Genomic DNA, 57,671 nt, shown 5'->3' with positions numbered 1-57,671 from the left:
TCGAACACCAGGTGGCGATACCCCCGGCCACCTACGTGATAGGCCCGGCACTGCAACCCATGGTCCTGGATCAAGTTCCTGGCGGCATTGACGTTCTGTTGACCGATCCCCGTAGCGTCACCGCGCTCCACCCCGGGAAACATGTCAGCCCCGCCGAAAAGACTCACCTCGAACTGCTCGGGCCGGGCCCCTGCCCGATGAATGCATTCGAACAACAGCACTAACGCATCCGTAGCGTAACGACCGTTCAGGTGTCCCGCGCCGCGACCGCCCCGACGAGGCAACATGAAATGACACATGCCGCCCAACAAGCGTTGCGGGTGCCAGAACACCAAGGCCACACAGGACCCCAGCACCGTACATAAGCGCATTTGGCGCCCGCCAAACGCCACGTCACCGGGCTGCAGGAAATATTCGATCACCTGAACCATCTCAAGCGTCCGGTTTGCGATAGATGGAGGGTTTGACCAACTGCAATTCGTCGCTGATACCATTGAGGCTTTCCGAGTGACTCACAATGAAGTAACCCCCTGGCCTGAGGTGTTTGCTCAAGCGTTTCACCACCTCGGACTTGGTCTGGTTATCGAAATAGATCATCACATTACGCAAGAAGATCACGTCGAACTGCCCCACCGAAGGCAGTGCATTGTTCAAGTTGATCGAAGTGAAGGTAATCCGCGACGCCAACGCACGGTCGACCATGAAAACGCCATTGTTGCAGCCCACACCCCTCAAGCAGTACTTGTTCAACAGCGCTTCGGGAATACCGCGGATACCATCCAGTGGGTAGCGTCCACTTTGGGCTTTTTCCAGTACCCGGCTGCTGATATCGGAAGCGAGGATCTCCCAAGGCCGGGTGCCCAGGCTGTCGGCCAACACCATGGCCAGGGTGTAGGGCTCCTCCCCCGAGGAGCAGGCACCACTCCAGATGCGCACCGGGCCATTGCCACGAAGTTCGGGGAGCACCACGTTGCGAAGAAACTCGAAATGCTTGGGTTCGCGAAAAAAGTAAGTTTCGTTGGTGGTCAGCAAGTCCACCGCCATTTGCAACTCGGCCCGGTCCTTCATCAGCAATCGGTAGTAGCTGCCGTAGGTAGTCAAGTTGAAAACCTGCAGGCGCTTGGCCAAGCGGCCGCTGACCAGTTGCTTCTTGGCAACGGATAAGCTGATACCGGCAATTTCATGAATCATTGCCCGAAACTGCTGGAATTCATTGTCCGAGAGAACGGCGTTCATGCTTTCAACCCGCCTTCGTCGATGTCCGAAGCAAGAAGTGCCGACCAGTCATTGCGACTGAGCAAATGTTCGATGTCCAGCAACAGGACGAAACGATCACTGAGCTTGGCAACCCCCACTACAAATTCAGGGCTAAGGCGCCCCTGGAGCGCCGGCGCCGGTTCGATCTGTTCGGCCGGGATCTCCAGCACTTCGCTGACGGCGTCCACGATGATGCCCACCAGGCCTGCGCCGTCGTGGACTTCCAGCATGACGATACAGGTGCGTGGGTTTTCCAATGTCTGGGCACCCCCAAAACACAGCCCGAGATCCAGCACGGGAATGGCCGCGCCGCGCAGATTGCTGATGCCGCGAACCTTCGGCGGTGCCATCGGCAACGGGGTTATCGGACCGTATTCGACAATCTCCCGGACGCACGGGGTACCTACCGCAAACATCTCCTGGCCCACGCAGAAGGTCAGGTACTGTAGGGCTGCCGTCCCTTGGGCCAGCGGGCGCGACGCAGATATGGACATGGTTCACTCCTCGGAAGCCACCGCGGGTGGCGGCCCCCCTCTCAAGACAACGTAGGCACGCCTGAGCGCGACGACTCAAAGCTATTGGCTGGCGATCTCACTGACACACAGCACCTGGTCGATCTCAAGCACCGTCAGGAACGCTCCTCGTACCTTGACCATCCCGCGAATGAAGTCTTCACGGATCCGGTTTCCGATCGCCGGAGCGGCCTTGATATCGGCCAGCTCGATTTCGATCACCTCGCTCACCGAGTCAACGACGATACCCAGCACGTGGGGTTCGCCTTCCTGGGTCAGTTCCAGGATAACGATGCAGGTCCTGTTACCTTGCCGCGTGGTGCCCTTGTTGAAACGCGCCTGCAGATCGATCACCGGGACCACCGAGCCGCGGAGGTTGATCACCCCGCGGATAAAATCGGGCATCATCGGTACGCTTGTCACCTGGCCGTATTCGATGATCTCGCGCACGCACAAGGTATCGATTGCATAGACCTCCCTGGCGGACACGAACGTCAACAATTGCAGGAGTTCGCCGTCGCACGGATTCTGCGGCGCGTGCTCGAAATGGCTCAAGGCTGCAGCGTCCATGTCTCAACTCCCGAAGCGTATGAAACCGCCTTCCTGGGCATGCTCGCTGCTTTGCATGCCGCCCATACTGGAAGCAGCGGCCCGAGGTACGGCAGAAACCGCAACCCGACCCTGCAAGGTGAAAAAGCCCATCAACTCCTGCAACTGTTCGGCCTGGCTGCTCATTTCCTCGGCGGTGGCGGCCAACTCTTCGGAAGCCGAGGCGTTTTGTTGTGTGATCTGGCTCATCTGCGACATGGCGGTATTGATCTGCTCGGAACCGATGGACTGCTCTTCCGATGCCGCCGCGATCTCCTGGACCAAATCGGAGGTCTTGGTGATTGAGGGCACGATTTCATCCAGCAGGTTGCCGGCCCGTTCAGCCAGGGCCACACTGCTTTTGGCCACCTGGCCGATTTCCTGCGCCGCGACCTGGCTGCGCTCGGCGAGTTTGCGCACCTCAGCGGCGACAACCGCGAAGCCCTTGCCATGTTCGCCGGCACGGGCCGCTTCGATCGCCGCGTTGAGCGCCAGCAGATTAGTCTGATAGGCAATCGAGTCGACGATTCCAATCTTTTCCGCAATGGTTTTCATGGCCGAGACGGTGTCCTTGACGGCCTGTCCCCCCTCGCTTGCTTCCTTGCTCGCCTTGCCGGCCATGCCATCGGTCACTTTGGCGTTCTCGGTGTTCTGCGAGATCGATGCCGACATTTGCTCCATCGACGCTGACGTTTCTTCGACCGACGCAGCCTGCACCGAAGCCGATTGGCTGATGCTCTGGGCCGTGGCGGAGATTTCCTCCGAGGCGCTGGACAGCGAATCGGCGGAGCTGCGAACTTCGCCAATGATCTGCGAAAGCTTGCTCACCGTTTCGTTGACCGCATTCTTCAGGTCTTGCAGGCTGCCCTGGTAATCACCTTTGACGCTGCGGGTCAGGTCACCGCCGGACAGGGCCATCATGACCTCCATCGCCTCGCTGAGCGGCGCAACGATCGAGTCCAGCGTGCTATTGATCCCCGCCACGATGCGGCGGAAATCCCCTTGATGACGAGTACTGTCCGCACGGGTATCGAGCCGACCGACCACCGCATTCTCGCTGAGCATCTGGGTGTCCTCGATCAGCGCCTGGATGTTGCTGCGCAGCTGCTCGATGTTGTCGTTGATAAAGGCTTTTTTGCCGGGGAACTGGGCCAAGGGTGCCGACAGGTCGCCTTCGCCGAAAGACCGTATGCACGCCATGGCCTGTTTCTTCACGCTGATGTGGCCATCGACCATGTCGTTGATGCCTTGGGCGATCTGACGGTACGAGCCTTGGAATCGCTGTACGTCGATATGCACATCAATGTCGCCTTTCTCATGCTCGTCCGACATGTGACGCATCTCTTCGATCAACGCCAAGATAGTGCTGCGCAGATGCTCGACGGTAACGTTAATGAACGCCTTCTTGCCGGGGAACGGTTGCAGGGCCGCCTGCAGATCGCCCTCGCTGATCGATTTGATGCAGGCCATGGCTTGCTTTTTGACATTGATATGCCCGTTGACCATATCGTTGATGCCCTGGGCCATCAGCCCATAGCTGCCGGCGAAGCGTGCCGTATCGATCTGTACATCGATGTCGCCTTTGTCATGCTCTGCGGACATATGGTTCATTTCGCCGATCAATTGCTTCAAGGTCCCGCTCAGGCGGTCCATCGACCCCATCAGTCCGGTACGTTCAAGGCCATTGCTGTTGCCTTGCACATCCAGTTGACCCGCCACAAACCGCTCGGCCAAGCGGCGTACATCGTCGGGCTCGCCGCCCAACGTAAGAAGCAGTCGACGCACCAGGAAGAAGCCGATCAATCCGATGGCCAGCAAGGTTGCGCCGCCGACCAAGGCAATGCTGTAGATCGCCGCCTGTTCGGTCGACGCTGCGATCGCTGCATTCTTACGTCCCAAGTCCAGGTTGTGCTGGCGGATATCGCTCAAGGCCGAAGTCACCTTTTCACGTGTCACGTCCAAGTCGAGCAGCAGAGTGCGGGCCTCAGGGGCTGCACTGCTCAGGGCATTGTCGAAACGTTCCACGCCCCGGTTGTATTCGTTGACGGTGTTGCGCAAGGCACTGAGCAGCGTTGCATCACGATCATCGGAGACAAATTCCTTCTGGTACCGATCGAGGGCCTGGAGTACCGAGTCCTGGTCACCTTGCCGGGATTGACCGGCAGGTCCGGACAGGCTCTGCCATTGTCGGCGGTGGCTATCCGCCAGGGCCAAGGCCACATGATCCAACAACTGCAGGCTGGGCACTGTATTGACTTGCGCATAGCTGGCGGTGCTCCTGACCCCTCCCATTAGATAAAGACTGAGACTGACCAGGATCAGGATGCCCAACAGTGCTGAGGCGACCAGCAGCGAGATATTTTTTTTAACGGTCATGATGCTGTACTCCAGGGAAAACTATTGAGTCAATTCAGGGCTGAGGGTCGTACCGTGCTTCTGCTGGCTGGCGACTTGCCCAAGTAGTGTGGGAATATCCAGGATCAACGCTACCGCTCCGTTCCCCAGGATGGTGAAGCCGCCCAGTCCATGAGCTGTACCGAAAATCTTGGCCAGCGGTTTGATCACCGTCTGGAACTCCCCTAGCAATTGATCGACGACCAGGCCCACCCGCATCCCCGCGTAATGCACCACCACGATGTTTTCACGGCCATGGTTAGGCTCATCAATGGCGAACATTTCGCGCAGACGCAGGACCGGAAGCACCGCGCCTCGCAGGTCGAGGAACTCCTGATTGCCGCCGTCGTCGGCCGCTAGCTCGATGCACTCCTCGACCAGGTCCAAAGGCACGACATAAGAGGCATTGCCGACTCCGATCAGAAAACCATCGATGATGGCCAGGGTCAGCGGCAGGCGGATACGCACCGTGGTGCCCACACCCTCTTCGCTTTCCAGATTGACCGAGCCGCGCAGGGCGACGATGTTCCGTTTGACGACATCCATCCCCACGCCGCGCCCGGACAGGTTGCTGACCTGATGAGCCGTGGAAAAGCCTGGCTCGAAAATCAGATTGAGAATGTCGCCATCGGACAGCTGTTGCCCTTCGGCAACCAGGCCGCGCTCCAACCCCTTGGCCAGGATGCGCTGCTTGTTCAGGCCGCCGCCGTCATCACTGACTTCAATGACGATGCTGTTCGCCTCGTGATAGGCGTTGAGGCGAACCGTGCCCTGCTCCGGCTTGCCACGTTCACGGCGCAGTTGGGAGGCTTCGATGCCGTGATCCATGGCATTGCGCACCAGATGGGTCAAGGGATCGCCGATGCGCTCGACCACCGTCTTGTCCAGCTCGGTCTCAGCGCCAAATACTTGCAAAGCGATGTCCTTGCCCAGTTCCTTGGAGACATCGCGCACCACCCGCTGGAAGCGATTGAATGTGGCACCAATTTGCACCATTCGCAGGGTCAAGGCACAGTCGCGCACCTCCTCGACAAGACGTGAGAGCGAGCTTGTCGCTTCAATCAACTCGCCGATGCCGCTTTGGATGGCCCCCAGGTTGGCGCCAGCGCCGGCGATGATCAGCTCACCCACCAGGTTGATCAATTGATCCAGTTTGCCGGCGTCGACCCGAATCAGATTACCTTCGGCCGGACGGGCCTCTTTTGCTCCCCGGCTCTTGGTCACGTCATCGCGCCCCGCCTGGTCTGGCACCACCGGGGCCACCGCAATGGCCGTCGACTCGCCAGAAGACGCACTGTCCAGCCAGGCTTCACGGGTGACCGAACCGCAGGCGATGAAGGCCTCGACCATGGCATCGGGCTCAGCATCGAGACGGCCGATCAAGGCCCGGAACCCGGTCAGGTCGCCGTTGCACGGCAACACGCAGATCTGGCTGCCCTCGCGAACGAAGTCGAAGGCGCCTTCAATGGTGGCCTGGTCGGTCTCACTGACGAACCCCAGCTCAAACCCCAGGTAACATGTTTCCGGATCCATTGCCGCGATATCCGGTATGCCGTCGGTGACGCACACGACAGCGCTGATTTGGCCGAAGCTGTTGAGGTAGCGCAGCAACGACAGAGGATCCATACCGTTGCGCAAAACGTCGGGACACAGGCGCAGAGATAAGTGCCAACGCGCGACGCAAGCCGATTGCTGCGGCTCGACCGTTGCCAGGGACTGCACCGGTTCGTGACGATGTTCCAGGTAACGGTTGAGACGCTCCACCAACGCCGCTCCCTGCCGCTCGTGCTCTACTGTCATGCCTTGCAAGTCGCCGTGGCTGGCAAGCAGTTCAATGAGCGTGCACAAGTGGTCCCGCACCTCAAGAAACAAGGCACTGAGCGATTCGTCCACCCGCAGTTCATGGCCACGGACCCGATCCAGTACGCTTTCTGCCACGTGAGTAAAGGCAACTATCGGCGTGAAGCCAAACAAGCCGGCAGAACCTTTGATGGTATGGGCGACGCGAAACAGGGCATTGATTGTGTCGACATCATCCGGTGCCTGTTCGATCTGCAGCAACGCATCTTCCATCAGGAGCAAAAGCTCCTGGCTTTCGGCGATGAACGTCTGTAGCACGTCGTCTAGATTCATGGGCGAACTCATGGTTTCAACCTCTCTGTTGACGAGGCGTGGCCGACTCGACGAAAAAGCTGTGCAGCCCACTCATATCCAGTGCGTCAAGCACCGCTTTGCTGGGGTTGCTCAGCAGCAGACTAGAGCCGTGGCGCAGTGACGCCTGCTTGATCAGCACCAACAGCTGGAGCCCGGCGGTATCCATTTCGTCCACGCCGCCCAGATCCATTTCGACTTCCTGAGCCAAGGGAAACAGCTCCAGCAACAGGTCTTTGCGTTCAGCGGCGGTGTAAATGGTCAGCGGCCCTTCGAGAACCAGAATCCGACGCAGACAAGCCGTGGTGTTTGTCATGACAACCTCCTTTCCAGGGACTCTGGGCGACGCTACGGCATGATCAGTTTGGAGACGGCACCCAGCATCTGAGCCGGCTGGAAGGGCTTGACCATCCAGGCCTTGGCACCGACGGCCTGACCCTGTTGCTTCATGGCGTCTCCGGTTTCGGTGGTCAGCATGATCACCGGCGTAAACTTGTAGGCCGGCAGTTGTTTAGCCGCCTTGATGAAGCTGAGGCCGTCCATGTTCGGCATGTTCACGTCACTTACAATCAAATGGATCTTGCGTCCGTCGAGCTTGGTCAGGGCGTCACGACCGTCAACACCTTCGATGACCTCGTATCCGGCGCCCTTCAAGGTGATGCTCACCACTTGGCGAATGGAGGCAGAGTCATCGACAATCAGGATGGTTTTGCTCATTGGGAAACTCCCTAGAAAAAAGTGATCTCGGATGAAGTGCTGCTCACCACAGGCTTACCGTGATGGATCGCATGCTGTTCAGGCATGGTGTAGGTGCTTGCCAATTGCTCGAGCCAGGCCTGGGCGATGATCGGGGCCGGTGTACCGCCGGCGAGCGCGAATTGCTGGCGCTCGACGATATGTCCATGCAGCTTGCCAAGGTCGTTGTTAACCAGGGAAAGCATCTGGCCGACTCGATCCTGGAACTGCAGGGCGACCAGCACCCCCGATATCTCGGTGGCAACGTTTTCGCTCTGCTGCTGAAGACTACTGCTGGTATCGACGATGGCCTGGGCGTTGTGCCGGAAGTGCTCGATCACCTGGGACACCAGTTGCTCTGAATGAGCCAGGGTTTGCGAATCCTGCTGCGCCTGGTGCTGAGACAGCTCGACGGTGCGAGATATAGCAGCGTTGACGGCATTGACCGTTTCGCTGATTTTCTGCCCCGTCTCCCCGGATAAACTGGACAGTTTGCGCACTTCATCCGCCACTACCGCGAAGCCGCGTCCGGCATCCCCTGCCCGCGCTGCTTCAATCGCGGCGTTGAGTGCCAACAGATTAGTCTGCTGGGCAATATCACCGACGAACTTGGCCATCTCCTGCAATTGAGAGGTGAAGTCGGAAAGGAGCAATACCTCCTTGAGTTGCGACTCCTTGCGCAAAAGCGCATCGCGAAGGGCAACCATGATCGAATCGAGGTCACGCTGGCCGACTTCAAGAATTTCCAGCAACTGCGCGCCAGAACTCTGGTCCGCCCCGTGGGAAGCAGAAGCACTGATGTCCCCCGACAGCGTCGCGAAGCGGTGACTCAGCTTGAGGATCGATTCCTCGCTGAGGATGCGCGCTGCATCGATCTGGTGGCTCCAGATCGGCAGTACCTGCGCGCATACCTCGCCCAATCCTTCATCCGGCGAAGCGGTCAGCGGAACGTGAAGTGGCTGATCGTCGCTTTGCTGTGCGCTCTGGCGGGTGCTCAATAAACGCAACGTCCATATGCCCATCAACAACGCGCCAAGCAAGACAATCGCGCAACTGGCTGCACTGCGCAGACTGAAGTCCGTGTTGACCAGAGTCGCGACACAACCGAGCACTCCCGTCAGACCGGCGGGCAGCATCATCAAGATCAGGGGGGAGGAAATTACCTGTCCTTTCACCTTCATCTCTCCAGTTCAGTGCGGATCCGACGGGACCCCGCGCAAGACATCCACGATTGGGATGCCCGGTTTTGTTGGCCTGGAGAGATAATGGCCAAGTGATGGCCGTGAAACTATCGGAGCATCCTGATTTACAACTAAGGATTGCGGTTGGTGCGGTAGGAGAATTCCTACCCGACGGTGACAGCCCCCCAAAACGACAGAAAAAAAACCAGCGACAAGTGCTGGTAAAAACTCGGACTTGCAGTTGTCATCCGAATCGCGACTCGCTGCCCTGCCCCGTGCCCACCCAGAGCGCTTCAAGGTCCTTGAAGCCCCAGGTCTTCTCCGACTCAATGCTGACTATGCTGTCCTGCCCACAGGCCAGATCAATAAATTCGGGAGGCAGCGGCGTACGATTCGCCGCCGAGTAGAAAACCTTCACCCTGGGCGTGAGCAAATAATCGGCGTGTTGCTCCATGACCACCGCCAACCTGCCACTTTGAAGGCGTACCAAAGCACCAACCGGATAGATACCAACGCATTTGACAAAGGCGTGAAACACTTTCTGGTCGAAATGCCCGTTCCATCCCGCCATTTTTCGAATCGATTCGGCGGGGCACCAGCGATCCCGATAAGGACGATCAGACGTCACGGCGTCATACACATCACAGACCGCTGCCATGCGCGCGAATAGACTGATCTGGGTGCCACATAACTTATGGGGATAGCCACTGCCATCAACCTTCTCATGGTGATGCAGGCAAACGTCCTGCACCAGGGGAGTGAAATGCCTGCTGTCCGCCAGCAGCCTGGCACCCGCCTCAGGGTGGGTGCGCATCGTCGTATGTTCGTGGTCATTCAAGGGCAATGGTTTCGCCAGGATGGCGGTGGGTATCACCATCGTGCCCACGTCATGCAGCAATCCCGCCAGCCCAGCTTCTTGTACCAGCAGCGGCGGTAAACCCAGCTGACGTGCCAAACCAATCATCAGCCCACAGACGGCTACCGAATGCATGTAGGTATATTCATCGGCAGTCTTGAGACGCACCAGGCTGAGTAGTGCATCAGGATGACGTAGCAGCGAGTCGGAGATATCACCAACCATGTCAGTGACTCGATCCAGTTGAACGATCCGTCCCATGCGCAAGTCGCCGAACATTTCCATGACAGCCGCCTTGGAACTGGAGCAAAGCTTGACCGCCCTCAACAGCTCTTCGCTCATTGCCACCCTCGGACGCGGTCCGGGTACTTCGGTGCACGATCGGGTCGACAAGCAAGGAGGCTGCCGAGCCTGCACAGTGGTTTCATAAGGCACAGAGGCTTGCACATCCGCCCCCTTGGACAGGTCGATCCATGCACCAACAATGTCCGAGGCAAGGACTTTGTCCAGCACCTCCTCATTCTGAATCAGGAAGCTTTTGCTCCAGAACGGACGCTCTTCACAAGAATCGGACAGCTCCTGGACATACATTCCTACGCAAAGATCGGTCACACCGATATGTTTCAGCACGATGTAAATTCCTCTCTAGCCGCAACCGCCCTCCCTGAATTGCCCGAACGCAATAACCAAGCACGATGACTTGAATACGTATCGGGACGCCACCCTAGCGCTTGAAATAATAGCCATACGCCACCAATCAAATAATCAGAGTAATCTTATTTAGGATTAAGGATTACGGATGGCCGTGTAGGAATTTCCCTACATCAGAAACTCCCAATACGCTGGTTCTAAATAGCTCTGATCTTTTGATCTGGTCATGCTGCAGCGTCAGTTTCAGAAGTCAGAGGAAAAAACCGGAGCCATTGCTCGCGAAACGACATAGCCGCAAACTGAAGCTGAAAGGTAAACGCAAAAATATTAGAGTTTTGGGATAACCACCTCTGCGTTCGAATCCCGTCTCTTCTCCACAGACCCCAGAACATCCGTCGCTAGAAGACATACCAAATTAAATATGAGGGACGGGGGTAGTTTTTCGAAAGTTACTGCGAGACGAAGCAACAACTGATAGCTACTAGCCTTGGGGGCGTAGTATCGAGGCTTAATAAATGGCACGTCGGACACACCAGTTATCACGACGCGCTTATAAGTCACAGTTGTGTTCAACCTCAACACTACCTGTTTTTTCGCGTCGCGCAAACGCCAGTTGCTGTCGCCGCAGTGAGCTCCGCCCAAATACCACTTCCATCCGTCGAAACTTAGTGTGTGAGTGGTACTTCCCCTACGCGCCTTTGGTAGCAGGCGCTTTTGTACAATTGACGCTTCTGTTCAGCCCTCGCAATACTTCACGCCGCAAAACCAGCCAGTCACAACAATAATAATTACTGCCGGGCGCCTAGATGCGCCGTTGAGACAAGGAGTTCTTAAATGCTTGGTTACTATGCGCAATACAGCAAGGAATACATCACCACCCTGATGGTGGTGACCACCCTCTTCTTTGCCTTACCCATCTTTTTCGCCCCGCTCCAATGGGCCCGGCTCATGCGCTGGACCATCCCCGAACACGAACACCTGGCTATCTATTTCGGCCGTTGCCTCGGTGCGTTCATCCTTGTCGTTGAAGTAGCGATGTTGCGCTCGGCCACCACAGGCACCAGTTTCAATTATGCCTTCGATATTCTTTTCGTGGTCTTCACGCTGATGTTTTTCGTGCATGTTTACGGCGCAATTAAAAAAATCCAGCCTATTACCGAAACACTGGAAATCGGTTTCTGGATGATCCTCTTCTTACTCAATATTTTGTTCTACCCCGCCACCAATATCACGCTGTAAAACCTTCGCCCGGCCGCGGCCGGAAGTTCGCCAGTCGCCGTTCAACCCCGTTGAAAGTCAGCATTGCTCCAGGCGCCGAGGCAGCCCAGCAAACGGCCGCACTGATAGCCGACTCCTCGAGCAAGACGCAACGCGGCATGGTCATCGCGAGCCGCACCGCCGAATCGTTGAAAAATATCGTCAATGGAACCGGCGCGGTTTCCAGCCTGGTGTCGCTGAGCTACCAGGCCTCCAGCGAACAGGCCTCCGGATTGCAGCAAGCGAGCATCGGGCTTGAGCAAATCGATGAAGTCACCCAAAAGAACCAATCCCACTCGCTGGAATGCGCGGTGGCGGCCAAGGATCTTTCGGAACGGGCGGCCCTGATGCAGAAGGAACTGAGTCGTTTCAAGGTGAAACATTAACGAGCGCGACGAAAATAAGGTCCCTGCTGATGTGCCAGCCATAGGGTGCGGCACCAATAGTCGGCTCGCGTTCTAAAAGATAAAGAAACACAGGGTGCGATGGGGTCTTCTATCATCATGGCTGCCAACCAAAGGAGGATCCATCCCATGGCTGAGTACAAAACCCTTGTGCGCGCACAGTCTCTCAAAAAAGCTTGCGCCAATTGCAGCGTGCTTGAGTTATGCCTCCCTATCGGGCTGACAGGCAGCGAAGTCGATCGGCTCGATACGCTAATCGCCCAGCGCATAAAAATAAAAAAAGGGACGGCGCTCTATCGCACGGGCGATCCGCTGCATTCTCTGTATGCGGTTCGGCTCGGTTTCTTTAAAACCAGTGTGTTGTCGATGGACGGACGCGAACAAGTCACTGGATTTCAAATGCAAGGTGAAATGCTCGGCCTGGATGCCATCAGCACGAATCACTACGCCTGCAATGCGATAGCACTGGAAGACAGTGAAGTTTGTCCAATTCCGTTCAGTCATTTGGAAAAACTTGCCCGCGACTTGCCATCCCTGCAGCACAATCTCAACAAGCTATTGAGCCAGGAAATTGTTCGCGATCACAGTATGCTGCTGTTGCTAGGCAATATGAATGCTGATGAGCGCCTGGCGGCGTTTCTGTTGAACTTGTCCCAACGGCTAAATATGCGCGGCTACTCACCCAGGGACTTTGTGCTACGTATGAGCCGCGAAGCCATGGGCTCCTATCTGGGACTGCGCTTGGAGACCATCTGTCGCTGTATCGCTCACCTTCGCCAAGAGCAACTGGTTGATGTGCATGGACGGAACGTTAGAATTCTGGACTTGCCAGGCTTAAAGCGCAGAGTCGCTGGTTGCCAAAGGCATGCAGAGCTATGAACAACTCATTTGCGCCTGTTTACCGTATCAGGTCAGGAGGTCTGGTCATGAAACGCATAATGATCTTCAAGCCAACGCTCCATCTCTTTTGCGCCCAGCGGCCTGGAAAATAGAAATCCCTGAGCGATCTTATATCCTTGATTCATCAGGATCCGCTGTTGCGCCTCGGTCTCGACGCCTTCGGCGACCACCCGAATTTTCAAACTTTCGCCGATGCGGATAACGGCTTCGCTCAATGCCTGACTTGTAGTGTCGCTTTCAAGGTCATGGACAAAGCTGCGATCCAGCTTAAGCTCCTGGATTGGCAGGCGCTGCAAGTAACCAAGGCTCGAATATCCGGTACCGAAATCGTCCATCGCCAGGCTTACACCTAGCGTATGCATCTCTTCAATGGTGGTCAGGGTATCGGGGTTGATATCCATGAGCACATTCTCCGTAATTTCCAAGGTCAGGTCCTTTGCCTGAAGACCGTACTGCTCAAGCGTACGGACTACCATCCTTGAGAAATCACCGTTATGAAAATTAGTGGGCGACATGTTTACTGACACGGAAGGGACCTGCAGGCCCTGCTTACGCCAGGCAGACAATTGACAGCAAGCCTTACTCAACACCCATAAGCCGAGTTCGCTGATCAAGCCACATTCTTGCGCCATGGGAATAAAACTTAACGGGGAGATTTCTCCTAGCTGAGGATGAGTCCACCTCGCGAGCACCTCCATGCCGTACAACTTCGAGTCACTCAGGTCGATTTGTGGCTGGTAGACTAAATGAAAGGATCGTTGGTCCATCGCTTCTCGTAACGCAGCTTCGAGACGCAGGCGGCCTTGTGTCAGTTGGCCAAGCCCATCGTTGAAAAAGCAAACGCTTCCGCGCAGACGCGTCTTGGCTTGATACATGGCCATGTCGGCACGTTGTAACAATACCTCCATCGTGTGGCCATCTTCTGGAAACAAGCTAACCCCAATGCTCGCCGAGGGTTTGAGCGTCACCCCGCAAATCTGGCAAGGAAGACAGAGTCGTGCCCGCAGCTTTTCGATGAGGTCAATTGCGTGTGCCAGCGTACATTGTGGCAGGACTAGGACAAATTCATCGCCCGATATTCGGCTGACAATATCGCACTCGCGCCGATCCTCTGACAAACGATGGGCGATGAGGCGCAAAAATTCATCTCCTGCGGGATGCCCCAACGAGTCGTTTACCTGTTTGAATCGATCCAGATCGATGAACACAACCGCCAGATTTGATTTATGCCGCGATGCCTGGGCGATAGCCTGCTCAGCCCGTGCATGAAGCAAATTGCGATTGGCCAGGCCAGTCAGTTCGTCATAGAACGCCAACTGGCGTATATGCACACGCGACTTTTCTCGTTCCAGCGCCAAAGCAAACAAGTAAATGCAAGCTTCGACGAGCAGAAGATGTAATTTGCTGGGCTGACATAAGTCGCGGTAGTAGAAAGCGAACATGCCGAGCAGCCGCCCATCGTTGGACCTGATTGGCGTCGTCCAGCATCTCGTCAAACCGAGTGGCTGCACTAACTCTCTGAAATCGCTCCAAAATGGGTGGACAGCCATCTCGCTGATCATGGTTGCGTCAACGCTGATTACCGATGCCGCAGGACCATCGGGCTCGACGCCAATCACTGTCCCATCCAACGAGCTGGAAAACACCGACGGAAGACCCGGTGCCGCCAACGTCTGTAAACAACCGCGGTCATCGACGCGCAAGACGGTTGCAATCACTTCCGGTGCAATCCGCTGGACTTCCAGGCACGCGAGGTTCGATACGGTTTCCAATGACTCCTCGCGAACCATCGCCTCCAGCATCTTGTGCCGTAGTACTTCATGCATCCGCGTATGTGTCACGTCCGTCAACACGCTTACGGTGTTGGTCAGATGTCCATGGTCATCGTGAACCGAGTGGGTGGTGACGTTACACCAGACGCGTGAGCCGTCGCGGTGGACCCCATAGTCTTGGCCCTGATAGGCGTTACTTTGGCTAACTTGACAACGAATCGCTCCAATACGTGACTCATCCAAGTACGGCGCCAGGACTTTGATGGGCGTTTTGCCGATAACCTCTGGAGGACTGTAACCAAACATCTGACTGAACCCGTCGTTGACAAAAACTATCAGCCAAGAGGCATCGGTTATGATGATGGCGTTTTCCGTTGTGTCGACGACTAATGACAGAAGATACAAACGGTGCTGTTCTACATGTTGCTGGGTGATATCTTTAATGAAGGCGGTGTATAAAATTTCCCCTTGATGTTTAATTTTCGAAATAGACATTGCCCCCCAGCGCCGGGTGCCGTCCTTGCACTCAATAGGTACATCACGACTGGTGCCAACAATTTTATTAACCCCTGTGCGGCGGTTGGCCTCGATATAACCATCATGATGGACGCGAATGTTTGCAGGGACCAGAACATCGACATTTCTGCCCAAGACTTCCTCTTTGCTGTATCCCCAGAGTTTCTGTGCAGCCACATTGAACAGAATAATTTTGTTGCTCTTATCGATCACAACAACGCTGTCGACACTCTGTTCCAGAGTTTGGATGAAAACCTTTGAGAGCTCCTTACGGTACGACATAGCACTTACCCACTCTGGAGGGAGATGAGCAGAATCCCTTGCATATTTGACATTTGGAGGAGTGGGTCCAGCCACTCCTGAAGAACATGGAGTCATTCGAAATATGGGGAGCAATGACCGGTTGGATAATCGTGTCGAGACCGCCGAAATGAGACTTTGAAGGCAGCGCAATGTCTACAAAAAAAGCGGCAGGTTAGCATAAAAGGTTTGTCTCTTATTAGTAATTGTTCCGACCTGAATCAATCTGCCACTATTCAAAGCTATGCGCTTGATTTAGATCAACAAACGGGTATCAGCGCAACGCGGCGGCTTGAGTAGCAATCAATGAGCTTTCGCTTGAGATTCGGCAGTTGGGGCTGCTTGCTTGCCTGGAAAACAAGGGCACCAACATTCATGTCTTGCTGTCGGCCGGTCTGCTTGGTGACTCCATCGTCTCATTGACAGAGGCAGCACATACTCTGTTCCGGCCCGCATGCTTTGCTCTATACAGCGCATCGTCTGCCCGGACGATCAGTTGAGCGGGACTGTCGCCTTGGGGTAGCAGGTGAGCAACTCCACAGCTAATTGACACCTGAAGAGGACCACGTTCCGTTGGGATAATGGCTTGTTCAATAGTCAGCCGTAACTTCTCGGCGACGTCCAAGGCATCCATTCCGTTTGTTTGAGGCAAGATGACACCGAACTCCTCGCCCCCGAGCCTTCCGAATACGTCATGGGCTCGTAGAACTCCACTACAAAGGGTCCCCACGTGTTTTAGCACCGTGTCACCGACGGGATGGCCGTATGTATCGTTCACTCGTTTGAAATGATCAAGATCTAGCCATATCAGGCTGAGTTCCGTGCCATGACGCTTCGCCCGACTGAACTCCGTTTCCATCGCCTCCAAGAAGTCCCCCCTGCTTCGAGCTCCCGTCAGGAGATCGACACTGACAAGTTTTCGCAATGCGCTGTAGGATTGTTTAAGTGCAGCGGCATTGCCAAAATGTTGCCGACTGACAAAATATAAAAATACAGCAAACGCGAGCAGTAATGCGGACGTAACGGTTGCAGAAAACAGCAGGAATTGACGTCGTCCGTTGAAGGAGGATAGATAGTCAGCAGGTGAAAGCTGCACCAGAACAATGAGCTCGCTATATTCTAAGCGACGGTAAGCGATCAAACTGTCAACCCGATCGAAGGCGCTTGCCCCGCGATACACCCCTTCGGCAGGATTGGCGTTATCGAAATAGGGCTCATACTCAGAAAAAACTGTTCCATCCAAAACAGTGTTGTGTCCGGACTTGGTAGCCACGGTCCGCGGAACACGATCCTTTCCCACCAACGCGATCAATCCGCTGGGGCCGACGTTAATCTTTCGATAGACATCCGTAAAAAAGCTGACGGGTATCGAGAGCACAAAGACCCCAGCAAACTTTCCTTCAGCGACTATCGGCCGGGTAAACTGTATCGACCAGACACCCGACACACGGCCGAGCACTGGCTTGCTGATAAACAACTTATCGTGCGAAGGATTTCTCAGGTGCACTTGAAAATGTTCTCGACCACTGAGATCTACGCTTTTGTCTACAGGCCCCAACGATGAATAAACCAGTCTGCCTTCCGCATTAATAACAGCAATTTGAGCGATCATATTTCCATCGACTCGAAGCTCTTCTTTTACTACTTCCTCGAAATTTTCCGGATCTTCAATAACATCTTCACGTATGTCTTGAAGCAAAGCGTCAGCGTAACGGACCACACTTTGGATGTGTTCCTCAAACGCAATGGCAAGATTCATGGCGTCATTGCCCGCCGCTTGTTCTATTAACACCTGCTCGTGCTTAAGCCACGCATTTAGAGCGACCCACATTGGAACCAAAGTGATTAACAAGACAGCTATGGCGATCAGCCCTGCCTTAGTCTTGGTCACTCGATGTCGTAACAAGCGTGGTCTCCAGCGAAGCGTCATTATTTAGCGCGGGCCATCAAGCCAACCAGATGCGTTGCCGTCAGGCCGTTCCGCGACGACATGGCACCACGATATCACTCATTTTTCGTGGCGCAACAATAGAATCAGTGAGGTCCCCCCAGGTTTCGCGGAATTGCTGGACGTGGGATTTTTATCCACGTAAGGAACTGGCTGGTCAGTGGCTGCCACCCCGCGCCTGACTTAGCAGAGTGAGGAGGAACCTGGCCTTCTCCTCCAAAAATCGTAGCGCATGGCAAACAATTCAGCCTCTCATTGCCTCATGTGCCAGGTACCAGATGCCACTCATCAGATTTGATCGCTTGGACAGGTTTTGTCCACCTGAGATACTCAAGGAGATGAAGACCGGACCGATAAACAGAGCAGAAAATCAGCGTCCCTTGCGTGCAGCAGCCCCATGGCATCTCCTGTTCACGTGCGCCCACTATAAGCACGACTTCAGGACTCTCCTACCCTCGCGTCACACTGATGCGAATGACAAGGTAATAAGTCGTGTTCAGAAATATTTCATTGAGCTTTAAGCTGATCTTGATTGTGGTGTTCCCATTGATCGGATTCCTTTGGCTCGCAACTCTGCAAGTCATCGACAGCTATCACACGCTTCGAGAAATGGAGCAGACGCAGGAGGCCAGTACCTCTGCACAGACGTTTAGCCAGTTGATCACGGTTTTGCAGCGTGAGCGCGGTGCGAGTGGCGTTTTCCTGGCCAGTAAGGGAACGTCCATGCGCGACGCGTTACATGCGTTGAGACAGCAGACAGACAAAGCCATTAATGCAACTCACCGTCTACCTACGCTGGACAATGATCAAGTCCGCCAAGCCATTGCGGCGCTGGATTCTTTGCAGGCCACTCGCGGTCAGATTGATGCGCTGGCGGTTAGCAACCGAGAATCGGGCGCTCGGTTCACAAAAATCATTAAGTCCTTGATCGCCTACACTCATGCACTTCAACGCAGTGTGGAAAAGCCAGAGTTGGCGCGAAGCCTTTCCTCACTCAACCAGTTCATCGAGATGAAAGAGCGAGCCGGCCGGGAGCGCGCGACATTGGGGGTGGTGTTCAACCAGAACCGTGTAGATTCAGAACTGCTCTCAACCTTCAGCCGAAACCTCGGCGAATTTTCAGCTTATGCTGAGGGCTTTCGCGGCAGTGCCGATGAGGCCTACGTCCGTCAACTGGACGATAAGATGGCGGCAGCCGACGCTATGGAAGTGGCTAGGCTTCAGCGACTGATTTTCGAAACGCCCATGGGCCACTCGCTCGACGTCCCAGCCGAGTCTTGGTTTAAGCTATCGACAGCCAGAATAGACCAGATGAGTGACGTCGAAAATGCGCTCAGCCTGCACATACGCAAGTTGGCCAATCAGGCGCACGACCACGCATATTTCGTGTTATGGGTTGTCCTAGGCTCGGTTGGCGGTGCAGTGGCGGCAGTGACCCTGCTGTCGTACTGCATCATCCGTAACATTAGGGCAGCAGTAGGCGAAGTCAATAACGTGCTGATCGCTCTTTCCGAAAGAGACCTCACCAGCCGCGCCACTTATCAGGGGCGGGATGAGTTCGGCACAATTGCCAACAACCTCAATCGCACGGCCACCGAGCTCAGTCAAATTATTCAAGAAATTGGAACCGCGACCGCGCAAGTGGCCACTGCAGCAGAAGAGTCTTCGGCTGTCACATTTCAGACCAGCCAGAGCCTTGAACGCCAACGCCAGGGAACGGAACTGGTGGTCACGGCCATCAATGAGATGAGCGCTACGGTTCGTGATGTTGCGCAGAGCACCGGCGATGCGGCAGCCCTATCACAACAGGTGAGCCAAAGCACCGAAAAAGGCAGAAAAGAAATCGAGGCGACCGTCCGTGTCATCCAAGACCTGTCCGAGCAAGCGGATCAAACCGCCGCCATCATTGGCGAGCTGAAAAATGAAAGTGATTCGATTTCCACTGTGCTAGACGTTATCCGTGGCATCGCCGAACAGACTAACCTGCTGGCTCTGAACGCAGCCATCGAAGCTGCGCGGGCCGGCGACCATGGACGTGGTTTCGCGGTGGTCGCGACTGAAGTGCGTACGCTTGCTCAAAGAACCCAAGAGTCCACTGGAAACATCCAAGACATGATCACCAAACTGCAGGCTGGCTCGGATCGCGCCACCAGTTCGATGCAGGAAACCTTGAGCAAGACGCGCACCGGTGCCTCCAATATCGAGCGTGCGGGGGAACTACTGGCGGAGATTGCCGTGGGCGTTTCGAGCATCAGCGACCGCAACATGCAGATCGCCACCGCTGCCGAGGAGCAAAGTGCCGTTGCGGAAGATATCAACCGAAATGTGATGGAAATCAACGATGTCGCCATTCAGGTCAGCGCCGGAGCCGATCAAACAGCAGCGACTAGCCGGGAGCTAGCGAGGTTGGCAGAACACCAACAAGTCATGGTGAGTCGTTTCAAAATGACTTGATATTCTTGTGTACCCAGCTCGTTGGTGAATACTGATCTTTACTATTTTCTAACTCAAGCGCAGCGATAGGACGTCGCTGCGGAACCGGGAGCAAGCTCCCTCTCCCTAGAAAATAAATAGTAGATGAAGAACAGGACTTGCCGCTGTTGGACTCATATGGGACATAGCCGCTCGTCATAAAAACTGGACAAATAGGCCAGTTTGATTTTTCTGTCCTAGTATAAATTCAGGTTCGGCTGGAGAAGCCCCAATGTCGTTGGCTGAAGAACGCAAACCTGATCGCCGCAAGGAAACCCGGCTGTTCCTCTTCCTTGTCGTGTTCCTCTTTCCGCTGCTGTCGGTCGCCATCGTCGGCGGCTACGGTTTCCTCGTCTGGTTTTTCCAGATGCTGTATGGCCCTCCTGGCCCACCCCTCTGACCGGTGGCTTTTTCTTGAGGCTATTGGAGCCCGTTCATGGACGAAACCTTGCATATCGCCAGTCTTGTCGTACTTGCCCGACCGGAGATGTTCGACGCGGTCAAGGCCAACCTGCGCCTGCTCGATGGCCTGGAACTGCATCAGGAAAGTGCCGCCGGAAAACTGGTGGTAGTGCTTGAAGCCGTGCATGAAAGCCAGATCCTGCAACGCATCGACCAGATCAACAACCTGCCCGGCGTACTCAACGCGGCGTTGATCTATCACGAACTCCTCGAGCCCGAAGGAGACATCGAATGAGCATGACCCGCCGTGCATTCGTCAAGACCCAGGCCGCCGCCATTGCAGCCGCCGCTGCGGGCCTGCCGATCGTAACCTCTTCCAGCAACCTGGTAACCGAAGCGGATATGGTCACCCTGGACTGGAACAAGGCGCCCTGCCGGTTCTGTGGCACCGGGTGCAGCGTGATGGTCGCGACCCGGGATAACCGGGTGGTCGCCACCCATGGCGACGTGAAGGCCGAAGTCAATCGTGGGCTCAACTGCGTGAAAGGCTATTTTCTTTCAAAGATCATGTATGGCGTTGATCGCCTGACCCAGCCGCTGTTGCGCATGAAGAACGGTCAGTACGACAAGCAGGGAGAATTCCAGCCGGTCAGTTGGGAGCAAGCCTTCGACATCATGGAGCTGAAGTTCAAGCAAGCCCTGAAAAACAAGGGGCCGGAATCGGTCGGTATGTTCGGCTCCGGACAGTGGACGGTCTGGGAAGGCTACGCCGCCAATAAACTGATGAAGGCCGGCTTTCGCACCAACAACATCGACCCCAACGCCCGCCATTGCATGGCTTCGGCGGTGATGGGGTTCATGCGCACCTTTGGCGCCGATGAACCCATGGGTTGTTATGACGACATCGAAGCCACCGATGCCTTCGTGCTCTGGGGCTCGAACATGGCCGAGATGCACCCGGTGCTCTGGAGCCGGGTCACCGATCGCCGCCTGAGCCAGCCCCATGTGAAAGTGGCGGTGCTGTCCACCTTCGAACATCGCAGTTTCGAGTTGGCCGACATCCCCATGGTGTTCAAGCCGCAAACCGACCTGCTGATTCTTAACTACATCGCCAACCACATCATTGAAAGCGGCGCGGTGAACCAGGATTTCATCAGCAAGCACACTCGCTTTGCCCGGGGTGCCGACGACATCGGCTACGGCCTGCGTCCTGACGACCCACGGGAAACCAGCGCGAAGAATGCCGGCAAGGCCAACACCTGGACGGATATTGACTTCGAGGCGTACGCCGCCTTCGTCAAGCCTTACACGCTGGAGCGAACCGCCAGGGAGACGGGGGTTGCACCTGAGCGACTGAAAAGCCTGGCGCAGTTGTATGCCGACCCCAAGCGTAAGGTCGTGTCGTTCTGGACCATGGGGTTCAACCAGCACACGCGTGGCGTCTGGGCCAACAACCTGATCTACAACATCCACCTGCTTACCGGCAAGATCAGTGAGCCGGGCAATAGCCCGTTCTCGTTGACTGGTCAACCGTCGGCCTGTGGCACGGCACGTGAAGTGGGGACTTTTTCCCACCGACTACCGGCCGACCTGGTGGTCACCAATCCCAAGCATCGCGCCACCGCCGAGAAAATCTGGAAGCTGCCCGCCGGCACCATCCAGGAAAAGCCCGGCTTCCACGCGGTGGAACAGAGCCGCATGCTCAAGGACGGTGTGCTCAACGTGTGCTGGACCCAGGCCAGCAACAACATGCAGGCCGGACCGAACATCATGCAGGAAGTCCTGCCGGGTTGGCGCAACCCGGACAATTTCATGATTGTCTCCGACGTCTACCCCACCGTTTCCGCCCAGGCCGCCGACCTGATTCTGCCCAGCGCCATGTGGGTGGAGAAGGAAGGCGCCTTCGGTAACGCTGAACGACGCACGCAATTCTGGCATCAGTTGGTGACGGCACCGGGAGACGCCCGGTCGGACCTGTGGCAGTTGATGGAATTTTCCAAGCGCTTCACCACCGATGAAACCTGGCCCGCCGAATTGCTCGCCAAGGCACCTGAGCTCAAGGGCAAGACCCTCTTCGAGGTACTGTTCAAAAATGGCCAGGTGGACCAGTTCCCCGTCGAGCAGTTGGAAGCCGGCTACAAAAACGATGAAGCCAAGGCCTTTGGGTTTTACCCGCAGAAGGGGCTATTCGAGGAGTACGCCCAATTCGGTCGCGGCCATGGACATGACCTTGCCGCGTTTGACCGTTACCACAGTGAACGGGGCCTGCGCTGGCCGGTGGTGGATGGCAAGGAAACCCGCTGGCGTTATCGCGAGGGGCTGGACCCCTATGTGGAGAAAGGCAGCGAGGTGCAGTTCTATGGCTATCCGGACAAGAAGGCGATCATTTTCGCCCTCCCCTACGAACCGCCGGCCGAGGCACCGGATGCGGACTACCCGTTCTGGCTGAGCACCGGGCGCGTTCTTGAACACTGGCACACGGGCAGCATGACCCAGCGAGTCGAAGAACTCTACAAAGCCGTGCCGGATGCGCTGGTGTACATGCATCCCGAGGATGCCAAGGCCTTGAAAGCACGGCGCGGCAGTGAAGTGAAGCTGATCAGCCGACGCGGTGAGATCCGTGCGCGCATCGAAACCCGCGGGCGCAACAAGCCGCCTCAAGGATTGGTATTTGTGCCGTTTTTCGACGCCAACAAGCTGATCAACAAGGTCACGCTCGATGCCACCGACCCGATCTCCAAGCAAACCGACTACAAAAAGTGCGCGATACGCATCGAGTTGGTCAGCGTGGCCTGAGGAGAACCCTGATGCTTTTTCGAATGCTGCCCTTGTTTCTGCTTGCCGCGATTGGCGTGGTGATCGCGGCTGAAATCGACTACCCGCTCGACGCGCCAGCTCCGGATGGGCGTCGCCCCGGCGGCACTCTGTCCCAGAACATGCCCGCCCCGCCCATTACCGATGAAGAAAACAAAGACCTCAAACGCGAGCGTAATTACCCGGACCAGCCGCCGACCATTCCCCACACCATCCGTGGCTATCAGGTCGACGCGAACGGCAACAAGTGCCTGTCCTGTCACAGCCGTGCCAACAGCGCACGGACCCAGGCAACGATGATCAGCATCACCCACTACATGGACCGCGATGGCCAAGCGCTGGCGGCCGTCTCACCACGTCGGTACTTCTGCAACCAGTGCCATGTACCGCAGGCGGACGTGAAGCCTTTGGTGGGAAACAATTTCGAGACAATCGACAAACTGCTGCAAGACAACGCCAACGCCACGAAGAAACCTTGAGGAGGCAACATGAAAGCACTGTTCGCCTTGCTCAAGGACTACTGGGGCGTCCTGCGTCGTCCGAGCCTGTATTACAGCCTGGGTTTCCTGACGCTTGGGGGCTTTATCGCCGGTATCGTTTTCTGGGGCGGCTTCAACACTGCCCTGGAGGCGACCAATACCGAGACGTTCTGCGTGTCCTGCCATGAAATGCGTGACAACGTGTTTGTCGAGCTCAAGGACACGATCCACTACACCAACCGCTCCGGCGTACGCGCCAGTTGTCCGGACTGTCACGTGCCACACGAGTGGACCCATAAGATCGCGCGCAAGATGCAGGCCTCCAAGGAGGTCTGGGGCAAGATTTTCGGCACCATCGACACCCGCGACAAATTCCTCGCCCTGCGACGTGAACTGGCCGAGCACGAATGGGCCCGACTCAAGGCCAACGACTCGCGAGAATGCCGCAATTGTCACAACTTCGAATTCATGGACTTCACCCGGCAAAGCAAGCGCGCCTCGAGCATGCACTCGACCTCACTGGCCAATGGCGAGGCAACCTGCATCGATTGCCACAAGGGCATTGCTCATAAGCTGCCTGACATGAGTGGGGTGAAAGGTTGGTAATCAAAGTGGTCGGGAGCCAATAGTCTTTTGTGAGAATGAATCCCCTCCATCGATATCAGTGCAAGGTGCTATTGGCAGCACGGTCACCGCCTCGATTTAAGCGATGGCGACTGAACTGTCCTGAAGGTGTCTGGACGGGGCTGACGCCACAAAGGGAAGCAAAACTAGATCCCGAGCGAAAGCAATCGCTGTTGTCTCCAGCTGTCGGTAGAAGCTGGGCGGCTGTCTCCTTTTCGATATACATCGCCCCAACAGATCCAGCAGCTACGCTTCACTTCTCTACCCCCTTTGTCTAAATTGATTTTAGGAAAAACGGGTTAGGTTCCTCCGAATTCGAATGCACACCAAGCCTTTGTCGCCCAGCCCGACCGATGGGCAACATAGTCGATGGCGCACGCTCTCCGGAGCAACAAGCAAAAGGATTTCGAAACCTACTTCGTCTGATAGGGTCGACGGAAATAGAGGGCGATAACGCCTCAGCCAGCGAAGGGCAAACTTGCGTGTACGGAGTACGGAACGTCCAGCGAACCTTTCGATTAGCCAGTCGGGGCGTTATGTAGTGGCTGGCTAACCTGGACGGCAGAATTCCCCTCTCCGGCCCTCCACTCATCCCGATGCATAGATAGGCTTAAGGGAGCACGCCGTGCCGCCGGTCAGTGCAATGGCGTAGAGGCGTGAGTCTATGGGCACAAAGTTAGCATTCAGATGTGTTGCACGCGATCGCTCTCAAGCCCGGCGACGGTAGACCGACGGTGTTGGCATAACCCGATTCAGCATTGCTTGAACCCCATCGCACGACGGCAACATCTTCGGGTGGTGCCGCGCCCCTCTCCCAAAAGCCGAGGATCTGCAGCACATCAACGCTAAAACGACGCTCAGGAGGTGTTTTGCAGGTTCAAAAGCTTGGCATTGCGCTCAAGGCGCCGCTGATCGCGGGGATCGATACCCTTCGCGACCAGCGCCCTGGCGATATCACGCAGAGCGCGAGCATCGCGTAGCGCTCGCTTATTCAACCGCCCTTTGTTTCCACCCCTTCCGCTGCTACGCTCTTGAGTCCTTGATTGGAGCCAAAACGATGCCCAGCGAATATTCACTTTCTGATGTTCTTGAGCGGCTATATCAAAATCAGCTCGCCTTGGAGGCTGCGGTGATGGAACTGACCTTGAAGGTAGAAAACCAAAGTGCAACAGATATTGGCGCCAACGTCCGAGGGGCACTTCACACGATCGGCGAGAACGCCGGACATATCAAACAGGGCTTGGCTAAGCTGAGAGCCCAGGGTCACTGATCAGCGGACCCAACGCGCCGGCGAGCTTGGCGGTTATCCTGCACAGCATAAAGGCTGGACTCGCCGAAGTCTCAGACTTCCCGCGCGTTGCGCGGCGACATCGTTAAGATACGGGGGCTCTCAACCTTTCGTTATAAGAAGCGGCGCACCTTGAGAATCTTGCCCGAAGCTACCTTATGCTTGGGCTTGGCCACTCGAATAACCTTGTGCTGACCATCGCCTACTGTCTCAACGAGCATGCCATCACGGACTTCCATCACACTGAATCCGGCCGCCAGCGTATTGATATAAGCCGCATGAATTGCGCCCTTCGCCATGGCTGGAATTTTATCTTCCAGCCGGCTCACCAGTTCATCATTCAACGGTTGGTTGGCGATCATAACGAGCTCCGCATCCAAGGCCAGCACGGAGCCAGCCATCGTGTCCCTGCTGCGATCTGGGACAAGCACCGTTCGTTCCTGGGGATGCACACGAGACCTATTGATCGTCGATGTTTCATCAGGCCCGTACCAAACTACCGCCAATGCCCCTGAAAAGCCCGCTGACATCAGCGTTGATCTTGAGATTGGGGAATGGCAATTCCTACCTCATAGAGCGAATTCGAGGGTCAATGTTTGGCCCTTTTGACTCAGCTTTTTCCCGCGATGATAACAACCCCGATCCGCTCTGCCAGATTGAGCACCGTGTCGAACACAGTCGAGTCCCCGGTCAAGCTGCGTGACGCGCCCTGCGGGTGGAGCACGCCGTCTGAAATCCGGTCGCCGAAGAGCACCACCACACGTGCCGAATCATCTTGTCGCGACACCCAAGACAGCCCTTGGGTATCTGGACACTGACGGTGGATCGCCTCTGCCCATTTGCGCGTCGCAGGATATTGATCTTTCTCAGTGTCGATCAGTTGTTTGCGCGTGATGCCCAGTTTCCGCAGAGGCACGCTGGACAGATCAACCAGGTGCAGCGGTTGGCTAACCTGGACGGCAGAATGCACCTGTCCAGTTAGCTTGCTTTTGTCGAAGCTCTTGAAGCCAGCCGTATGGGGAACGTCGTGGAAGACGGTCTCCATCAAGGCGCAATCAACTGTCGTGCCTCCATACAAGGTGGGAATCGCCCGCCCCTGATCATCCTGGATCGGGCTGAAGCGTGCGTTGCCGTGCATTCCAGGATTGAATTGATCAGGCTGATACTTATCCTGGTGCACACGGTGAAGCACATCGCCTTTGGCGATCACGGTAAAAGTGACGTGCAACGTGGCCCCAGGCACTGGGGTAACGGACGCCGCCAAATCCCCGGGAGGCGTCGCCCTACCCTCACTGGACTCGGTACGCTGCTTAGCCATGGACAACGCCCTGGATTTCATCCTGTGCGGCAGCAATCACCCGATCAGGCGCCGATGCCAAGAGATCCTGAGGCCTTTTGCCGCCCAGAAAGCTGTTATCTGAGCGGAACCAGTAAGCCATGCCCCAGCCGTCCTTGTGCCCAGCGAAAGCCTCAATAACTTTGGCTAATGCCTTGAACGGCCGATAGCCCGCGTCCGGGTCCAAGCCGTAGCCAGGGAAATAGTCGACCCCGCCGTGGCTGATGGCAAAGATCTGCCCCTGCTTTTTCCATTTGTTGGGCTGGGCACTCGGGTTTCTAGTACTCAACTGGGCCACCTGGGCGATGTCTGCGGCGGTCAGCCAATCACCGCTTTCCAACACCGCTTTGCGGGCTTGGACCAGCATTGCCGCTTCCTTGAGCAAGCGAGGCGAAGGCGGCTTACGCGTCACAAACACCTCGGCCAGTCGCTCCAGCGACTTCGGGTCCTGACGCTCCTGCAGCACCTCGTACATCGAAGAAGCCACATTGGCGAAGTTTTCCGCCAACGCCTCAAATACGCTGAGGTTGACCTGATCAAAAGACACGACCAGTACTCGGTCCGCATGCGAGCGGCTTAAGCTCGCCCGAGCCTCCTTAGGCGTACCGACCAAGGTGGAGACGCCCGACTGCTCTGTAACGCTCATGGAAATCTCCTCATCAGTTATCTGCGCTATCCAATCCTAGCATATCTTTGATAACCCCAGCCCTAGCCTAGCCTCCATTCATCTGGATGCATAGATAGGTTTGAGGGAGCGCGCCATGCCGTCGATCCGCACGGTGACTCTGGGACTGAAAGTCTAAGGATTACGATCTTAGCTTTCAGGTGTGCGGGCGAGCTAAAGACCAGCAACAGACCGAAAGAGTTGACAACCCAGTTCAGCACCGCTTGAATTCCCGGGCGGTCCCGCTCCCCTAAGGGCCGAAAATTTGTACCGCATCGACCTAAGAATGTGTTCTCTCGGCCAACAGTTTGGCATTGCGCTCAAGGCGTCGCTGATCGCGGGGATCGAGACCCTTCGCGACCAGCGCCCTGGCGATATCGCGCAGAGCGCGAGCATCGCGTAGACCTATTTCAGGATAAGTACCGAGCGAAATACGAGGCTGTTTGCCCGCCCAAGAAAAACGGAAGTGCCAGCTCTTGGTGCCTTTCGTATTCACGAAAAGCGCAAGGCCATCAAAGTCAGGAAGGGTGTAGTTTTTGGCGCGAGGCCTGGCGTGTCGGACCGCCGTATTGGTAAGGACCATTGTACTAACTCCACTCATATGGATGAAGGAGGGTTGTACCGTTTTCGGAGTGCCAAGCAGCTCTAAAAACTGATTTATCAAGCGTCGAATTTATGTACTAAAAAATGTACTAAAAATTCGTGGATATTGATGTACCAAAATAGACTTTACTGGAACTAAAAAAGAGGCCGAAGCCTCTTTCTTTGGTTTCTACATACTTCAATGGAAGTCTATAGAAAAATAACTGGAGCGGGAAACGAGACTCGTATCTGGTGTCCTACCCATTGAAATCTAAGGGGTTTATTTTCTTGCCGAAGCAAAGAAAGACTCAATTTTGGACTTATTATTGGAACGTTTCAAGAACAAAAAACTGAACGCCAACGCAGGCCATTAGATTATGCGCATAGCAAGCCGGAAACTTCTATCAATCTGACGGTATCAGTAGCGCAGGTCTGCCCGAAAACGCCCCAACCGTCGAACGGCCCTCATCATCTCAGGAAAACCCACAACTGATTGTTGGTGCATCAAGCTGCCTAGGATGCCAGGTGATTTTTTCAGTCTCTAGATTGACCGCTTGAGTTTCGCATTTTTCGGAGTAACACAGGTTGTTCATGACACTGGTGATTGGCGTCAGATTAAGGCATAGAGGCATCAACTAAACTTGGGTCAGTTCAGGGAATCTTTCGGATTAACCGGCCTATTCAATTGGAAATGGAGGAAGAGACCTACGCAAGAACGCGATCAGCCCCTACGACCTACGAAGGTTACTCAAAAATTGAAGGTGTAGCGCATGATGAAGCGATTTTCGTTAGCACTATCCGCATAAGTTGAGCGGTTCGTCGAGTTACGCCATTGGAACGCCACGCCTTTGGCAGGCCCACTTTGGATGGCGTATGAAATATCGGTCACCCGCTCCCATTCTTTCCCCTGATCCCCCGCTAGGCGCAGAGCAGCAGCTTGGCGGGTTTTCAGTAGCTCTGGATCTACATCGTCCCCTTTGACATACTTGGTCGTGAACAATAGGCCAGGTAATCCTAACGCCGCAAAATCATAGTCATAACGAGTAAACCATACTCGCTCATTTGACGCGGTAAATGTACTTACCAATGATTCGCCGAAGAGGTAAGAATCAGCGCCATTGACGAAAGCGAATGGCGTATCGCCCCACGCCCTCTGATAACCGCCACCAAATGTATGACCCTGTAGATTGTAAGCAAAATAGTTACTTAACGTCCGATTATCAACGTTGCCAAGCCGATTCGATCCGCTTCCACCTGAATCAAAAAGTCGTACATCTGCTATTACACTTCCCTCAAGAAATGGCTGGGTAGTTTTGATACCAGCAAAATATGTACGATAAAGATCTTCAAGTTCAGCCGCATGCAAACTTAGCGCTAAATTATATATTGGTTTAAAGTCCAAGGCCAAATAATTATAGTGATCCGCTTCAATAGGAGCATATCCAGTAGCCGTAAGAGATTCAAAATCAGTTGAATTTCTTTGTTTAACAGCATTTATACGTATTGCTGTCACCGTGAGTCTGTCAATGTCATTGACCGTTACTAGGCCACCACGAAAAACTTGTGGCAAGAGCCTGCTATTGTTGCTCCAGAGCAAGGGCATAAGGGGATTCACACCACCTATTCTAATTTCAGTTTTACCTAATCGCGCTTTTACTGTGGCAACAAACTTGCCATACTCATCCTCAACATTGCGATCGGAATCGAAAGCAAGCAAGCCAGACCCCGTTCTATCCGAGTTCGAATCCAACTTCACGCCAAGCAACCCGAGAGCATCAACACCGAAGCCCACCGTTCCATCTGTAAAACCCGACTGAAGATTTACGATGAAACCTTGCGCCCATTCATCTCGCTTGGACTGAGTTGCTCCCTCATTTCGAAAGTCTCGATTGTAATAGAAATTTCTGAGCTCAAGGCCCCCCTTGAAGTCGTCGACAAAATTTGCGGAAGCGAAGGGAGCGACCAACAGAGACGAGCAGACACACACCACTTTTTGAGAAAAATAAGACATCACTGGCACCTTGTTTTTGTTTTGTGCGCGAGCATGAACCGCTAGGCTGCGGTTCATGTAATGACATTGCAGTACTTTCCTCTCTACCGAGTACAGAGGGGTTTAATATTCCTGCCTGTCCGTTAATAACCTCCGACCTCCGACCAACTCCCAAAGTAGTAGCCCTAGAAAAACCCATTGTTAATTATAGGCAGCTTGGAGTCCAACCATTTGAGCAATCAGAAATACTATCCGGCGAGTCCATTAAGGATGTACAGGTGAACTGATGAGGATCTAAATCTAAAATCGATGATATCCTCGTACTCTGGGGAGTAGTAAAATTCTCGAGCCTTCTCGACAGACGAAAATTCGAGAAAAATTACACGTGGCACAACACGCTCCCCTTCAATCACTTCAGGCGAGTCGGTTGCAACTAAGAATTTCGCTTCGAATTTCTCCAGTATAGGCTTTACCCGGGCCATGTACTCTTCGTAAAAGACACTTGGATCAATGACTGCAAGCTCCGCAAAAAGGTAACCCTTTCTTTTCATTTTTAATCCCTTTCAAAATAAATTCATCTGTGCTGTCATACAAAGCAAAACTATTGAAGTTTCGCCTTTCACCTATCTAGATCGCTTTTTGGCGAACTAGAAACTTGCTGGCAAGTGACTTGGCCGCTCGCAGGCGACTGTTCCCATTTTTGCAGGCACTGACATTTCAAACAGCTCAAGATCCGATGAGATAGCTGTTTCATTGTGCTTAAGTCCTGGCGGGATAAATAGCGATTCGCCAGTTTCAACGCGGATAGTGCGCCCGTCTTCAAACTGAAGTTCAATCCAGCCCCGAAGTGCGTATATAAAATGAACATCGCAGATGTGATAATGCCATCCAGTCTGCTCCATTACATCAGTTGCGCAGGTGACCTGCGCCCTAGCTACACCGGCGGTTGCAACGGTTAAGCCAAGATCGCGATATTTGAAAAAAGCACGACGACCAGGAACAAAAGGGGCATTTTGCGGAGTGACATATGTTAATTTTTTTGCCAGTTCGGCAACAGATTCGGGGAGTTCCAGTGAGACTTTCGATTCAGCTTGCATCTATTCTCTCCTTACTTTATTAGGCGATAATCATGTAGAAAATATTTATGGTTCGATCGCCTACGGAATACGTTACTAAAACCTCAGCCAATATGCCCTTTAAATTATCTACTACTGCAGACATGACCAAAAAATGACACTACCGGCAGTAGTACACTATTCAAATAAGCCCAGTGGTATAGAACATCGCAATCACAAAGAACACTGCAAAGGTTTTGATAATGGTTATCCCAAATATCTCCTTGTAGGACTGTCTATGGGTGAGCCCAGTGACGGCAAGCAATGTGATCACCGCACCATTGTGAGGTAGCGTATCCATGCCGCCGCTGGCCATCGATACGACGCGATGCATAACTTCAAGCGGGATATTTGCAGCGTTAGTCGCTGCAATGAGTTGATCGCCCATGGCGGCAAGTGCAATGCTCAGTCCTCCGGACGCAGATCCTGTGATCCCTGCCAGAGTACTTACCGAAACAGCAGCCTTTATTAAGGGATCGGGGAGGTATTGGAGAGAACTACTAACCACGAGGAAACCAGGCAGAATTGCAATGACGCTACCGAAGCCGTATTCAGACGCTGTATTGAGCGCCGCCATAGAAGCGCCGGAAACAGCTTGCTTTGCGCCCGCTACAAAGCGCTCGCGGATCTGCCTAAATGCAACAGCGACCACAAATAAGATGCCGCAAAGTAGCGCACCCTGTACTGCCCAAATGGCGGCTGTGCTGGAAATTTTGCCAGTCACAACCGCCGGCAACCCTGGAAACACCTCTGGACTTATTGAGTAGAGAGCACTATACCAAGACGGAATGTAGACGGTGAGACAGTAGTTGACGGCGCCCACTACCAGCAAAGAAGTCAACGCCAGAATGGGGTTAGGTAGATTTGCGGACTGGACACGTTCAGGCTCATTAGTATGCGCCTCGCCATAACCTTCACCAGCGGCCATAGCAGATTTGCGTCGGGACTCCAGATACATCAAACCTACAATCAATACAAAAACGGATCCCGATATACCTAGTATTGGAGCCGCCCAAGAGGTTGTATTAAAGAAAGTCGTTGGAATTATATTCTGGATTTGCGGCGTACCGGGAAGGGCATCCATAGTGAATGAGAATGAACCCAGGGCTAGTGCACCAGGCATCAGACGCTTAGGGATATTATTTTGACGATAAAGTTCCGCTGCAAAGGGATATACAGCAAAAACCACAACGAATACAGAAACGCCACCGTAAGTCATCAGCGCGCATGCAGCAACAACGATAAAATTAGCCTTAGAACGACCAAAATAGCGGATGGCTGCAGCTACAATTGCCTCTGAGAATCCAGATATTTCAATGACCTTCCCAAATACAGCACCCAGCAAAAACACCGGCAGATACAGTTTTAGAAACGTCGCCATCTTTTCAAGAAACACACCAGAAAAGATGGGTGCGACGGATGATGGATCGACAAAGAAAACAGCACCGAGGGCCGCCACGGGGGCTACCAGTATGACACTGTGGCCCCGGTAGGCCATGATCATGAGGAAACCTAACGCTGCCAAAGCAATCAGCACAGACATGGTATATCTCACACTTAGTTAGATTTTATTATTATTTAAAGCAGACGTCGTAAGTTTAACTGCTCCCTGGCCCATCAAGGGCCCAGGGAGCAAAGCGAGTCAACTCAACTTTCCCGTCTTACTTACACCGCTAGCGAGATACCCTCCATCCACCGGTAAATAGGCGCCGTTGATGTAGGCGGCACCTTCAGATAGAAGAAAAAGAATTGTCGCAGTCATATCGCCAAGTACGCCAAGGCGGCGTGCTGGGATCATTGAGGTGTACGCCTCAATTGTCTCGGGTGTATAGCTCGCCTCAGTCAGGGGAGTAAGAACCGGGCCTGGGGCAATGGCGTTCGCTGTAATGCCATGGGGGCCTAGCTCCATTGAAAGCTGTTTGGTGAGCCCGACCATGGCTGCCTTGGAGGTGCCGTAAGCGGTGCGCCCAATCCCTGCACGTACCGCGCTCACCGACGCAACGTTGACGATACGACCATACCCCGCCTTTAACATGCTTTTGCCGGCACGCTGTGAGCATAAAAAAGTGCCCGTGACGTTCACAGCCATTACCTTGTTAAAAAGCTCCACCGGATAATCGATGAACGCATGAATGCCCAGAATGCCAGCGCTATTGACTAGCAGGTGTGTCGTGTCTCCATACCATTCCTCAGCAGTTTCGAATGCGCAATCCACGGAGTTTGCATCCGACACATCAATCGCTACAGCAATAGCCTTGCCACCTTGCTTCAAAATGGAACTTGCAACTTTAGTTGCATTCTCCAGGTTCAGATCAGCCACTACTACGTGAGCACCACTGGCCGCCAACGCAACCGCAGTAGCTTCGCCAATGCCCGAACCGCCGCCAGTCACAAAAGCCGTTTTGTTTTCAAAATTCATGCTGCACACCTCAGGCCATATTTCTTAGTTATTGTAATGCACCAATCATTATTAATTCTTAAATCTGCCCACTGGCTAAACTATCGCTGAATCTGACAACCAATAGAAGTACGGCGCTCATTATCGGAAGTGGTAATCTGGAAAAAGCTTGAGCGCGCTGGAAAATTTTCTTTGCCTAAAAATGTCGATATCTCACGCTCCGCCATGACGTTTTCCCAGCTTCGTTTGGTAAGGAGTACCTAGATTGCCGCAATGCCGACAGCTTTCGCTATTCGTGCAACTACGTACGGGGATTGGTAACCTAAGGGTCAATAACGCTTGGACGAGCACCTATTCAGGGTGGAGAACGATGACTGACCCAACACCCCGACAGCTACAGGACCTCGAGCGTATGGCTTTCCAGGTCTCTCCTGCGCCTCAGGTGATTACGGGCGATAGGTGCATACTGGAGCTCAATGACGCATTCGCGACTCTCTTTGGGTTCAAGCGAGAGGAGCTGCTCGGTGAGCTTCTACTGAAGCTTTACCCGTCTCAGGCAGACTTTAAGATCATCGGTGATCGTAGCCTGAATTGGTTAAGGCATGCCAAGAATGGTGCGTATTCAGATGAGCGCTTTATGCAGCATCAAAGCGGTGAGGTTTTCTGGGCAAGGGCTAAGGGGTACACATTGACGCCCGAGGATCCTTTTCATCTCATGGTTTGGCATTTCGAGCGGATTGATCAAGCTGTCCGACCGACCATCAATCTCACGCCTAGAGAGCGGGAGATCGCGGTTCATATCGTCAATGGGCTCACATGCAAAGAGATCGGGCGTAAATTCAACATATCACATCGCACAGTTGAGGTGCACCGTGGACGGCTTATGAAAAAGCTGAAAGCAAAAAATAGCGCAGAATTGGTCTCAAAGATAATTGTTCTAAAGTAGATCACCGTTCTTTTATTTATTCGCTATCTCGGCACAAATTGTAATCGCAAAAACAGATCTTCTACCCACCGACCGGCCCTTTCAAGTTTTCTTGCTTTTTCGGTTTTTCGCACCCGATCCGTCAACACATAGGCATACGCTGCGTTGCCTTCCAACCACTCCGTGGATTTAGGCACTTTTTGCTTTTGGCGACGTTTTTGGGTGGACGTTTCTCGCCAACGTCAGTAAGGCCGGAGTCCCCCGTGTCCAAAAACACCGGAATTATGTGGAAGAAAATATTCCTTGAGTTAAGCAGTAGATGTTGTGAATTCAGGTATCAATACAGGAGCTTCTCGGATTCAGGTACGAAACCCGCCCATAAGTTGCTGCTGATGATTCGCGAGTAAATTCAAAGATTGACTGATGCTCGCGGAATCTTTCGATTGGCCCGCCAGAACATCCGTGACCTCCCGTATGCTGGATAAGTTGCGATTTACCTCCTCCGAAACGACGCTCTGCTCTTCCGCCGCACTGGCAATCTGGATGTTCATCTCACTGATAATCTCGATACCCTGATTGATTTTTTGAAGCGCTCCCACAGCACGTTTCACCTGTGCAACACTGCTATCGGCCTGGCTGCGGCTGTTTTGCATCGACTGAACCACGCTTCGAGTACCTGATTGCAGATGTTCGATGACGTGCTGAATCTGGCCTACCGACTCTTGGGTTCGCTTGGCTAAATGACGCACCTCATCCGCGACAACCGCAAATCCCCTCCCCGATTCACCTGCCCTTGCCGCCTCAATCGCAGCGTTCAAGGCAAGAAGATTCGTTTGCTCCGCAACAGAGCGAATGACTTCGAGGACTGATCCAATCTGCTCGCTATTGTTGGCCAGCGCCTCTACTTGTTGCATCGCCTGGTGCATTTCCGTAGCAAGTTGTGTGATGCAATCAGTGGTTATGTCGATTGTCTGCACACCCTCCTGGGTCGCGATATTAACATTACGAGCCGCTTGAGCTGCTAACGCAGCATTGCGGGCCACCTCCTGCGAAGTCACACTCATTTCCTGAGATGCAGTTGCGACCTGGTCTACTTCAAGCAACTGTTGCTGCATGCCGCTATTGGTTATCGCAGCAATGTCCGCTGCCTGGTCAGCAGTACGACGGGTGTCATCAACCGATGATTTCACTTGAGCAATAATGGGCTGCAGCTTGTCAAGAAATCGGTTGAACCAACTCGTTAAGTTCCCGATTTCGTCATGTCTTTGATAGTCTACCCGCCTCGTCAGATCACCCTCACCACTAGCGATATCCTGGAACATCGCGGCAACCCGCAGGATCGGCTGCGTGATGCTATGAGCAAACATCCATATCAGCACCAATCCTGATAATGCCGCCACAACTCCCACCATGAGTTGAATCCCTGCCGCATCCTCGTTGGCTTTGTCCAGCGACTCTTTGAGCTGTCGAGCCGAGGCCAGCAGTACCGCCTCTGGAACCTGAATGACAATACTCCAATGCTGTGCACCTGGAATGGGCGAAAACGGCATGATGACGACAACGTTCCCCTCACGCTCAAGTACCCCAGGAGTATCACCTTTCGTACTCTCCGAGATTTGTTTTCCAAGCTCAGGATCAACGCTTACCAAAGGCTTTCCCGCCGCCTGGGGCTCACCACTTCGAGCAGCAACAACCCCGTCAGCGCTGATGAAACTTACCTGTGCATTGCCGCCGTAAAGCGCACGGCTGGACCTTTCCACCAGCTCTTGCAGGCTTGCCAAACTTAAGTCTACGCAGAGAACGCCGAGCACGGAATCACCGCTCATCAAAGGGACTGAGACAGTCGACATCAGCGTCGTGACGCCTTGGGCATTAGTGAACGCATAGGGGTTACTGACGCAGTCTTGTTTGGTCTTGAATGCGCAGGTGTACCAAAAAGTACCTGGGGTTCCATCATCGGCCATCTCCTTTTCGCTCATGGTATAGCTCGGAACAAGCGTGGATGCGTAGGAAGCGAAACGACCTATTTCATTCCCTCCATCGGTTTTCTGGTTCATAAAACGAGCGTCATCGCCATCCAACGCATTGGGCTCGAATCCTACTCCTAGACCTAGTACGTCCTGATTAGCGGCCACTTGCAGCTGCATGAGTTTGAATAGGTCACCACGCAGTGTTTTGGTGTCCGAGCCTAATCGCTTTGCCTGTTCACGCTGGAAGATGACTTGGTGCATGACCGTGTCGCCAAAAACCCGGCTGGTGATGAATCGTTGACTCACAACTTGAGCTTGCTGCTCGCCCAGCTTGGTCATGTACTGCAATGCACCCTCTTTGATGGTGAGTGAGCTGGACTCATTGCTCAATGTCGAGATAGCGTCGATTCGGTAGATTGAGAAACCTATCAAGGTCGCCGCTACGCCCAACATACAAATTCCCGCGAGCAGCGTTATGCGAAGCTTTATGGAAAAGCTGGAAATAGACATGTCAACGCTCCGTGAGTTACAACAATTCGTCAGTCATTCGAGTGCATGGTCCTGCTGGCTTTGCTCCCACACGCTGCGGGATAACACCTAAACAAAACGCAAGTGGCGGTCCAACGAAGAAAGCACCACCACTTGCTAAACAGGCGGAGTTAAAGAGCGTCGGCGATCGCTTGGCCTACCTCTTGGGTAGATCCCTGTCCGCCCAAATCACGCGTCTTAGGACCTTGCGCAATGACCGTCTCAATGGCCTGCATGATTGAATCGTGCGCAGCACGGAACTCCGGACCATCACCCAGGAAATCAAGCATCAGCGCACCCGACCAAATCATCGCAATGGGGTTGGCGATGTTCTTGCCGAAAATGTCCGGCGCCGAGCCGTGGACAGGTTCGAACAGCGAAGGAAATTTGCGCTCCGGATTGAGGTTGGCCGAAGGCGCAATCCCAATGGTGCCCGTGCAGGCCGGGCCGAGGTCAGAGAGGATGTCGCCAAACAGGTTGGACGCCACCACTACATCAAAGCGATCTGGATGCAAGACAAAGCGGGCACACAGGATGTCGATATGTTGCTTGTCCCATTTGATGTTGGGGTAGTTGCCCGCCATCGCCGCAACACGTTCATCCCAGTACGGCATGCTGATTGCCATGCCATTTGACTTGGTAGCGGCGGTCACATATTTGCGTGATCGTGTCTGGGCGAGGTCGAAGGCGTATTTGAGGATGCGGTCGACACCTCGCCGGGTGAATACCGATTCCTGCAGCACGAATTCATGTTCAGTACCTTCAAAGACCCGGCCTCCCACTGAAGAATATTCACCTTCAGTATTTTCCCGGACAACGATGAAGTCGATATCTCCAGGCTTGCGATTGGCTAAGGGGCATGCCACACCAGGGAACAGCTTCACCGGGCGTATATTCGCGTATTGATCGAACTCCCGGCGAAATTTCAACAAGGAACCCCAAAGAGAAATATGATCCGGCACTTTGTCCGGCCAACCAACAGCACCAAAATAAAGGGCATCAAAACCTTTAAGTTGCTCAAACCAGTCGTCGGGCATCATCTTGCCGCAGGCGAGATAATAATCGCAACTGGCCCATTCAAAACGTTGAAATTCAAGCTCAATACCGTGCTTGGCAGCAGCCTTCTGCACAACTTTAATACCCTCAGGCATCACTTCGACGCCGATTCCGTCGCCGGCAATCGCGGCAATTCGAAACGTCTTGCTCATCACACTTCCTCTTTAGATTATCAAACAACAATAGCTATGAATTAAATCGACTTAAGCGATGACAAAACGCGGTGAAGAGCGTTACGTTCGTTATCATTAATTTAGCCGCTACTGCGCTCATCGCAGCAGCGGCAAAGGCAGGCCACCGAGTTGTCAGACTTGATCGCCTAACGAGGACTCCAACCGTGCATATTTTTCGGGTAACCGGACACTTAAGTAGAATGCGCCCAGGAAACCCAGCGCAAACGAACCAAACAACAGCGCCATGAAGAACACCTCAAGTGCGCCTTGTACGCCCAGTAAGACATCGAAGCTGGTCAGGGCAAAATAAAGAAACGGTAGGAGACCTGCGACGCTTAACAGGGGAGCGAGGAAGGTGTGCCATATCCGCTTATCCACCTTGGAGCGACGGAAGAACACAAAGATCGCAATACTGGCAATGCACTGGATGGTAATGATTCCGGCCGCACCGACACCGGTAAACCAGGTGAACAGCGTGTCGTAGGGGTTCAGTCCAAGCACTGCGAAGATCGCGACCACTATGGCCACCATTGCGGTTTGCACGTAACACGCCACATGGGGCGACTTCTGGACCGGATGAGTCGAGCCCAGCTTCTGGCTGAGCAAACCCTGGCGCCCCAAAGAGTAGAGGTATCGAGCAACGTTGCTGTGAAACGTCACGATGGCGGCAAACAGACTGGTAATCACCAGCACCTGAAATAGCTCGGTCGCCCAACCTCCAAGTATCTTGTCGCTGACCCAGAAAATCAGATTGCCCGATTGGTCTTTGGCCACTGCCACCGCTTCGTTTGCACCGATCGCGTTAATGATCAACCAGGCTGTCAGCGCATAAAACACGCCCATGAAAATCACCGCGATGTAGGTGGCAATCGGAACTGTACGTTTGGGATCGCGCGCTTCCTCGCCGTAGATGGCCGTGCCTTCGAAGCCAATGAACGAAGCATGGGCGAACATCAGAGCGACACCAATTGCGCCGGAAAACGTCGCGGAAGGGCTGAATGGTTCGAACGAAAACTGGCTCGCTGGCACCGAGTGATCGCCAAACAAAATGCCCAGGTCCAGTATTAGGATGATTGCCGTCTCCAGCGTGAGCAGGACCGCCAACACCACGGCGCCTGCATGCAAACGCCGTAACCCCAGCCACAGGCACATCGCCATGGCCGTGAAGGAATAAACCCACCAAGGCAAATGGACGTTAAGTTGCTTGCCGAGCAGCTCATTGAGGTAATAGCCGATACCTCCGTACAGGCCAAGTTGAATAGCGTTATAGGAAAAAATTGCCAAAGATGCAGAACCCAGTCCCATGGGGCGGCCGATGCCTTTGGTGATGTAGGCGTAGAACGCCCCGGCGTTGGTGATGTGTTTACTCATCGCCACGTAACCCACAGCGAACAGCAACAGCACCAGGGCGACCGCCACAAATGCGCCGGCAATGCCTATGCCGTTTCCGGAACCAATGATGACAGGGAACAACGCGACAACCACGGTCAGCGGCGCCGCAGCGGCGATCACAAAGAACACGATACCCATGATGCCGATACTGTCTCGCTCGAGGTCTCGGCTATCAGAATTTGGGGTCATGGTCTTTCCCGGTATTGATCCCGTTAAGTCCAGCGTAGCTGGTTTATTACTATATTCGTATGACATCGCTAAAACCCTGTAGGTAGTGAGTTTTTTATTTCGGTAAAGCGAGGCAGTCGTTAAACAAGCAATACTTGGCAGCGTGCCTATATACACCTCGGCACTTTCTGGTTTTTCGTAGTAACAAGTGTCCTTATTATTGATGAATCGGTGCAAACGTTGTTCGTAGGTCCGTCATACCCCTGTACCGCGACAACCAAAAAACCTCTTCAGACTGTTCGCGCCCAAATCAAATATTTTAGAACTGACGTTCATCATATAAGACGTGTATTTATGACTCCAAAGTACAACGCTCAAGTTTGGTCGATATGAACTTCACATCGAGGTACTCTTGAAGTCCCCAGTGACCACCTTCCCTGCCCAGTCCGCTGTCCTTATTGCCACCGAACGGCGCTTGTGCGGTCGATGGTGCTCCATCGTTGACGCCGATCATTCCGTATTCCAACGCTTCAGCCACCAGTTGCGCTCGGGTCAGGTTCCTTGTCCACAGATAAGCCGCCAAGCCGTATGGCGATGCGTTGGCTGCCGCCACCACTTCAGCTTCACTGTCGAACGTAATCAGCGGCGCCACCGGGCCAAAGGTTTCCTCCTGCATGATCAACATCGTTGCAGTCACGTCCTGGAGCACGGTCGGTTGAACATAGAAACCTTCCATCCGGACACCTCCGGCGATGATTCGAGCACCTTGGGCCACCGCATCGGCGATATGGCTGAGCGCTTTATCGCGAGCATGTTCATCCACCAACGGACCTATCCGGGTGGACTCTAGTAATGGGTCGCCCACCTGGAGCCGATTGACCGCAACGGCAAGTTTTTCGGCGAACTGACTGGCGATCGAGCGATGAACATAGATGCGATTGGTGCACACACAGGTCTGTCCAGCATTGCGGAATTTGCAAGCCACGACCTCATCCACCGCCGCGTCCAGATCGGCATCTTCAAAAATGATGAACGGCGCATGCCCCCCCAATTCCAGAGACATCCTTTTGAGTGTCTTGGCCGACTGTTCGTACAGACGCTTGCCCACTTCTGTGCTACCGGTAAAGGTGAGTTTGCGAATACGCGGATCATCGAACATCACCTGAGACACCGTCCGCGGATCCGCAGTGGTAATCACCTGCAAGGTTCCAGGAGGGCCCCCGACGTCTTCCCACAGTTTGGCGAAATACAGGGCTGTGAGCGGTGCTTGCACGGGAGGTTTGACAATGGCCGTACACCCCACTGCTAGCGCCGGCGCCAACTTGCGGGTGATCATCGCCGCAGGAAAATTCCACGGTGTAATGGCATACACAGGCCCAACCGGCTGTTGCAGGGTCGCCAGCCGTTTATCGCCATGTTGGCTCGGCATGCTTTCGCCGCCGACACGCCGCCCTTCTTCGGCAAACCAGTCGATAAACGAAGCAGCGTAAACGACTTCTCCACGGGCTTCCTGAATCGGCTTGCCCATTTCCATGGTGATGGTACGGGCAATGCCCTCGGTGTGTTCGATAACGGCGTTGTACCAGGCACGCAGCAGTGCGCACCGATGATGAGCGGTTGTCTGACGCCAGGTCTGGAAGGCGGCACTGGCGGCATCGGCAGCCAGCATCGCCTCTTCAATACCGGCGCTCGGAAGCTCGGCGATGATTTCCCCGGTCGCGGGAGAACGCACCGGGAACCAGCCAAAGGCGCTGATCCATTGACCATTGACGAACATCTTGCGACGACCGCCATCGTTCGAGCCCGGTGTAAAGATTGGAAGTTTCATGTAGTGATCCACCTATTCGGTTATGCCGCCTTCCCATCAAGAGAAAGACACGCCGTACACAATCGCTGTCACTTGCTCAGGCGTTCGGTCAGGCTTCGAAAAATGCGCGACCTGGCGACCTGATAGCCGAGGCGTTGCCCGACATCCGTTTTCAACAAATTGCCAATCAGCCCATTATCCGCCTTGAGCACCTTTCGCCCCGCTGCCGTATCGGTTTGCCCGGCCAGGTCGGCAAGGATGCGTTGCGCCGCGTTGTGCCCGGGCATACCACTGACACCGCCGCCTGGATGGCTGCCGGAACCACAAAGGTAATAACCGGGAACCGGCGTCCGGTAATGCGCGGCCGCTTTGATGGGGCGATTGTCGAAGAGGTTGTCCAGGCCGATCATGGACTGGTGGAAGATGTTTCCACGGGTGATGTGATAATCGCGATGCAGATCCAGTGGGGTGATCACATGGCGAGCGAGAATGTGATTGCGCATATTCGGTGCATAGCGGAAATAGATCTCCAGCACCTTGTCAGCCCACTCTTCCTTGCGTGTGTCCCAATCGCCATGGGCCAGGTCAAATGGCAATTGCTGCACCCCCAACGAGAGCGTATGCGTACCTGGCTGGCTCACCAGTCCCGGGTGGGTCACAGAGGGAATCAGCGCCTCAACCACCATGTCATCTGGAAACTCTCCACGCTGCTGTGCTTGCCAGGCCATTTCATACAGGGCCGGGGATGGGCCGAGAATGTTCAAACCCTGATGCTGGGGCCCCAGCTTGCCGCCCGGAAAGCCGACATAATCCGGCAGCGCGTCCACCAGCAGGTGAATACGCGCCATGGAGCCGCGCTGATCAATCTCCTTGGCATCGGCTGCCGCCGCCTCTGGTAGCGCCCCATTGGGTAACAACCCCACCAAAGAGCGAGTCGGGTCTGCACCGGAGATGACTAGTGGCGCTCGAATCTGCTCGCCCGAGGCCAGCAGAACCCCCACTGCCTTACCTTCTTCAATCAACACCTGCTGTATGGTCGTACTCGTTTCAACCCTTCCACCGAATGCTTGCAAGGCGCTAACCAGCGATTCACTGATCATGCCCATCCCGCCTTTCGGCAGGCCATAACGACCGAACTGACCTTCGAACTCTCCCAGTGCGTGATAGCCATAGACATAAGCAGTGCCTGGCGTGGTTGGACTTCCCCACGTGGAGACCAACCCCATGAACATCATGAAACCGCGAAGACGATCAGACTCTATGTAGTCCTTCAGCAGGTCCTCGGCCGAAGCCGTCATGAACGCGTCGTACAGCGCGCTTTCACCGGCGTCGTCAAAGATTGCTTTCAAGCGTTGTTGAGTTGGCGGGTCGCTGAGCTGGATCTCATGCGTCAGCTCACCGAAACGCTTGAGCCGCGTGGCGAAACGCATGAAGTTGGCGCCATCGGCCTTGTTGTGCTCTTCGATCGAACGCAGGGTCTTGTCGATCTCCTGCCAGAACATCACCCGATCGCCGTCATCCCATAGCGCCATTTCCTGCAAGCCCGGAGCCACTGACTCGAGGCCATATTTTTTCAGTTCCAGGTCGTCGACCACTTCCTGTCGAAACATCATCTGAATGTACGAGCAAGAAGAGAAAATAGCGCCCGGTATCAGTTCTTCACTGGTACAGGCGCCACCCACAATCGGCCTGGCCTCCAACACCAATACCTTGAGGCCCGCCCTGGCCAGATAGTTTGCACACACCAGCCCGTTATGGCCGGCACCGATGATCAGGGCATCAAGATCGTTATGCTTACTCACGGCGTCATTCCATCTGAATGTGAAATCGAGTGCCTGCCCACCTGCACGGTGAACAGGCCGCCTGCACGGCCAGCGACTCAGGCCGGCAGCACCAACTTGAACAACTGGTGATCAGTGAAGGTGTCATCCGGGTGACCGACAAAATTGCCCGTCACAATGCCGGTCGCACCTTCGAATCGGCCACCACCACGAATCACACGCCAAGCGATCGAACCAGTGCTGTAGCCGCTTGCCAGCACTTTGAACTGGCCTGGCATGACCGTTTCAACATCGAGATAACTGTCGATCCCAGGGAAGTCGACTCGACCGGTTTCCCAACTTTGCTCCCCCCGCACGGTCACCACCGTATCGAAGTGCGCGACACCGGTCGGCACCTGCAACGCCCCTTCGCCCTGCACGTCCGCCAATGGATCAAGTGCAAGAATCAGACCCTGGGCACGGGACCGTACGACACCGGTGGCGTGGCCGATGGCTTCGGCCTTGCCAGTGAAGTAGATCAGCATGGAATAGGTTTTCATCATCAACCTCTCACACCAGTGGTTTTGCTCAGTTCAGCCATGACGTCGGCCAGAATGTCGAGGAAGTACGCGGCGTTGTCAGCGGTGAATGGCAACGGAGGGCGGATCTTCAGCACATTGCCTAACGGACTGGAAGCGCTGATCAATACGTTATGCTCGCGCAATTTGTTGACCACATGCATGGCCAGTTCCTCGTGCGGTTCTTTGGTAAGCGGGTCCTTGACGAACTCGGCGCCGATGAACAGACCCGCCCCCCGGACATCACCGATAACCGGATATTCCTTGGCCAGATCACGCAGACCGGCACGCAATACTTCACCGACTACAAGAGAATTCTTCTGCAGGCTTTCCGCTTCGATCACCTCCAATACCGCCATCGCCGCGGCGGTGGAAACCGGATTACCGCCAAAGGTATTGAAGTAGCGCGCGGTCGTTGCAAAACGGGTCAGCAGTTCCGGTTTAGCCACCACACCACCGATGGGAAGACCGTTGCCCATTGGCTTGCCCATGATCACCAGGTCTGGCACGACACCGTGACGCTGGAAGCCCCAAAACGTATCACCAGTACGCGCGAAACCAGGCTGTACCTCGTCAGCGATGAACAGCCCGCCAGCCCGGCGGACAGCTTCGACGGCCTTGACCAGAAAACCACGCGGGTCGGAGAAGACACCATCACTGGAGAATATGGTGTCTGTCACCAGCGCAGCCGGACGGATGCCGTGACGCAGCATGTCCGCGATTGCCGCTTCAACCGACTCGGCGAACGCGTCGCCGACGTCCTTGTCGCCCGCACGATAGGCATCCGGTGCCGGGACCAGGCGCACCATACTGCCCAGCGCCACGCCCTCACCCAAAGACGGAGACATCTCGGCAATCGCAGCAGTAATGCCGTGGTAGGCGTTTTCAGTCACGATGATGCCAGTATTACCGGTATGACAACGCGCGATTCGTACCGCAAGGTCCGATGACTCACTGCCGGTGCATGTAAACATGACGTTCGCCAATTCCTCGGGGAAGGTAGCGATAAGCTTTTCGGCGTAGGTCAGTACAGTGTCGTACAGATAACGGGTATGGGTATTAAGCAGTGCCATCTGTTTGGAAACCGCCTCCACGACATGAGGATGGCAATGTCCTACCGAAGGCACGTTGTTGTACACATCCAGGTACGGCGTGTTGTGCGAGTCGTACATCCATACGCCTTCAGCACGGACGAAGTGCACAGGCTTCTCATAGAACAACTTGTAGGACGGGCCCAGCACCTTTGCGCGTCGTTTGAGCAGTTGTTCGATCACTGGATCCAGGCCATGAGCCTGAGCAGGATCGAATGAGTTAATCATCAATGGACGATTCATTTATTTCACTCCAGGTTGCATGCTTTGCGAAGAATGGATTGGGCATCCGCTCGGCTGACTTGCGCCAATCGCTGGAGCCCGTACCAGGCAACGCCTGTGTTCTTGAGGATGTAATGACGGTTTGCGGGATATAGACGTGCCCGAAACTCGGTGATCGCAATCGCGGTACACAGACGCGTGATAATCAGGTCATAAAGCAGGTCCACTTCCTCGAGCAGGAGCGGTAGCACGCGGTGATAGGCCCCAAGCATCTCGGCCACTTTGCTCAACGGGTGGTCGCCATTGGTGTGATAACTGGCGGCGATAGCGATGTCGTTGATCAACTGGGTCGCCACCATGTCGCCAAAATCGAGGATGCCCGAGACTTCATCATGGCGCCCCTCATCCATTAGGATGTTGTGTGGATTGAAGTCGGCATGAACCACCTGGCTGCGCATGTTGATAAGGCGGGAGTAGACGACTTCGTCGAAATAATCGAAGCCTGCCCGAACCAGATCCCAGGGTTTATTGCCATCGGCATGCTGCGTTGATGGCAGCATCTCCCGGCAAGCTGCCGCTTGCTGAATGTCCCACGCCAGGACTCGATCAGCACCCGGGTGATTGAAGCCACGCAGCGCTAACCCAAGCTCGGCCAGACTGATGCCGATGTTGCGCAACTGGGCTTGCGAGCTGACACTTTTCGGCAAAGCCAAGCCGTCCAAAAACGAAGTCATCCAGATAATTCGTCTTGGATTGTCACCCACTTTCGCCTCAAAGGACGTTTCACCGCTAGGCGACGCAATCAATAGAGGAACTGGAATATGCGGTGCGCGTTCGGCCAGCCAGGCCAGCGCTTGAATCTGCATATCGATGGTCGCGTGATCATCTGCAGGGTTCGACATCCGCAGGATGTACTGCAAGCCGTCGACTGAAAAAACATGGAACAGCTCGTCACGCTCACAACTGATTCGCGTGCATCGGACACTCTTGCCATACCGGCCCAGAACAAGCGCTTCGACGTCCGCCAAAGGCGTCTCTTCGACAGCGGTCGTCATGTTGCTCAGTGATAACGAAAGACCGTTAATAGTCATTGGATATGCTGCCTAATGCTATTCAGGACCCGTTTTCGAAGCACAGACCAGCCGTGACCTGACAAACAGGTCGCTCTGCAGTGCGTTCATAAGAGCCCCGAATCTCGAATATCGGGAGTACCCCCGCCGGAACGGGGGCGTCATATCATTCGAAGTTCATCATGACGTGACGAACGACCGTGTAATCTTCCAGGCAATAGATCGACTGATCCTTGCCATAACCAGACATCTTCATGCCTCCATGAGGCATTTCGCTAAGGAGGGTGAAGTGTTGATTGACCCAGGTGGTGCCGTATTGCAGGCGAGCGCTGACCTTGGCAGCGGTCTTGGCATCACGGGTCCAGACTGACGAAGCCAGGCCATAGCGGCTGTCATTTGCCCAGCCAATGACCTGATCGACATCCTGGAAGGAGGTCACTGAAACCACGGGCCCAAATACTTCACGCTGGACGATTTCGTCGGTTTGCAAGGCTCCGACGACGAGGGTCGGCTCGTAGTAGAAACCATTACCCGCCACATGCTTGCCACCCGTGATGACCTGGATATGCGGCTGATCCTTCGCTCGGTCGACAAAACCGGCAACACGTTCACGCTGTCGGGCGCTGATCAGTGGACCGAGCTCTGTACCGGCCTGGTCGGTGGGTCCGAGCTTGATTGAGCTCACAGCCTCCTTGAGGGCCGCGACGAGGATGTCATGGACGCTTTCATGCACGTAGATTCGGCAAGCGGCACAGCAATCCTGACCGGCGTTGTAGAAGCCAGCCGAGCGTACGGTGGCAACTACCGCCTCCAGGTCCGCGTCGGCCATCACGATCACCGGTGCCTTGCCGCCCAGCTCAAGGTGGGTGCGTTTGAGATTACCTGTCGCCGCTTGCAGGACTTTCTGGCCGGTGGTGACATCTCCTGTGATGGACATCATGTTGATGTCCGGGTGTTCACCCAGCGCTTGGCCGACCGTTTGCCCACGCCCGGTGACAATATTGACCACGCCAGGTGGCAGCATCTCGGCAAGAATACTGCCCAGTTTCAATGCGGTGAGCGGGGTGTTTTCCGAAGGTTTCATTACCACGGTATTCCCCACGGCAATCGGCGCAAAAATTTTCCAGGTGGCCATTGCCAATGGAAAGTTCCAGGGAGCAATGGCCCCGACCACCCCAACCGGGTCACGACGAATGATGCTCGTATGGTTGACTGCGTATTCGCCGGCCGCCAGCCCGGTCAGGCAACGCGCCGCGCCAGCAAAAAAACGAATGTTGTCCACCACGCCCGGGATCTCATCCTCAAGCATGCGCTCGTAGGGCTTGCCCACGTTCAACGATTCGATTTGGGCAAAAGCGGCGCCTTCCTGTTCGATTCGATCGGCAATTTTCAGCAGGAGCGCCGAGCGCTTTCCCGGGGGCAACTGCGACCAGGCTGGGAACGCCTTGCGAGCGGCGGCCACCGCTTGATCAATCTGTTCGAGGCTAGCTTCCGGCACTTCCCCCAGCACTCGACCGGTTGCCGGGTTCACCAGCGTTTCTGCTTGGCCTTCGCCGCGAACCAGCTTGCCGTCGATCAACAGATCAATCAAGAACTCTTGTGTAGTGCTCATAGTTACTCTCACGCTCGTCTGTAAAAACAGTGACAGGGCAACCAGCGCGTCACGACCCGGCTGCGCTCCTCGTTACAGACAAACTATGACAGTATGGACTGAGCCCCTATGTCCAATCGGAACTAGTTGTTATGTCCACTTTCGACCCCAATCTACTGTCTGACCTGATCCTAGCCACGCTGAAGGAAAGCAGCGGAATATCGTTGCAACGGCAGATCTACAAAGTGGTGCAGCAAGCAATCCTTGACGCGCGCTTGGCCCCGGGTCATCGTCTGCCTGCAACTCGCGCGCTGGCCAAAGAATTGAACGTCTCGCGCATGACCGTCACCTTGGCCTACGACAAACTGGGCGCCGAGGGATACATCGTCAGCACTCATGGCAGCGGCAGTTTCGTGGCCAATATTCACCCCGCCGTCAACCGGGCACAGATGGCAACGGAGCTTTCAGCGTCTGATGACAGACCAGGACTGTCACGCCGGGCGGTCGAATTGGTGGGCGGGACTCACGGGGCGACCCAGCATGAAGGCGCGTTCGTCCCGGGTGTCGCTGATACCACCAACTTTCCCTTCCATATCTGGCAACGCATGCAGAATCGATACGCCAAGAAGCCCTTCTCGGCGCTGACCGGCTATAGCAGCGACGGGGGGTATCTGCCTCTGCGTCAGGCCTTGGCGGAGTACTTGCAGATATCGCGCTCAGTAAAATGCAGCCCGCACCAGATCCTGATCACGATGGGAACGAATCAGTCCCTGGACTTGTGCGCGCATATGCTGGCCGACACGGGCGACGTCGCACTGATCGAGGAGCCCTGCAATTGGAGCACGGCACTTATATGGAAAGCGGCAAGCCTAAGAGTAGTGCCTGTTCCGATCGATGAGGATGGTGTCGCTGCTCAGCTCTTTCCCTTTCAGAAAACCAAGCCTGAAGACCAGCCAAAATTACTCTTCACGACACCGTCGCACCAATATCCGATGGGGGGCTCGATGGGCTTGCATCGGCGCCGACTGTTGATTGAATTGGCCAGGGAACACAACTTCTGGATTATTGAAGACGACTACGACAGCGAGTTCCGTTATGACTCCAGCCCCCTGCCCTCTCTGCAGGGACTGGATGAACATGAGCGAGTCATCTATCTGGGCACCTTTAGCAAGGTGATGTATCCAGGATTGCGAATGAGCTATCTGGTAGTGCCCGAAGCACTCGCCGACGCCTTCGCCAGTGGCCTGACGCAGCTGTATCGTCCAGGCCAACTTGGACTTCAGGCCGCCATGGCCGACTTTATCGGCGAGGGCTATTTCGCGACCCATATCAGAAGAATGCGGGGCATTTACGCTGAGCGTCAGCGCGAACTGAAACGTGCGTTGAACGAACACTTTGGTGACACCATAACAGTTTCAACCGGGAACACCGGACTGCACCTGACCATACAGTTCACCTCCAACATCGACCTCGCCAGAATGACAGCAGAGGCCAGAACGAGAGGCGTATATCTGCGCGACATAAGCCTCTATCACCAACTGCCGCATTCAATGAAAGGTTATGTCCTGGGTTATGGAGGGGTCAGGACGAATGATATCGAACCCGCCGTCAAAAAGATGGCCGAGGCCTATCTGGTAGCAAAAAACAGTAAAAACCAGGCATGCTGAATATGCGAGACGTGGATCGCTGCCAAAATCATGTACTGGCCGGCTCCCGGGTGAGGCGACACTGACTGCGTCACGATTATGCCGAAGAGAAGAAACATGCTTGGAATTTGTTGGTGATCAACTCAGTGCTGTGCTGTCCTCAACCTACGAGCATGCACCTAGCCAGTCGGTGATGTCCTTTCTCCATCCGAACAGCTACCGCTAAAAAAGCATAGATAAACCTTCATAGATGCCGCTACGAACGCTTACCTATGCAAAGGGTGAGTTCAGATATACGCGATAAATCCAAGCATCAGGGGAGCATTCAGGTCGCTGGCTCCGCCATATACGTACTTTCACTGTTGTGCCTGACAAGCCCCCACACAATCCTAACAATAAAAAAGCTACCACCTCAGAAGGTCACCGGGACGCCCGACACGCCCCGGCTACTGGGGTGGTGCTCGCAGTCTGCACGTACCTTCACCAGAATAGGCGCTGAGCCACGCCTACCCCAGACCGTCGATTAACTCACTACATCAGGCAGTACTTCGCCAACCAACGCGCGACGGGCACGCTCCACTGCACCGTCTTGCAGTGCCCCCAGGGAAGTGTTCGAGCGCCAGGCGATATGCGGGGTCAAGATCACGTTGGGAGCGTTACGTAAGGCGTTATCCGCCGGCAACGGTTCCTTGGCGAACACGTCCAGGGCCGCACCGGCGATGTGACCTTCATGCAGCGCTGCGGCGAGCGCTGGCTCGTCGATCAGCCCACCTCGGGATACGTTTATGATCACCGAGCCTTTGCGCATGCGCTTGAGCACTGCAGCGTTGATCATGTTACGGGTGTCGGCGTTAAGGGGAAGGTGCAGTGAAACCACGTCCGACTGCTCGAGCACTTCTTCGAGTGAAGCCTGGGTCACGTTGTCGAAAGTAGCGTAAGGATCGTAGGCTTTCACACGAGTCCCCAGCGCCGCCCACCAGCCGGCCGTTAGGCGACCAATCCGGCCCATGCCGACAATACCCACATCCATGTTGGCAAGCTTCGGTGTGTCATAGGCAATCGTGCCCGCCCAACCACCTCTCTCGATCGAGGCCTGGCCTTGAGGCAAACGGCGAGCCAGTGCAATGCCCATCGCCAGCGCATGTGCGGCCACTTCTTCAGAAGAGGCGTCCGGAACGATCGACACCGGAATGTTGAGGCGGTTTGCAGCGTTGACGTCGATGTTGTCGTAGCCCATGCCGTAACGAACAACCGCCTTGCATCGTGTCATGCCCGAAAACTCGGTTTCGTTCACCTTGCCATACGGAGTCACCATGACGATAACAGCATTCGTCATCCCCTCGGTGAAGGCTTGTTGATCAGCGGCAGCCACCAGTTCAAGGCCGAATTGGTTAGCCAATGCCAGCTCACGCTCAAGGTGCGGAAATTGGTGAGGGGCAATTAAAAGAGTTCCGTTGGAAATAGCCAAAGGCATCGCTCTAATCCTTATTTTTTAGAGTTCGAAAGAAGCCTCACCGCTACGCGGATGAGGCCCGGTTAAGTCAGTCGATTCGACGGCCTATACGGTCATAAATGACAGAGCCACGACGTTTGAAATAAAAGGCGAGCACAATGCCAGCGATGATGGACAGGTAGGTCAAACCAACCAGCCCCCACATCACAGCTGGCGGAGCATCGATTAACAGTTCAATGTTCATCGACGCAGTGACCAGAACTACACCTATACCGAAAGCAGCTATCAAGGGGGCATAAAAAATCTTCCACTTTGTCCCCCCCTGAGCGTCCCTTTTGAAGAACACCAAGACAGCAATCGACGTCATGAACAGCAGCAACAACATTCCGTAGAACGCGATTCCCGCTGCCGCGCCATAAAGCGACAGATCCTTGCCTCCCGTCGCGATCAACGCCAGCAGTGCCAACAGCCCCGCAGCCCCAACAGCCATTGCCGAACGATAGGGAGAACCGTGTTTAGGATGAACAGCGGCAAAATATTTGGGCAGAACCCCGTCCACACTCAGCGAGTGGGTGTAGCGCGAAAGAATGTTCTGCAACGCGAGGGTGGAGGCAAACATACTGGTGACGATTAATACATTGACAACCTGATTGGCGAACACGCCTACATATTTTAAGACTGCATCAGGCATCATCGTCGCTGGATTGGCCTGAGCCGCCGCGACAGCATTACTGGCACCAGACGCCAGGATCAGTCCGTAGGACGATATGGCATAGAACACGCCTAGAAAGATGATCGCCAGATAGGTCGCACGCGGGATTGTTTTGAGCGGGTCCCGAACCTCGTCCCGATAGATGGCCGTGGCTTCAAAACCGTTGAACAGACCAACGCTGAACAACAGCAGCAAACCCAGCTTGGGCGTCACAAGGCTCGCCGGGTTCCATGGCTCCAGTGCATAGCCTTCAGGTCCGCCATTGGAAATCACGGCGACGTCGAAGATAACGATTGCAATGATTTCAAGCACTAGAAGTGCCGACAGCACTTTGGCCGAAAATTCCACGTTGAAGTAACTCATAGCCCATACAACCAACAGCATGGCCAACGACCATACCCACCAGGAGATCGCAGCGGTGGGGACAAAGCTGGCAATCAGGTTGTTAACGGCAACACCAGCGAATACCAGCGCAGCGATAATGTTGAAGCCATAGGTCACAAGTGCGAGGAAAGACCCACCCAGTCCCATGGGACGTCCTAGGCCTTCGGTTATGTAGGTATAAAACGCCCCGGGTCGTGGAACCCTCCGGGTCATGTTGGTGAAGCCAGTCGCAAACATGATCATCAATATCGTGACACCCAAGAACGCGATAGGTACCCCAATGCCAAAACTGATATTGAAGGACAAAAATCCGCAAACAACACCCAGTGGCGCCGAAAATGCAAGTACGGTGAACATGAGATCGAGCGTTCCCATGTTGCCCTTGAGTTTGTAACCGGGTGCAGCTTCCTTCGCGTCGCCTGAAGCGAGTTTCAAACTTTCTATAGCGTTCATCTTTGATTTTCCTGTTGGCATTTTTATAATGTAAAAAATTTATAGGCAGGAGAAATACGAGCACGACTTTGTGAAGCATCCAAAGATATGGCTGTTTTTTGTTTTATGTCATGAGCCGCAATTCGCGGCTCATGACGTGGCAAACCTGAAGCTATTAAAAACACATACCGCACCCAGATTTAAGATCGGTTTTCACTCTAAGAGCAAACCTGCCAAATCTTTCACCGTTTTACGGCTTTGCTGGCGTGCAAATTGCTGCACATACCATTTGCCAAGCGCCTGTTTGCCCGTGGAACCACTGGCTTTCCAGCCGCCGAACGTTTGCGGACCTGGCCACCATCCTGTGGTCGCGTGTCCTGGTACATTAACGTCCACGCAACCGGCTTCTATCTCACGCAGAAACGTGCGCGCTTCTTCCATATCACCGGTATAGATGCCCGCGGTAAGGCCCATCGACGTCGCGTTGGCTGCGGTCATAGCATCTTCAAAACTGTCGACTTTGCTGATCGAAACCAGCGGCAGGAAGTACTCAGTAACTGCCAGTTCATGTTCAGCGGGCATGCCCGAGATTACCGTGGCCTCCACAAAGTAACCTTCTTGTTCCAGCACTTGGCCTCCGTCAACGCGATAGCCGCCGGCTTTAGCCCGCTCCACAACTTGCTTGAAACGCTGGACGGCGCGCTGGTTCACCAGTGGACCGCCGAAACTGTCTTTTACAGCTGGTTCGGCGATCACTACTTTCTGACGACGCTCGGCGACCAGTTCAACCAGGCGCTCGTAGGCCTTGGGTGTTGCAATCACACGGGAAAGCGCACTGCATTTTTGCCCTACCAGGTCGAACGCCGAGAACACGATTCCGTCAGCCGCCATTTCCAGATCAGCGGTGTCCGTGACAATCACAGGATTCTTGCCGCCCATTTCGGCGATTACCGGGCGTGGATAAGGGCCGCAGTTGAACTGTCGAATGATCTCCTGGCCCACGGCCACGGAACCCGTGAAGGACATGCCATCGACATTGCTCGCAACCAGCACACGTCCCGGTTCGTCGGCGCCGTGGATGATATTGACCAACCCTATGGGCAGGTCCATCGCCTCACACATTTCATACACGGCGTGGCAAGACCACGGGCCATCATGAGTTGCTTTGATCACCATCCCATTGCCAGCGATGATAGCGGCAATGGTAGGCCCGGCCGCCTGCACGATCGGGTAGTTGAACGGCGTAATAAACCCAAACACACCGTACGGACGAAGCACGGAGGCATTCGCGAACCCTGCGGGATCTGCCTCCCGCTCATCCTCAAAAGCACCCGGACGGCCCGCGTATTCAGTATAGAACTTCAGTATTTCCAACACTTCCGTAGCTTCGGCACGGGCGCCGGCACGGGTTTTACCAATTTCAACCGCTACGCGAACAGTCCAGTCGTCGATCTTGCCAGCAACGTAATCCAGCGCCTTGGCAACTCGTGCAATACGCTCCTTCAGCGGAACCTTGACCCATTCACGTTGCGCTTCGCGGCTCTTCTCGACTGCCAAGTGAACCAACTCGGCCGGCGCATCATGGCAACCGGAAACAATCACCGAAGGAAAGCTTGGGTCCTCACGCTTGAGCAGCGCACCGTCGAAGTACTTCTTACCCGCGATCACATGCGGAACTATCGTAGGCGGCTTGGCGCGTTGAGCCGCGACGGCGTTGGCGAAAAACTCATGGTTGGCGGTAGTCATCATCATCCTCGTACCAAAGGAATGGACACTCGGTCGAGTGTTCACTTGGTAATCAGGCTACCCACAAAGCCCCGCCTCAACTGTCCCAACCTGAGACATAAGCGTAACCGTTTGTTAACTATATATTTTTTCCAAACCCCCTCTTGCAGCATGCTTGCTCAAGTCTTCCTACGTAATTGAACATCGCTGCAAAAAGATAACGGCAACCGTCATCCTTGAATGCATACCCAACGACGCACACCGCCTCGCCGCTGATCGCACCTTGTCCCAACTCGGCACAGTTAGACGTTTTAAGCCGAAGTTAGTCTAGCCCCACGATGTCGACCACTTAGGGTCATTCTTCTCAGGAGACGGGCGGACTATCATGGCAAGCAATAACGACAACCACAGCCTCAACCAGGATCCTCAACTTCGTCGTGGCTCAAAGGGTTTCCCCCTTCTGCCCGGCGGCTATGGCCGGTCCACTTACTATCTGGGTGCGCCCACTCCCTACGCTGTTCGCGGCGAAGGGTACAAGGTATGGGATGACCGTGGTCGCGAACTAATTGATGCCAACAACAACTTCACAACTTTGATCCACGGCAACGCCCACCCCGCGCTAGTCGAGGCGGCCAGCCGGGTGATCAAGAACGGTAGCTGCTGGGGTATTCCGAACAAGCAGGAATGGGAACACGCGGAGTTGCTGCTGGCGCGTCTGCCGGGGCTGGATCAGGTTCGCTACACCAACTCCGGCACTGAAGCGGTCATGACTGCCGTTCGCGTGGCACGTGGCGTAACCGGGCGTGATGGCATCATCATGATGCAGAACGGGTACCACGGTTCTTCCGACCTGGCACTGTGCACAGGCGGCCCGCAATATCGCCGAGGCGTTCCGGCAGGCGTTTCCAATGACGTCACGCTGGTCGCTTTCAATGACCTTGCAGCCCTTGAAGAAGCCGTGGCTGCAAGACCGGATTACTTCGCGGCAATCATCATCGACGTACTCCCCAACCGCGCCGGATTGATCGCCGCCACACCGGAGTTCATCAAGGGTGCCCGCGCCCTGGCCTCGCGCTACGGCGTGGTATTGATCATTGATGAAGTCATCAGCCTGCGCCTTGGCTTTAACGGTGCCTGCACCGAATATGGCATTACCCCTGACCTGCTTACCACCGGCAAGCTGATTGGTGGCGGCTTCCCAGTAGGTGCATTCGCCGGCCGCGAAGAGTTGATGCGCCACCTTGACCCGACCGGCCCGAGCCCGCTTCCACAGGCCGGGACCTTTTCCGGCAATCCAGTGAGCATGGCGGCCGGCGCAGAGTCACTGCGTCTGCTGACACCCGACGCCATCGGCTCAATGAACGCATTGGGCGATGAAGCCCGCCTGGCCATTGCTGATCGAGTAGACGCACTGGGTTGGGAGGTTCGCGGCAAGGGCTCGTTGTTCCGCCCATTCCCCAAGACGGGAATCGCGTATACGACCGAGCTACAACACAGATTGTGGTGGGCAGCCTATGACCGTGGCGTGCTGCTCTCCCCAGCCAACTTGATCGCGCTTTCTTCACCAATGACTCAAGCGGTGGTCAACGACCTGGCGGATCGCCTGACGGATGCCATCAGCTTCGTCGCCAATAACTAATCCTCGATAACACCTGGGCCCGCAAAAAAGGCCCGGGCGACCTGCGCCTCGTTCAACGTCGAGCGGGCGCCCGCGCAAGCTCAATCACGTTGTAACTCACAATAAATTGGAGGTTTTTATGGATATCGGTCTCTTCATGGTGCCATTTCGCGCACCACAGACCAGCCTGAAAGATGGCTACGAATGGGACATGCAAGTCATTCGCTGGGCAGATGAGTTTGGTTTATCCGAAGTGTGGGTAGCCGAGCACAGCACCATGCGCTGGGAGCCCGTCTGTTCGCCTGAGCTTTACCTTGCGGCTGCGCTAGCACAAACCAAGCGAATCAAGCTCGCCACCGGCGCCAACGTGCCGGCGAACCACAACCCGGTTGCCCTGGCTCACCGGCTGATGCAACTGGACCACATGTCCCAGGGCCGTCTAATCGTCGGTCTGGGCGCGGGCGCTTACCCTTCCGACCACAAGATCCACGGCAACACCAACCCTCCCGAGAAAATGGCTGAAGCCGTAGATATCATGCGTGCAATCTGGGAGAAAAAAGGGCCATTCAAGTACGAAGGCAAATACTGGCAATTCGAAGTTCCTGAGTACGACGAAATTCAGCAAGGGCCATTCTTTGAACCCTTTCAGAAACCACACCCACCGCTGGCGATGGCAGGCCTGAGCCCGAATTCGAAGACGCTGACCGAGGCCGGCCGCAACGGCTATCTACCGATGAGCTTCAACGTGGGCCGCGAATACCTGGCCGGCCACTGGTACCGCTACATGCAGGGTGCGGAAGCGGCCGGCAAGGTCGCTGACCGCAACCAATGGCGAATCGCCCATAACATCCTGGTAGCCGATACCGACGAAGAAGCGATAGACATGGCCGTCAACGGTGCGATGGGACAGGCGTATCGCGAATGGATGCTGCCAGGCTACGAGCGCGGCGGGTTCCTGCCATTGATGGTTCCAGAGCTGGGTAAAGTGACAGCGAATGACATCGACATTGAATACTTGGCGCGAGAAAAGTGGCTTGTCGGTTCTCCGGACACCATAGTGAAAAAATTGCAACGTGATCTGGATGCATCCGGTGGGTTCGGCACCCTGATCCACTTCTCGTTTGACTACCTCGATCAGCGTGAAAAATACCGCCGTCACTTCGAACTTTTGGGCACCGAAGTACTGCCTCGCATCAAGGGCATCGTGCACAAAACCGAGAAACTTGCGGACTTGAAGCGCCCTGCTGGCATCACCGATTGATAACCGCGACGAGGGGTGCTTGCACTCCTCGTTGCCTGTATCACTCGCCTGTTGCTCGGTACGCAGGCAAACCACACCAACGCGCCGGGCGCGAACCTGGCTACAGCACTTCTCTTATCAAGGTAAACAAATGAAGCTGGTAAATTACGAAAGCCAAGGCAAGTTGCAGCCAGGCATCCTGATTGATGAGCACGTGTTCGACACCAAACGATTGCTCACCGCCATAGGCGAAGACGCCCCCGCACAGCTTACCAATCGCCAACTGTTGACCCAGTGGCAGGGCAAGCTGGCGGCGCTGGAAGAACGCGTTGTCAAATCGGCCAGGGCCAACCCGGAAACTGCAGTTGGCCAAATCAGCAAACTGCGCCTGGGTCCACCTATTCATGATTCGAGCAAAGTATTGTGTGTAGGCCTAAACTACCGCGATCACGTGGCTGAAACCGGTCGAAAACTGCCGAGCGCTCCCGACATTTTCTGCAAGTTCAACACCTCGCTGATCGGCGCCACGGATGATATCGCCTGC

At 54.8% G+C, this 57,671-nt stretch carries 46 protein-coding genes and 4 pseudogenes (2 of these 50 cut by a window edge); 16 read left to right on the top strand and 34 right to left on the bottom strand.

The genetic code is table 11. The annotated features are described in order from the left end of the window. From J3361_RS03440 to J3361_RS03395, 10 genes are all read right to left on the bottom strand, one after another. A protein-coding gene (locus tag J3361_RS03440; RefSeq protein WP_243458721.1) for a chemotaxis protein CheD crosses the window boundary here: on the bottom strand, positions 1–431 show its 5' portion. The gene continues 82 nt to the left of window position 1, outside the view; 431 of the gene's 513 nt are visible here — the first part of the coding sequence; it begins with the start codon at positions 429–431; its stop codon lies beyond the left edge, outside the window. A gap of 1 nt (position 432) precedes the next feature. Next, positions 433–1,236 (bottom strand): protein-glutamate O-methyltransferase CheR, encoded by an 804-nt coding sequence (locus J3361_RS03435; RefSeq protein ID WP_207962480.1) that lies wholly within the window; start codon positions 1,234–1,236, stop codon positions 433–435. After that, positions 1,233–1,751, bottom strand: coding sequence for a chemotaxis protein CheW (locus J3361_RS03430; protein WP_207962479.1), 519 nt, complete (start codon positions 1,749–1,751; stop codon positions 1,233–1,235). Before J3361_RS03430 ends, J3361_RS03435 begins: the two co-directional genes overlap by 4 nt. A gap of 81 nt (positions 1,752–1,832) precedes the next feature. Next, a complete protein-coding gene (locus J3361_RS03425; protein WP_207962478.1) occupies positions 1,833–2,339 on the bottom strand; it encodes a chemotaxis protein CheW in 507 nt (168 codons plus the stop codon). A 3-nt stretch (positions 2,340–2,342) separates the two neighbouring features. Then, positions 2,343–4,733: a methyl-accepting chemotaxis protein gene (locus J3361_RS03420; protein ID WP_207962477.1), complete on the bottom strand. Its 2,391-nt coding sequence runs from the start codon at positions 4,731–4,733 to the stop codon at positions 2,343–2,345. 21 nt (positions 4,734–4,754) lie between these two features. Further along, complete coding sequence (locus J3361_RS03415) at positions 4,755–6,884, bottom strand: chemotaxis protein CheA (RefSeq protein WP_207962476.1); 2,130 nt, start codon at positions 6,882–6,884, stop codon at positions 4,755–4,757. Positions 6,885–6,900: 16 nt separating this feature from the next. Further along, positions 6,901–7,218 (bottom strand): STAS domain-containing protein, encoded by a 318-nt coding sequence (locus J3361_RS03410; RefSeq protein WP_207962474.1) that lies wholly within the window; start codon positions 7,216–7,218, stop codon positions 6,901–6,903. A gap of 32 nt (positions 7,219–7,250) precedes the next feature. Beyond that, positions 7,251–7,619 (bottom strand): response regulator, encoded by a 369-nt coding sequence (locus J3361_RS03405; RefSeq protein ID WP_135844811.1) that lies wholly within the window; start codon positions 7,617–7,619, stop codon positions 7,251–7,253. 11 nt (positions 7,620–7,630) lie between these two features. Next, entirely contained in the window at positions 7,631–8,812 is a 1,182-nt protein-coding gene (locus J3361_RS03400; RefSeq protein WP_347709611.1) for a methyl-accepting chemotaxis protein, read from the bottom strand. A 250-nt stretch (positions 8,813–9,062) separates the two neighbouring features. Beyond that, positions 9,063–10,304, bottom strand: coding sequence for an HD-GYP domain-containing protein (locus J3361_RS03395; protein WP_207962472.1), 1,242 nt, complete (start codon positions 10,302–10,304; stop codon positions 9,063–9,065). Between the two features lie 855 nt (positions 10,305–11,159). Between J3361_RS03395 and J3361_RS03390 the strand changes: the two genes are divergently transcribed. The 3 genes and pseudogenes from J3361_RS03390 to fnr all read left to right on the top strand — a co-directional run bounded on the left by J3361_RS03390 (position 11,160) and on the right by fnr (position 12,865). Next, complete coding sequence (locus J3361_RS03390) at positions 11,160–11,564, top strand: hypothetical protein (protein WP_207962470.1); 405 nt, start codon at positions 11,160–11,162, stop codon at positions 11,562–11,564. A gap of 74 nt (positions 11,565–11,638) precedes the next feature. Next, a pseudogene (locus J3361_RS03385) lies at positions 11,639–11,968 on the top strand (chemotaxis protein); the annotation flags it as partial. 147 nt (positions 11,969–12,115) lie between these two features. Continuing rightward, entirely contained in the window at positions 12,116–12,865 is a 750-nt protein-coding gene (gene fnr / locus J3361_RS03380) for a fumarate/nitrate reduction transcriptional regulator Fnr (protein ID WP_207962468.1), read from the top strand. Positions 12,866–12,897: 32 nt separating this feature from the next. Here the strand turns inward: fnr and J3361_RS03375 are convergent, their stop codons facing one another. Both J3361_RS03375 and J3361_RS03370 read right to left on the bottom strand, forming a co-directional pair. Next, positions 12,898–15,456, bottom strand: a complete 2,559-nt coding sequence (locus J3361_RS03375) for an EAL domain-containing protein (protein ID WP_207962466.1) — start codon at positions 15,454–15,456, stop codon at positions 12,898–12,900. A gap of 391 nt (positions 15,457–15,847) precedes the next feature. Then, positions 15,848–17,365 (bottom strand): diguanylate cyclase, encoded by a 1,518-nt coding sequence (locus J3361_RS03370; protein WP_347709610.1) that lies wholly within the window; start codon positions 17,363–17,365, stop codon positions 15,848–15,850. A 549-nt stretch (positions 17,366–17,914) separates the two neighbouring features. Between J3361_RS03370 and J3361_RS03365 the strand changes: the two genes are divergently transcribed. The 6 genes from J3361_RS03365 to J3361_RS03340 all read left to right on the top strand — a co-directional run bounded on the left by J3361_RS03365 (position 17,915) and on the right by J3361_RS03340 (position 24,195). Beyond that, on the top strand, positions 17,915–19,876 hold the full coding sequence (locus tag J3361_RS03365; protein WP_207962464.1) for a methyl-accepting chemotaxis protein: 1,962 nt from the start codon (positions 17,915–17,917) through the stop codon (positions 19,874–19,876). A 250-nt stretch (positions 19,877–20,126) separates the two neighbouring features. Next, on the top strand, positions 20,127–20,294 hold the full coding sequence (gene napE, locus J3361_RS03360) for a periplasmic nitrate reductase, NapE protein (RefSeq protein WP_025214373.1): 168 nt from the start codon (positions 20,127–20,129) through the stop codon (positions 20,292–20,294). Between the two features lie 36 nt (positions 20,295–20,330). After that, the gene (locus J3361_RS03355) at positions 20,331–20,591 is read left to right on the top strand and encodes a chaperone NapD (protein WP_025214374.1); all 261 of its coding nucleotides are present in this window, start codon (positions 20,331–20,333) and stop codon (positions 20,589–20,591) included. After that, on the top strand, positions 20,588–23,092 hold the full coding sequence (napA, locus tag J3361_RS03350; RefSeq protein WP_025214375.1) for a nitrate reductase catalytic subunit NapA: 2,505 nt from the start codon (positions 20,588–20,590) through the stop codon (positions 23,090–23,092). The genes J3361_RS03355 and napA overlap by 4 nt, the downstream gene beginning before the upstream one ends. Before the next feature lie 11 nt (positions 23,093–23,103). Next, positions 23,104–23,589, top strand: coding sequence for a nitrate reductase cytochrome c-type subunit (locus tag J3361_RS03345; protein WP_013692862.1), 486 nt, complete (start codon positions 23,104–23,106; stop codon positions 23,587–23,589). Positions 23,590–23,598: 9 nt separating this feature from the next. Further along, a complete protein-coding gene (locus J3361_RS03340) occupies positions 23,599–24,195 on the top strand; it encodes a cytochrome c3 family protein (protein ID WP_013692861.1) in 597 nt (198 codons plus the stop codon). A gap of 58 nt (positions 24,196–24,253) precedes the next feature. Here the strand turns inward: J3361_RS03340 and J3361_RS03335 are convergent. Continuing rightward, positions 24,254–24,418 (bottom strand): annotated as a pseudogene (locus J3361_RS03335) (transposase); the annotation flags it as partial. Positions 24,419–25,270: 852 nt separating this feature from the next. On the opposite strand from J3361_RS03335, the gene J3361_RS03330 reads away from it, so the two are divergent. Further along, positions 25,271–25,483: a hypothetical protein gene (locus J3361_RS03330; RefSeq protein ID WP_025214377.1), complete on the top strand. Its 213-nt coding sequence runs from the start codon at positions 25,271–25,273 to the stop codon at positions 25,481–25,483. Positions 25,484–25,614: 131 nt separating this feature from the next. On the opposite strand, the gene J3361_RS03325 is transcribed toward J3361_RS03330, so the two are convergent. From J3361_RS03325 to J3361_RS03285, 9 genes and pseudogenes are all read right to left on the bottom strand, one after another. Then, a complete protein-coding gene (locus J3361_RS03325) occupies positions 25,615–25,863 on the bottom strand; it encodes a hypothetical protein (protein ID WP_025214378.1) in 249 nt (82 codons plus the stop codon). A gap of 248 nt (positions 25,864–26,111) precedes the next feature. Then, complete coding sequence (locus J3361_RS03320) at positions 26,112–26,819, bottom strand: RES family NAD+ phosphorylase (protein WP_207962463.1); 708 nt, start codon at positions 26,817–26,819, stop codon at positions 26,112–26,114. After that, the gene (locus J3361_RS03315; protein WP_053121554.1) at positions 26,812–27,483 is read right to left on the bottom strand and encodes a hypothetical protein; all 672 of its coding nucleotides are present in this window, start codon (positions 27,481–27,483) and stop codon (positions 26,812–26,814) included. Before J3361_RS03315 ends, J3361_RS03320 begins: the two co-directional genes overlap by 8 nt. A gap of 334 nt (positions 27,484–27,817) precedes the next feature. After that, positions 27,818–28,084, bottom strand: a pseudogene (locus J3361_RS03310) (Arm DNA-binding domain-containing protein); the annotation flags it as partial. A 747-nt stretch (positions 28,085–28,831) separates the two neighbouring features. Further along, complete coding sequence (locus tag J3361_RS03305; RefSeq protein ID WP_207962461.1) at positions 28,832–30,151, bottom strand: OprD family porin; 1,320 nt, start codon at positions 30,149–30,151, stop codon at positions 28,832–28,834. 170 nt (positions 30,152–30,321) lie between these two features. Beyond that, entirely contained in the window at positions 30,322–30,624 is a 303-nt protein-coding gene (locus J3361_RS03300) for a DUF1330 domain-containing protein (RefSeq protein WP_207962459.1), read from the bottom strand. A gap of 96 nt (positions 30,625–30,720) precedes the next feature. Further along, on the bottom strand, positions 30,721–31,170 hold the full coding sequence (locus J3361_RS03295) for a cupin domain-containing protein (RefSeq protein ID WP_082097877.1): 450 nt from the start codon (positions 31,168–31,170) through the stop codon (positions 30,721–30,723). 160 nt (positions 31,171–31,330) lie between these two features. Then, entirely contained in the window at positions 31,331–32,731 is a 1,401-nt protein-coding gene (locus tag J3361_RS03290) for a GntP family permease (RefSeq protein WP_207962457.1), read from the bottom strand. Between the two features lie 99 nt (positions 32,732–32,830). Continuing rightward, the gene (locus J3361_RS03285) at positions 32,831–33,607 is read right to left on the bottom strand and encodes an SDR family NAD(P)-dependent oxidoreductase (protein ID WP_046061872.1); all 777 of its coding nucleotides are present in this window, start codon (positions 33,605–33,607) and stop codon (positions 32,831–32,833) included. Between the two features lie 391 nt (positions 33,608–33,998). Between J3361_RS03285 and J3361_RS03280 the strand changes: the two genes are divergently transcribed. Then, complete coding sequence (locus J3361_RS03280) at positions 33,999–34,532, top strand: LuxR C-terminal-related transcriptional regulator (protein WP_225936059.1); 534 nt, start codon at positions 33,999–34,001, stop codon at positions 34,530–34,532. A 338-nt stretch (positions 34,533–34,870) separates the two neighbouring features. On the opposite strand, the gene J3361_RS03275 is transcribed toward J3361_RS03280, so the two are convergent. The 9 genes from J3361_RS03275 to J3361_RS03235 all read right to left on the bottom strand — a co-directional run bounded on the left by J3361_RS03275 (position 34,871) and on the right by J3361_RS03235 (position 47,938). After that, positions 34,871–36,991: a methyl-accepting chemotaxis protein gene (locus J3361_RS03275; RefSeq protein ID WP_207962455.1), complete on the bottom strand. Its 2,121-nt coding sequence runs from the start codon at positions 36,989–36,991 to the stop codon at positions 34,871–34,873. Positions 36,992–37,140: 149 nt separating this feature from the next. Next, positions 37,141–38,217, bottom strand: a complete 1,077-nt coding sequence (locus J3361_RS03270) for a tartrate dehydrogenase (protein ID WP_207962454.1) — start codon at positions 38,215–38,217, stop codon at positions 37,141–37,143. A gap of 153 nt (positions 38,218–38,370) precedes the next feature. Then, positions 38,371–39,819, bottom strand: coding sequence for an APC family permease (locus tag J3361_RS03265; protein ID WP_207962453.1), 1,449 nt, complete (start codon positions 39,817–39,819; stop codon positions 38,371–38,373). A gap of 331 nt (positions 39,820–40,150) precedes the next feature. Next, positions 40,151–41,626, bottom strand: coding sequence for an NAD-dependent succinate-semialdehyde dehydrogenase (locus tag J3361_RS03260; protein WP_279382041.1), 1,476 nt, complete (start codon positions 41,624–41,626; stop codon positions 40,151–40,153). A 68-nt stretch (positions 41,627–41,694) separates the two neighbouring features. Beyond that, entirely contained in the window at positions 41,695–43,407 is a 1,713-nt protein-coding gene (locus J3361_RS03255) for an NAD(P)/FAD-dependent oxidoreductase (protein ID WP_046061875.1), read from the bottom strand. 77 nt (positions 43,408–43,484) lie between these two features. Next, complete coding sequence (locus J3361_RS03250; RefSeq protein ID WP_046062112.1) at positions 43,485–43,925, bottom strand: hypothetical protein; 441 nt, start codon at positions 43,923–43,925, stop codon at positions 43,485–43,487. Positions 43,926–43,927: 2 nt separating this feature from the next. Then, positions 43,928–45,277 carry an aspartate aminotransferase family protein gene (locus J3361_RS03245; RefSeq protein WP_046061876.1) on the bottom strand — a complete coding sequence of 450 codons (1,350 nt, stop codon included), beginning with the start codon at positions 45,275–45,277 and terminating at the stop codon, positions 43,928–43,930. Between the two features lie 5 nt (positions 45,278–45,282). Beyond that, complete coding sequence (locus J3361_RS03240) at positions 45,283–46,347, bottom strand: phosphotransferase (protein ID WP_046061877.1); 1,065 nt, start codon at positions 46,345–46,347, stop codon at positions 45,283–45,285. A gap of 145 nt (positions 46,348–46,492) precedes the next feature. Then, entirely contained in the window at positions 46,493–47,938 is a 1,446-nt protein-coding gene (locus J3361_RS03235) for a gamma-aminobutyraldehyde dehydrogenase (protein WP_046061878.1), read from the bottom strand. A 131-nt stretch (positions 47,939–48,069) separates the two neighbouring features. On the opposite strand from J3361_RS03235, the gene J3361_RS03230 reads away from it, so the two are divergent. Together J3361_RS03230 and J3361_RS29415 are read left to right on the top strand one after the other, a co-directional pair. After that, positions 48,070–49,584 (top strand): PLP-dependent aminotransferase family protein, encoded by a 1,515-nt coding sequence (locus J3361_RS03230; RefSeq protein WP_046061879.1) that lies wholly within the window; start codon positions 48,070–48,072, stop codon positions 49,582–49,584. Next, positions 49,581–49,789, top strand: a pseudogene (locus J3361_RS29415) (hypothetical protein); the annotation flags it as partial. The gene J3361_RS03230 and the pseudogene J3361_RS29415, both read left to right, overlap by 4 nt. A gap of 297 nt (positions 49,790–50,086) precedes the next feature. Here the strand turns inward: J3361_RS29415 and J3361_RS03225 are convergent. The 3 genes from J3361_RS03225 to J3361_RS03215 form a co-directional block, all read right to left on the bottom strand. Beyond that, a complete protein-coding gene (locus J3361_RS03225; RefSeq protein ID WP_046061880.1) occupies positions 50,087–51,037 on the bottom strand; it encodes a C-terminal binding protein in 951 nt (316 codons plus the stop codon). A 67-nt stretch (positions 51,038–51,104) separates the two neighbouring features. Then, positions 51,105–52,565, bottom strand: coding sequence for an APC family permease (locus J3361_RS03220; protein ID WP_052719904.1), 1,461 nt, complete (start codon positions 52,563–52,565; stop codon positions 51,105–51,107). Positions 52,566–52,757: 192 nt separating this feature from the next. After that, a complete protein-coding gene (locus J3361_RS03215; RefSeq protein ID WP_052719905.1) occupies positions 52,758–54,290 on the bottom strand; it encodes an aldehyde dehydrogenase family protein in 1,533 nt (510 codons plus the stop codon). 364 nt (positions 54,291–54,654) lie between these two features. Here J3361_RS03215 and J3361_RS03210 point away from each other — a divergent pair, with 364 nt between their 5' ends. From J3361_RS03210 to J3361_RS03200, 3 genes are all read left to right on the top strand, one after another. Further along, positions 54,655–55,908, top strand: a complete 1,254-nt coding sequence (locus J3361_RS03210; RefSeq protein WP_046061881.1) for an aminotransferase class III-fold pyridoxal phosphate-dependent enzyme — start codon at positions 54,655–54,657, stop codon at positions 55,906–55,908. Between the two features lie 118 nt (positions 55,909–56,026). Beyond that, positions 56,027–57,148 carry an LLM class flavin-dependent oxidoreductase gene (locus J3361_RS03205; protein ID WP_046061882.1) on the top strand — a complete coding sequence of 374 codons (1,122 nt, stop codon included), beginning with the start codon at positions 56,027–56,029 and terminating at the stop codon, positions 57,146–57,148. Positions 57,149–57,278: 130 nt separating this feature from the next. Beyond that, positions 57,279–57,671, top strand: partial view of a fumarylacetoacetate hydrolase family protein gene (locus J3361_RS03200; protein WP_046061883.1) — the beginning only. Its footprint extends 492 nt past the window's final position; the window shows 393 of its 885 coding nt (coding positions 1–393); its start codon is at positions 57,279–57,281; the stop codon falls past the right edge of the window.

The sequence above is a fragment of the Pseudomonas sp. OA65 genome (genome assembly GCF_017498305.1).
GTDB lineage: Bacteria > Pseudomonadota > Gammaproteobacteria > Pseudomonadales > Pseudomonadaceae > Aquipseudomonas > Aquipseudomonas zanjanensis.
Note: the sequence above shows the minus strand (reverse complement) of the source record. Positions and strands in the feature narration are given on the sequence as shown.

Coding starts and splice junctions, on each gene's coding strand:
- J3361_RS03280 (WP_225936059.1), top strand. CDS start 33,999: ATGGCTTTCCAGGTCTCTCCTGCGCCTCAGGTGATTACGGGCGATAGG.
- J3361_RS03315 (WP_053121554.1), bottom strand. CDS start 27,483: ATGAGCGTTACAGAGCAGTCGGGCGTCTCCACCTTGGTCGGTACGCCT.
- J3361_RS03245 (WP_046061876.1), bottom strand. CDS start 45,277: ATGAATCGTCCATTGATGATTAACTCATTCGATCCTGCTCAGGCTCAT.
- napA (WP_025214375.1), top strand. CDS start 20,588: ATGAGCATGACCCGCCGTGCATTCGTCAAGACCCAGGCCGCCGCCATT.
- J3361_RS03420 (WP_207962477.1), bottom strand. CDS start 4,733: ATGACCGTTAAAAAAAATATCTCGCTGCTGGTCGCCTCAGCACTGTTG.
- J3361_RS03305 (WP_207962461.1), bottom strand. CDS start 30,151: ATGAACCGCAGCCTAGCGGTTCATGCTCGCGCACAAAACAAAAACAAG.
- J3361_RS03330 (WP_025214377.1), top strand. CDS start 25,271: ATGCCCAGCGAATATTCACTTTCTGATGTTCTTGAGCGGCTATATCAA.
- J3361_RS03415 (WP_207962476.1), bottom strand. CDS start 6,884: ATGAATCTAGACGACGTGCTACAGACGTTCATCGCCGAAAGCCAGGAG.
- J3361_RS03260 (WP_279382041.1), bottom strand. CDS start 41,626: ATGAAACTTCCAATCTTTACACCGGGCTCGAACGATGGCGGTCGTCGC.
- J3361_RS03215 (WP_052719905.1), bottom strand. CDS start 54,290: ATGACTACCGCCAACCATGAGTTTTTCGCCAACGCCGTCGCGGCTCAA.
- J3361_RS03235 (WP_046061878.1), bottom strand. CDS start 47,938: ATGAGCACTACACAAGAGTTCTTGATTGATCTGTTGATCGACGGCAAG.
- J3361_RS03345 (WP_013692862.1), top strand. CDS start 23,104: ATGCTTTTTCGAATGCTGCCCTTGTTTCTGCTTGCCGCGATTGGCGTG.
- J3361_RS03340 (WP_013692861.1), top strand. CDS start 23,599: ATGAAAGCACTGTTCGCCTTGCTCAAGGACTACTGGGGCGTCCTGCGT.
- J3361_RS03290 (WP_207962457.1), bottom strand. CDS start 32,731: ATGTCTGTGCTGATTGCTTTGGCAGCGTTAGGTTTCCTCATGATCATG.
- J3361_RS03230 (WP_046061879.1), top strand. CDS start 48,070: ATGTCCACTTTCGACCCCAATCTACTGTCTGACCTGATCCTAGCCACG.
- J3361_RS03435 (WP_207962480.1), bottom strand. CDS start 1,236: ATGAACGCCGTTCTCTCGGACAATGAATTCCAGCAGTTTCGGGCAATG.
- J3361_RS03265 (WP_207962453.1), bottom strand. CDS start 39,819: ATGACCCCAAATTCTGATAGCCGAGACCTCGAGCGAGACAGTATCGGC.
- J3361_RS03210 (WP_046061881.1), top strand. CDS start 54,655: ATGGCAAGCAATAACGACAACCACAGCCTCAACCAGGATCCTCAACTT.
- J3361_RS03320 (WP_207962463.1), bottom strand. CDS start 26,819: ATGGCTAAGCAGCGTACCGAGTCCAGTGAGGGTAGGGCGACGCCTCCC.
- napE (WP_025214373.1), top strand. CDS start 20,127: ATGTCGTTGGCTGAAGAACGCAAACCTGATCGCCGCAAGGAAACCCGG.
- J3361_RS03205 (WP_046061882.1), top strand. CDS start 56,027: ATGGATATCGGTCTCTTCATGGTGCCATTTCGCGCACCACAGACCAGC.
- J3361_RS03430 (WP_207962479.1), bottom strand. CDS start 1,751: ATGTCCATATCTGCGTCGCGCCCGCTGGCCCAAGGGACGGCAGCCCTA.
- J3361_RS03295 (WP_082097877.1), bottom strand. CDS start 31,170: ATGCAAGCTGAATCGAAAGTCTCACTGGAACTCCCCGAATCTGTTGCC.
- J3361_RS03355 (WP_025214374.1), top strand. CDS start 20,331: ATGGACGAAACCTTGCATATCGCCAGTCTTGTCGTACTTGCCCGACCG.
- J3361_RS03325 (WP_025214378.1), bottom strand. CDS start 25,863: ATGATCGCCAACCAACCGTTGAATGATGAACTGGTGAGCCGGCTGGAA.
- J3361_RS03410 (WP_207962474.1), bottom strand. CDS start 7,218: ATGACAAACACCACGGCTTGTCTGCGTCGGATTCTGGTTCTCGAAGGG.
- J3361_RS03240 (WP_046061877.1), bottom strand. CDS start 46,347: ATGACTATTAACGGTCTTTCGTTATCACTGAGCAACATGACGACCGCT.
- J3361_RS03300 (WP_207962459.1), bottom strand. CDS start 30,624: ATGAAAAGAAAGGGTTACCTTTTTGCGGAGCTTGCAGTCATTGATCCA.
- J3361_RS03275 (WP_207962455.1), bottom strand. CDS start 36,991: ATGTCTATTTCCAGCTTTTCCATAAAGCTTCGCATAACGCTGCTCGCG.
- J3361_RS03250 (WP_046062112.1), bottom strand. CDS start 43,925: ATGAAAACCTATTCCATGCTGATCTACTTCACTGGCAAGGCCGAAGCC.
- J3361_RS03405 (WP_135844811.1), bottom strand. CDS start 7,619: ATGAGCAAAACCATCCTGATTGTCGATGACTCTGCCTCCATTCGCCAA.
- J3361_RS03390 (WP_207962470.1), top strand. CDS start 11,160: ATGCTTGGTTACTATGCGCAATACAGCAAGGAATACATCACCACCCTG.
- J3361_RS03225 (WP_046061880.1), bottom strand. CDS start 51,037: ATGCCTTTGGCTATTTCCAACGGAACTCTTTTAATTGCCCCTCACCAA.
- J3361_RS03220 (WP_052719904.1), bottom strand. CDS start 52,565: ATGAACGCTATAGAAAGTTTGAAACTCGCTTCAGGCGACGCGAAGGAA.
- J3361_RS03425 (WP_207962478.1), bottom strand. CDS start 2,339: ATGGACGCTGCAGCCTTGAGCCATTTCGAGCACGCGCCGCAGAATCCG.
- fnr (WP_207962468.1), top strand. CDS start 12,116: ATGGCTGAGTACAAAACCCTTGTGCGCGCACAGTCTCTCAAAAAAGCT.
- J3361_RS03375 (WP_207962466.1), bottom strand. CDS start 15,456: ATGTCGTACCGTAAGGAGCTCTCAAAGGTTTTCATCCAAACTCTGGAA.
- J3361_RS03270 (WP_207962454.1), bottom strand. CDS start 38,217: ATGAGCAAGACGTTTCGAATTGCCGCGATTGCCGGCGACGGAATCGGC.
- J3361_RS03285 (WP_046061872.1), bottom strand. CDS start 33,607: ATGAATTTTGAAAACAAAACGGCTTTTGTGACTGGCGGCGGTTCGGGC.